This is a genomic window from Acidovorax sp. SUPP1855, from assembly GCF_030158955.1.
Classification (GTDB): domain Bacteria; phylum Pseudomonadota; class Gammaproteobacteria; order Burkholderiales; family Burkholderiaceae_C; genus Paracidovorax.
The window spans coordinates 112,583-168,040 of sequence record NZ_BQXI01000004.1 but is presented as its reverse complement, the minus strand read 5'-3'; the positions used below and the strand labels follow the sequence as shown (position 1 = coordinate 168,040).

Sequence of the window (55,458 nt, the reverse complement as noted above, 5' to 3'; positions counted from 1 at the left end):
CGCCAGCGTGAACTCGTTCTTCGGCATCACGACCATGATCATCTCGATCCCGACCGGGGCGAAGATCTTCAACTGGCTGTTCACCATGTACAAGGGCCGCATCAAGTTCGAGGTGCCCATGCTGTGGACCATCGGCTTCATGGTGACCTTCGTGATCGGCGGGATGACCGGCGTGCTGCTGGCGGTGCCACCGGCCGACTTCGTGCTGCACAACAGCCTGTTCCTGATCGCCCACTTCCACAACGTGATCATCGGCGGCGTGGTGTTCGGCCTGTTCGCCGGCATCAACTACTGGTATCCCAAGGCCTTCGGCTACAAGCTCGACCCGTTCTGGGGCAAGTGCTCGTTCTGGTTCTGGCTGATCGGCTTCTGGATGGCCTTCATGCCGCTGTACGTGCTGGGCCTGATGGGCGTCACGCGCCGCATGAGCCACTTCGAGGACATGTCGCTGCAGATCTGGTTCCAGATCGCCGCTTTCGGCGCGGTGCTGATCGCCCTGGGCATCGGCAGCTTCCTGATCCAGCTGGTGGTCAGCTGGCGCAACCGCGAAGCCCTGCGCGACACGACGGGCGACCCATGGGGTGGCCGCACGCTGGAGTGGTCCACTTCGTCGCCACCACCCGCCTACAACTTCGCGTTCACGCCGCAAGTGCATGACAACGATGCCTGGCACGACATGAAGCAGCGCGGCTACGAGCGTCCGCTGGGCGGCTTCATCCCGGTGCACATGCCCAAGAACACGGCCGCTGGCGTGGTCATCGCCGGCATCTGCACGGTGCTGGGCTTCGCGCTGATCTGGCACATGTGGCTGCTGGCCGGCGTGTCCTTCGCCGCCCTGCTGGTCGTGAGCATCGCCCACACCTTCAACTACCAACGCGACTACTACATCGATGCGGACACCGTTGCCCGCACCGAAGCCGATCGCACCCGTCTCCTGGCCAGCCATGTCTGATACCACCGCACTCCACCACCCCGGCGCCTCGGGCGCCCCGGCGAAACCGGTCTTCCACCTCACGGAAGAGCACCATCCGCAGAACGGCACCCTGCTGGGCTTCTGGATCTACCTGATGAGCGATTGCCTCATCTTCGCCTGCCTGTTCGCCGTCTACGGCGTGCTGGGCCGCAGCTACGCCGCCGGCCCGTCCGGCGCCGACCTGTTCGACCTGCCGCTGGTGGCGCTGAACACGTCCATGCTGCTGCTGTCGTCGATCACGTATGGCTTCGCCATGCTGGAGATGCAAAAGAAGAAGGTCAACCGCACCATCGTGTGGCTGGCCATCACCGGCCTGCTGGGCGCGGCCTTCATCGGCCTGGAGCTGTACGAGTTCAACCACCTGATCCACGAAGGCGCCGGTCCGCAGCGCAGCGCGTTCCTGTCGGCCTTCTTCGGCCTGGTGGGCACGCACGGCCTGCACGTCACCTTCGGCATCATCTGGCTCGTCGTGCTGCTGTTCCAGCTCAAGAAGCACGGCCTGACCCCCGCCAACCGCCGCCGCCTGCTGTGCCTGTCCATGTTCTGGCACTTTCTGGACGTGGTCTGGATCGGCGTCTTCACCTTCGTCTACCTGATGGGAGTCCTGCCATGAGCACCCCCCACAACCACCAGAACCTCACCGACACCCACGATGGCCACCACGGCCACGACGACCACCACGATCATCACCATGAAGACGATGGCGCCAGCCACGGCTCCATGCGCGACTACGTGATCGGCTTCGTCGCATCGGTCATCCTGACCGCCATTCCGTTCTGGCTCGTGATGGGCAAGGTGTTCGAGCAGTCGAGCACCACGGCCCTGGTCATCCTGGGCTTCGCCGCGGTGCAGATCGTGGTGCACATGGTGTACTTCCTGCACATGAACACCAAGTCCGAAGGCGGCTGGAACATGCTGGCACTGGTCTTCACCGTCGTGCTCGTGGTCATCACGCTGGCGGGCTCGCTGTGGGTGATGTTCCACCTCAACCACAACATGATGCCCATGTCGATCCACGACATGAAGAACATGCCTTGACCCCGATCTCCGGCAGCGCGACTGCATCCTCTCCCGCGCCCGCCACGGGCGCGGACAGGCCCGCCCCGCCCCGCTCCCGGGCCGGACTGGCCGCGATGGGGGTGTGCGCGCTGCTGGTGTTTGCCACGCTCGTGGCGCTGGGCAGCTGGCAAGTGGCACGCCGCGCCTGGAAACTGGATCTCATCGAGCGCGTGGAGCAACGCATCCATGCCGCTCCCACCGCCCCCCCCTCCTCCGCCGAATGGCAGCGCAGCCCCGATGCCGCGCGCGACGCCGAGTACCGCCACGTGCGCCTTCGCGGCACCTTCGACCACGCCAAGGAGGCGCTGGTACAGGCCAACACCACGCTGGGCGCCGGCTTCTGGGTGGTGACGCCGCTGCGGCAGGCCGATGGCACGGCCGTGCTGGTCAACCGGGGCTTCGTGCCGCCGGAGGCCCGCGATCCTGCCGCACGCACCGCCCCCGCGCCCCAGGGCGAGACCGAGGTGACCGGCCTCCTGCGGCTGAGCGAGCCCGGAGGCGGGTTTTTGCGGCACAACAACCCCGCCGCCGACCGCTGGTTCTCCCGCGATGTGGCCGCCATCGCCGCCGCACGCGGTGTGGCAGGCATCGCGCCCTATTTCGTGGACGAGGACGCCGCACCCCGCTCCGCTGCACCCACCGCCACGGGCACGGGTACGGGCACGTCAGCGGACGCCCTCCAATGGCCCGTCGGCGGCCTGACGGTGGTGCGTTTCCCCAACAGCCACCTGGTCTATGCCATCACCTGGTACACGCTGGCCCTGATGGTGGCAGCGGGTGCCTGGTACGTATGGCGCGACGACCGCAGGCGCCGCCAGCACCACGCTTCGCCCGCCACCGATGCCGCACTCCCCTGACGCCCCGACCGAACGGCCCGCGCCGCGCACGCGGGCGGCGGTGGCGGACTCCACCGGGCTCAAGAACCTGCAGCAGCTGATCCAGCTGCGCTGGATCGCCGTGATCGGGCAGCTTTTCACCATCGAGGTGGTGCACTACAGCCTGGGCATCATCCTGCCGCTGCAGGCCATGCTGATGGTGCTGGGCGCCCTGGTCGTGTTCAACACGGCCAGCCTGCTGCGCTGGCGCATCGGCCGCCGCGTGCGCAACGTGGAGCTGTTCTTCGCCATGGTGGTGGACGTGGCCATGCTCACTGCCCAGCTCTACCTGAGCGGCGGCACCACCAACCCGTTCGTCTTCCTGTACCTGCTTCAGGTCACGCTGGCCGCCGTGCTGCTGCGCGCGGGCTACACCTGGACCATCGTCGCCATGACGGTGGCCTGCCTGTGCGGGCTGGCCCTGTTCAGCCGCCCGCTCGCCCTGCCGCTGGACCACGACCGGGGGCTGTACAGCCCCTACGTGCTGGGCATGCTGGTGTGCTTCATGCTGAACGCCGTGCTGCTGGTGATCTTCATCACGCGCATCGGCCGCAACCTGCGCCAGCGCGACGCCCGGCTGGCGACCATGCGCCAGCGCGCCGCCGAAGAAGACCACATCGTGCGCACCGGGCTGCTTGCCTCGGGTGCGGCCCACGAACTGGGCACCCCGTTGTCCACCCTGGCCGTGATCCTGGGCGACTGGCGCCGCATGCCCACCCTGGCGCAGGATGCCGAGCTGCAGGCCGAGATCGCCGAGATGCAGGCCCAGGTGCGGCGCTGCAAGACCATCGTGAGCGGCATCCTGCTGTCGGCTGGAGAAACCCGGGGCGAGGAATCGATGCAGACCACCGTATGCACCTTCCTCGACCAACTGGCCGAGGAGTGGCGCAGCACGCGGCCCGTGGGCACGTTCGCCTACGACAACCAGTTCGGCGAAGACCGCCCCATGGTCTCGGATGTCACCCTGCAGCAGATGGTCTTCAACGTGTTGGACAATGCACGGGATGCGTCGCCGCATTGGGTGGGCCTGGCGGCTGAGCAGGAGGCCGGTGCCCTGCTCATCACCGTCACCGATGCCGGCCCCGGTTTCGCCCCGGCCATGCTGGAGCAGTTCGGCAAGCCCTACCAGTCCAGCAAGGGCCGGCCGGGCGGCGGGTTGGGGCTGTACCTGGCCACCAATGTGGCGCGCACCCTGGGAGGCACCATCACCGCGCGCAACCGCGCGGCCGGCGGCGCCGCCGTCACCATCACCCTTCCGCTGGCAGCCGTCGCGCTGCAGGAGACCCCGGACCATGGACGCTGACCGCCTGTTGCTGATCGTGGAGGACGATGAGGCCTTCGCACGCACGCTGGCGCGCTCGTTCGAACGGCGCGGCTACCACGTGCTGCATGCGGCCAACCTGCCCGAGGTAGAGGCGCTGCTGGACGGGCACACACCGGGCTACGCCGTGGTGGACCTGAAGCTCAAGGGCGAGGCCTCGGGCCTGGCCTGCGTGCAGAAACTGCACTCCGCCAACGAAGACATGCTCATCGTCGTGCTGACGGGCTTCGCCAGCATCGCCACGGCCGTGGAGGCCGTGAAGCTCGGCGCATGCCACTACCTCGCCAAGCCTTCCAACACCGACGACATCGAGGCCGCCTTCGGCCTGACCGAGGGCAATATCGAAGTGGAGCTGACCAACCGCTCCAGCTCGATCAAGACGCTGGAATGGGAGCGCATCCACGAGGTGCTGGCCGAAACCGGCTTCAACATTTCGGAAACCGCGCGACGCCTCGGCATGCACCGGCGCACCCTGGCACGCAAGCTGGACAAGCGCCGCGTGAACTGACGGCCCGATCGCACCCGGTCAGCCGGGATGCTGCTTGAGCACCGCCGGCTCCCGAAGCGCCCCGGGCCAGAGCTGGACGAGATAGTGGTCGTCGCCTTCCAGCCCATCGGCGGACAGCGAATCCAGGCCGGCACAGGAGAGCCTGACCCGGTAGGTGCCCGGCGGCACGTCGAACCGGGCGGCGTCGGGAAAATAGTCGGTGCAGCCTGCCACGACGAGCGGCCCCTGTGCAATCACCACCGAGCCCTCCACCATGTGGTCGAACGCGGCCAGATCCGCTTCGGGCTCGGCCGGCAGCCACTCCAGCGTCACCGGTACCGGCATGTTTCGCGCGGTGCCGAACCCGACGACACCTTCCGACACGGCCAGCATGCGAAGCGTCGCGGCCTCGTCCCAGGCGCTCGCCAGGTCGCCTGTCGCCGCCTCGTCCTGCAGATAGAACTGGTGGTAATCCGCGAAAAGGGTCAGGCGATGGGATGGCATGGCGGGAGGGCTTTCGGCTGCGGGATTTGAATGCGGCGCTCCGCGGCGCCATCGATCGGTTTGCGCCCGATCGTAGCGCCGGGCGAAAGCGCCATTCCGACGCCACCAGACCGTTCAGCATCAAAACGGCCTCCAGGGCAATCAAAGTCCCGGCATATCGCTATCATTTCAATAGCAAAAAGAAAAAGCCCGCCGAAGCGGGCTTTTTCTTCAGGGTGGCAGGCGCCGATCAGGCGGCGACGCCGTCCGCGACTTCCTTGTACTCCTCGATCTGGTCGAAGTTCATGTACTTGTAGATCTTGTCGCCGTTCTGGTTGAGCACGCCCACATCCGCCAGGTACTCTTCCTTGGACGGAATGCGGCCCAGCTTGGAGCAGATGGCCGACAGCTCGGCGGAACCCAGGTACACGTTCGTGTTCTTGCCCAGGCGGTTGGGGAAGTTGCGGGTGCTGGTGGACATCACCGTGGCGCCTTCCTTGACCTGTGCCTGGTTGCCCATGCACAGCGAGCAGCCCGGCATTTCCATGCGGGCACCGGCCGCGCCGAACACGCCGTAGTGGCCTTCCTCGGTCAGCTGGTGCGCGTCCATCTTGGTGGGCGGCGCCATCCACAGCTTGACCGGGATGTCCTTCTTGCCTTCCAGCAGCTTGGAAGCCGCGCGGAAGTGGCCGATGTTGGTCATGCACGAGCCGATGAACACCTCGTCGATCGTCGCGCCGGCCACGTCGGACAGCGTCTTGGCGTCGTCCGGGTCGTTGGGGCAGCAGACGATGGGCTCGGTGATCTCGGCCAGGTCGATCTCGATCACGGCGGCGTACTCGGCGTCCTCGTCGGGCTGCAGCAGCTGCGGATTGGCCAGCCACGCTTCCATGGCCTTGATGCGGCGCGTGATGGTGCGCGCATCGGCATAGCCCTGGGCGATCATGTTCTTGAGCAGCACGATGTTCGAGTTGATGTACTCGATGATCGGCTCCTTGTTCAGGCGCACCGTGCAGCCGGCGGCCGAGCGCTCGGCCGAGGCGTCGGACAGCTCGAACGCCTGCTCCACCTTCATGTCCGGCAGGCCTTCGATTTCGAGGATGCGGCCCGAGAAGATGTTCTTCTTGCCCTTCTTCTCGACGGTCAGCAGGCCGGCCTTGATGGCGTACAGCGGAATGGCGTGCACCAGATCGCGCAAGGTCACGCCGGGCTGCATCGCGCCCTTGAAGCGCACCAGCACCGATTCCGGCATGTCGAGCGGCATCACGCCCGTGGCGGCGGCGAACGCCACCAGGCCCGAGCCGGCGGGGAAGCTGATGCCGATCGGGAAGCGCGTGTGCGAATCGCCGCCCGTGCCCACGGTGTCGGGCAGCAGCATGCGGTTGAGCCAGCTGTGGATGATGCCGTCACCGGGCTTGAGCGAGATGCCGCCGCGCGTGCTGATGAAGTCGGGCAGTTCGTGGTGCATCTTCACGTCCACGGGCTTGGGGTACGCCGCGGTGTGGCAGAAGGACTGCATCACCAGATCGGCGCTGAAGCCCAGGCAGGCCAGGTCCTTCAGTTCGTCGCGCGTCATCGGGCCGGTGGTGTCCTGCGAGCCGACTGAGGTCATGCGCGGTTCGCAGTAGGTGCCGGGCACCACGCCTTCGCCCTCGGGCAGGCCGCAGGCGCGGCCGACCATCTTTTGCGCCAGCGTGAAGCCCTTGCCGGTGGCGGCGGGGTTCTGCGGCAGGCGGAACAGCGTCGAGGGCGCCAGGCCCAGGGCCTCGCGCGCCTTGGCGGTGAGGCCACGGCCCACGATCAGCGGAATGCGGCCACCGGCGCGCACTTCGTCGAACAGCACTTCGCTCTTGACCTCGAACTCGGCGATGACCTGGCCGTTCTTGAGCGCCTTGCCGGCGTAGGGCAGCAGTTCGATCTCGTCGCCAATGTTCATCTGGCTCACGTCCAGTTCGATGGGCAGCGCGCCCGCGTCTTCCATGGTGTTGTAGAAGATCGGGGCGATCTTGGAGCCCAGGCACACGCCGCCGAAGCGCTTGTTCGGCACGTAGGGGATGTCTTCGCCGGTGAACCACAGCACGCTGTTGGTGGCCGACTTGCGGCTGGAACCCGTGCCCACCACGTCGCCCACGTAGGCCACGAGGTTGCCCTTGGCGCGCAGGTCTTCGATGAACTTCACCGGGCCGCGCTTGCCGTCTTCCTCGGGTGTGATGCCGTCGCGCTTGTTCTTGAGCATGGCCAGCGCATGCAGCGGAATGTCGGGACGGCTCCAGGCATCGGGGGCGGGCGACAGATCGTCGGTGTTGGTTTCGCCGGTGACCTTGAGCACCGTGAGCTTGATGCTTTGTGGCACTTCGGGACGGCTGGTGAACCACTCGGCGTCGGCCCAGCTTTGCAGGACGGCCTTGGCGAATTCGTTGCCCTTGTCAGCCTTTTCCTTGACGTCATGGAACTGGTCGAACATCAGCAACGTCTTCTTGAGGCCTTCGGCCGCGACGGACGCCACGGCCGCATCGTCCAGCAGGTCGATCAGTGGCGTGAGGTTGTAGCCGCCCAGCATGGTGCCCAGCAGCTCGGTGGCCTTCTCGCGGCCGATGAGTGCGCACTTTTCCGTGCCGTGGGCCACGGCCGCCAGGTAGCTGGCCTTGACCTTGGCGGCATCGTCCACACCGGCCGGCACGCGGTAGGTGATCAGGTCCACCAGGGTGGCTTCTTCGCCGGCGGGCGGCGCCTTCAGCAGCTCGATCAGCGAGGCGGTCTGCTTGGCCGTGAGAGGCAGGGGCGGAATGCCCAATGCGGCGCGCTCGGCCACATGGTCACGGTAGGCTTTCAACATATTTTTCTCCGGTGGGTTTTTGGTGTGGGGGGCTGGCCATGGCAGGCCCTGCGGTCCGGGCGCAGCGGGTGCGCCCGGGCAAGAAGAATCACTGGGCCGGTGCGGATGCAGCCGCCGGTGCCGCCACGGTGGCAGGTGCGTTGGCGGAGGCAGGCAGGGCTTCCAGCAGGCTGGGCTGCGGGTTCTTCTTGATGGATTCGGTCACGGCGACCTGCTGCGGGCTCATGCACTCGTCGGCCAGGCGCTGGCCGAGCTTCTGGTTCATGAGCATGGACTTGTTGGCGATCTGGATCCACACGGCGCCGGCCTTTTGGTCCTCCAGGCGCACCGCGCCCGTGCTGGTCGCGATGGGCGACATGTAGTAGTTGAAGCCCTTGCCGTCGATGCGGAAGTGGCCCGGCGACTTGGCATCGGCTTCCACATGCACGGAAGCGCCCAGTTCGCAGGGAATGTGGCCGGTGTGCACGCGTTCGGCAATGGCCAGTTCCTGCGGCGTCAGGGCGGCCTCGGCCGCGATGATGCCGGTGGCCACCTGGTTGGTGGCGCTCTTGAGCTGCGTGCGGCTGCTCGTGGCCTTCTTGGTCGCGACCGGCTTGGCTGCCGCGCTCTTGGCGGCCGGTTTGGCCGCGGGCTTGGCCTCGGCGGACTTCTCCTTGGCGGCAGCCTTGGCAGGTGCGGCCTTGGCCGTGCTCTTGGCCGGTGCGGGCTTGGCGGGAGCGGCGTCTTGCGCCATCACCAGCGCAGGGGCCAGCAGCATCAGGGCAGAAGCGATGAAGGTTTTCATGGGAACTCCGACGAAAAAGGAGGTGTGGGGAACTTGATGGTGGGACGGCTCAGGCCTCTGGGCCTGCGGCCGGCTGGGCAAACCAGGCCTGCGCCGCGGCGGGCAGCGCGCGGCCGGTCTGGTGCGCACGCTCCAGCACCTGCCAGAAATAGCGGTAGCTGGCGCGGTCGTGCAATACGCCATCGACGCTGACGGGGGCCCAGTCGGCGTGCGCGGCGGTGGAAAGAAGCTGGGCTGCCTGCGCGATCTCGTCCTGCGCGGGCGCGAAGGCTTCGAGGATGGGGCGGATCTGCGCCGGGTGAATGCTCCACATGCGCGTGTAGCCCAGCTGGCGCGCGGCGCGCCCGGCCGCCGTGCGCAGGGCATCGGCGTCGTTGAACTCGGTCACCACGCAGTGGGACGGCACTTTGCCGTGGGCGTGGCATGCCGCGGCGATCTCGAGCTTGGCGCGCACCACCAGCGGGTGCTCGAACTGGCCCAGCGATCCCATGGCACTCGCGGGAATCGCACCGGCGTGCGCCGAGACGAAATCCATCAAGCCGAAACTGATCGACTGCACGCGCGGATGGGCGGCGATCTCGAAGGCCTGCTGCACGGCCGCGGGCGACTCCAGCAGCACGTGCAACGGCACCTGCCCGGCCGATGCGGCGAGCAGGGCCTTTTCGGCGTGCAGCACGTCGTCCACCGACTCGACCTTGGGCACCATGATGTGACACAGCCGCGTGGCGGCTTCGCCGGCGATGGTGGCCATGTCGTCGGCGAAGGCGGGGTGGTCCACGGCATGCACGCGCGCGGCCACCCGGGCACCGGGGGATGCGGTGCGAGCCAAATGCGCCACGAGGGCGGCATGCTCGCGCTCGCGGCCCACGGGGGCACCGTCTTCGCAATCGAGGGTCACATCGAACACGCAGCGGCCCAGCTCGGCCGCCATGGCGGCTTGCAGCTCCAGGCTCTTGCGCATGCGCGCTTCCACGCCGCTGTAATGGTCGCAGACCGGCAAGCGCATGGCACTGGCCTGCGCGCCCATGAGCACCGCCGCGGGGTGGGCACCGGTCGCGCTCATGACGGGCGCTGCGCCACGATGAACATGCGCGGGAACGCCAGCAAACGGCGGCCATCGCTGCGCACGGCATAGGCCGCGGCGATGCGGCGCTCGTACTCGGCCAGAAAGCCCTCGCGCAACGCATCGCCCAGCGGGTCGATGAAGGGCTTGAGGCCCGTGGCGCGCACCCATTCGACGATGGCCGCGGGCGACGCCATCACATGCTGGTAGACGGTGTGCCACACGTCGATGCGCTCGGCGCGCGGGGCCAGCAGATCGTAGTAGCCGCCGATGCCCAGAAGCTCGGTGCGCAGCGCGTCGGCATCGCCGATGGGCTCGCGCCACGGGGCCTCGGCCGCCACTTCGCGCATCAGGCGGTGCGTGGGCTCCTGGCGGTTGTCGGGCATCTGGATCGCCAGCACGCCGCCGGGGGCGAGGCTGTCGAACAGGCGCGGAAAGAGGTCGCCATGCCCCCCCACCCATTGCAGGGAGGCATTGGCGTAAATGAGGTCGGGCGCCGTGTCGGGCACCCAGCGGGCGATGTCGCCCAGCACGAAGGAGACGCCGGGCAGGCGCTCGCGCGCGCTGGCCAGCATGGCTTCGGAATTGTCGATGCCGGTCACCTGCGCCTGCGGGAAGCGCCGGACCAGCAGTTCGGTGGAATTGCCCGGCCCGCAGCCCAGGTCCACCACGTGGACCGGCGCGGTATGGGGCACCCGCGCGAGCAACTCCTGGGCCGGGCGCGTGCGCTCGTCCTCGTAGCGGCGGTAGAGCGCGGGATTCCAGTCGAGCATGAAAAACGGAACCCGAAAAAATTACAGCAGGTGCTTCACGCCGTCTTGCTCGCCTTGCAGCTCGGCCAGCGTCTTGTCGATGCGTTCCTGGCTGAAAGCGTCGATTTCCAGGCCTTCGACGACTTTGTACTCGCCGTTTTCGCAGGTGACAGGGAAACCGAACATCACATCCTTGGGAATGCCGTATTGGCCATCCGAAGGAACGCCCATGGTGACCCACTTGCCGTTGGTGCCCAGGGCCCAGTCGCGCATGTGGTCAATGGCGGCGTTGGCTGCCGAAGCGGCCGAGGAGGAACCGCGTGCCTCGATGATGGCGGCGCCGCGCTTGCCCACCGTGGGCAGGAACGTGTTGGCGTTCCATTCCTGGTCGTTGATCGTCTTGGCGACGCTTTCGCCATTGATGGTGGCGAAGCGGTAGTCGGCATACATCGTGGGCGAGTGGTTGCCCCACACGGCCAGCTTTTCGATGGCGGCCACGGGCTTGCCGGTCTTGGCGGCGATCTGGCTGGCAGCACGGTTGTGGTCCAGGCGCAGCATGGCGGTGAAGTTCTTGCGCGGCAGGTCCGGCGCGCTCTTCATGGCGATGTAGGCGTTGGTGTTGGCGGGGTTGCCCACGACCAGCACCTTCACGTTGCGGCTGGCCACGGCGTTCAGCGCCTTGCCCTGGGCCGTGAAGATGGCGCCGTTGACGGCCAGCAGTTCGGCACGTTCCATGCCTGGGCCGCGGGGACGCGAGCCCACCAGCAGGGCGTAGTCCGCGTCCTTGAATGCCGTCATAGGGTCGCTGTGGGCTTCCATGCCGACCAGCAGCGGGAAGGCGCAGTCGTCGAGTTCCATCATCACGCCCTTGAGCGCCTTTTGCGGGCCTTCGACGGGCACTTCGAGCAATTGCAGGATGACGGGCTGGTCCTTGCCCAGCATTTCGCCGGAGGCAATGCGGAACAGCAGGGCGTAACCGATTTGACCGGCGGCGCCGGTAACAGCAACGCGGACGGGCTTCTTGCTCATGAAAAACTCCAGAAAGTGGAAAAACGGGTGTCGGTGCAGTTGATGCACCAGCGCCAGTCAAACCAAGCAGCCCGTGCCCTGCAGAACAGCTCCCGAGTGTACCGCTGAAATCCGGAGCCGGTCAATTTGTCTTATGTCTTATATAAGATATGATCCGGCCTCGCCGACGCGCGAAAACACCCCACTTTTGCCTTGCGCGCCAGCCGTCCCTCGATCCGCCGCCATGTCCACCCTTCCGGTTGCCGCCTCCGACAGCCCTGCGCTCCCCGCAGGAAGCGCGGGCGCACCCACGCCGGCCTTCAGCCCGCTGTACCAGCAGATCAAGGGACTCATCCTGCACAGCCTGCAGCATGGCGAATGGAAGCCGGGCGAATCGATCCCGAGCGAGATGGAACTGGCTGCCCGCTTCCGCGTGAGCCAAGGCACGGTGCGCAAGGCCATCGACGAACTGGCGGCGGAGAACCTCGTCGTTCGCCGCCAGGGCAAGGGCACGTTCGTCGCCACGCATGCCGAGCGGCATGTGCAATACCGGTTCCTCAAGCTCATGCCCGACTCTGGCGACGCCGGGGTCGAGGGGCCGGCCCAGCGCCACATCATCGAATGCCGCCGCATCCGTGCCAGCGCCGAGATCGCGCGCGCCCTGGCGCTGCGCAGCGGCGACGCCGTGGTGCATGCCCGGCGCATCCTGTCGTTCGGCGACGTTCCTACCATCCTGGAGGATATCTGGCTGCCCGGGCAGGCCTTCAAAGGACTGACCGCCGAGCAGATGTCCAGCTACCAGGGCCCCACCTACGCCATGTTCGAAATCGATTTCGGCGTGAGAATGGTGCGCGCCGACGAGAAGCTGCGGGCAGTGCAGCCCGACGGAGAGCAGGCGCGGCTGCTGCAGGTGGCACCCGGTACGCCGCTGCTCAGCGTGGAGCGCATCGCCTACACCTACAACGAAGTTCCGATGGAGTTACGCAAGGGCCTGTATCGCACCGATACGCACCACTACCACAACGAACTGAGCTGAGGCTGCCCGACCATGCCGATACCGCGCGGTGAAATTACGCCGTACCGAAACACTGCGGTTGTTGCATTGCAATAGAATTTTGGGTTGTTTCGTTCGCGCGAAATTACAAAGCAGTTACATCCACGAAAGCACCGCCATGACCGAGATCGCCAAAAAGCGGCCTGAATTCCGCAACATCAATGCCCTCACGGACCTGCCCACCTACCGCCTTCCTGCCGCAGGATGGGTGTCGATCCTGCACCGCGTCAGCGGTGTGATCATGCTGGTGCTGCTCCCCTTCATCCTGTGGATGTTCGACACCTCGGTGTCCTCCGAAATCTCCTTCGGCAAATTCAAGGCCGCTTTCACGGTGGGCCTGGGCTTCGTGCCGGGCTGGTTCCTCAAGCTCGTCGTGCTGGCCCTCATCTGGTCGTACCTGCACCACTTCACCGCCGGCCTGCGCCACCTGTGGATGGACGTGAGCCATGACGCGGTGAACAAGGACTTCAGCAGCAAATCCGCCACCGCCACCCTCGTCATCAGCATCGCCCTCACCGTCGTGCTCGGCGCCAAGCTGTTCGGCCTGTACTGAGCCGCGCCGGCCATCCCACGAACCCCACAAAAAAAGGATCTCCTATGTCCGTGAACTACGGCTCCAAGCGCATCGTCGTCGGTGCCCACTACGGAGTGCGCGACTGGCTGAGCCAGCGCGTGACCGCCGCCCTGATGGCGCTCTTCACCGTGGTGCTGCTCGCCCAGGTGCTGCTGACCAAGGGTCCCATCGGCTACGACCGCTGGGCTTCGATCTTCTCGGCGCAATGGATGAAGGTGCTGACCTTCTCCGTCATCGTGGCCCTCGCCTGGCACGTCTGGGTGGGCACGCGCGATGTGCTGATGGACTACGTGAAGCCCGTGGGCTTGCGCCTCGCCCTGCAAGCCATGGCGATCTTCTGGCTCGTCGGCTGCGCCGGCTGGGGTATCCAGATCCTCTGGCGTCTCTGATCCAATCCCCCGCGACTGAAGGCAAATAACAATGAGCTACACCAAAGCGAACATCACCACGCGCAAGTTCGATGTCGTCATCGTCGGCGCCGGCGGCTCCGGCATGCGCGCCGCCCTCGAACTCTCCCGCGCTGGCCTGAACGTGGCCTCGCTGTCCAAAGTGTTCCCCACCCGCTCGCACACCGTGGCGGCGCAGGGCGGCGTGAGCGCGTCGCTCGGCAACATGAGCGAGGACAACTGGCACTACCACTTCTACGACACCATCAAGGGCTCCGACTGGCTGGGCGATCAGGACGCCATCGAGTTCATGTGCCGTGAAGCCCCCAAGGTCGTGTACGAGCTCGAACACTTCGGCATGCCGTTCGACCGCAACCCCGACGGCACCATCTACCAGCGCCCTTTCGGTGGCCACACGGCCAATTACGGTGAAAAGCCGGTGCAGCGCGCCTGCGCCGCGGCCGACCGCACCGGCCACGCCATGCTGCACACGCTGTACCAGCAGAACGTCAAGGCCAAGACCAACTTCTTCGTGGAGTGGATGGCGCTCGACCTGATCCGCGACGCCTCTGGCGACGTGGTCGGCGTGACCGCCCTGGAACTCGAAACCGGCGAGCTGTATGCCCTGCAGGCCAAGGCCGTGCTGCTGGCCACCGGCGGCGCGGGCCGCATCTTCGCGGCATCGACCAACGCGTTCATCAACACCGGCGACGGCCTGGGCATGGCGGCACGCGCCGGCATCCCGCTGCAGGACATGGAGTTCTGGCAGTTCCACCCCACCGGCGTGGCCGGTGCCGGCGTGCTGCTGACCGAAGGCTGCCGCGGCGAAGGCGCCATCTTGCTCAACAGCAACGGTGAACGCTTCATGGAGCGCTACGCGCCCACGCTGAAGGACCTGGCGCCGCGCGACTTCGTCTCGCGTTCCATGGACCAGGAAATCAAGGAAGGCCGCGGCTGCGGTCCCAACAAGGACTATGTGCTGCTCAAGCTCGACCACCTCGGTGCCGAGACGATCCACAAGCGTCTGCCTTCGGTTTATGAGATCGGCGTCAACTTCGCCAACGTCGACATCACGAAGGAACCGATCCCCGTGGTGCCCACCATCCACTACCAGATGGGCGGCATTCCGACCAACATCAACGGCCAGGTCGTGATCCAGAACGGCGATGTGCACAACCAGGTCGTCAACGGCCTGTACGCCGTGGGCGAATGCTCGTGCGTTTCGGTGCACGGTGCCAACCGCCTGGGCACGAACTCGCTGCTCGACCTGCTGGTCTTCGGCAAGTCCGCAGGCCGCCACATCGTGGACATGATCAAGGGCAGCGGCGAGCACAAGCCCCTGCCGGCCGACGCCGCCGACCGCACCCTGGCACGCCTGAACCAACTGCAGGATTCGAACGAAGGCACCTACGCCCAGGACGTCGCCAACGACATCCGCGCGTCGATGCAGCAGCACGCCGGCGTGTTCCGCACGCAAGAGGGCATGGATGAAGGCGTGGTCAAGATCAACGCCATCCGCGAGCGCGTGGGTTCCGTCACGCTCAAGGACAAGTCCAAGGTCTGGAACACCGCGCGCATGGAAGCGCTGGAAGTGGACAACCTCATCGAAGTGGCCCAGGCCACGATGACCTCCGCCGCCGCCCGCAAGGAATGCCGCGGCGCCCACACCGTGTATGACTACGAGCATCCGGCCGACCACGCGGAATTCCCGCTGGGCCGCAACGACAAAGAGTGGATGAAGCACACCTTGTGGCACAGCGCAGGCAACAACCTGACCTACAAGCCCGTGAACCTGAAGCCTTTGACGGTCGACAGCGTGCCTCCCAAGGTCCGTACGTTCTGACCCTACAAGCCCACGAGAAAGAACACCATGAAGCGCACCTTTCAAATCTACCGCTACGATCCGGACAAGGACGCCAAGCCCTACATGCAGACCGTGGAGATCGAACTCGACGGCCACGAGCGCATGCTGCTGGACGCCCTGGTGAAGCTCAAGGCGCAGGACCCGTCCATCTCGTTCCGCCGTTCATGCCGCGAAGGCGTCTGCGGCTCCGACGCGATGAACATCAACGGCAAGAACGGCCTGGCGTGCCTCACCAACATGAACACGCTCAAGGGCACCATCGTGCTCAAGCCCCTGCCCGGCCTGCCCGTGATCCGCGACCTGATCGTGGACATGACGCAGTTCTTCAAGCAGTACAACTCGATCAAGCCGTATCTAATCACCGAAGGCATCACGCCCGAGAAGGAACGCCTGCAGAGCCCGGAAGAGCGCGATGAGCTCAACGGCCTGTACGAGTGCATTTTGTGCGCGAGCTGCTCGACGAGCTGCCCCAGCTTCTGGTGGAACCCCGACAAGTTCGTGGGCCCCGCCGGTCTGCTGCAGGCATACCGCTTCATTGCGGACAGCCGCGACGAGGCCACGGGCGCCCGCTTGGACAACCTCGAAGACCCCTATCGCCTGTTCCGCTGCCACACCATCATGAACTGCGTGGACGTGTGCCCCAAGGGCCTCAACCCCACCAAGGCCATCGGCAAGATCAAGGAACTGATGGTGCGTCGCGCCATCTGACCCCCATGGCCGACGACGAATTGCTCGACGAACGCGAGGCCGCCAAGCTGAAGTGGCGCAGCCGCCGCGGCCTGGTGGAGAACGATCTGTTCATCGAGCAGTTCTTCGCCACCTACGGCTCGCGCCTGACCCAGCGCCAGGCACAAGGTCTCACGACCTTGATGGACCTTTCCGACAACGACCTGCTGGACCTGCTGCTGCGGCGCAAGGAACCCACGGGCGAGATCGATACCAGGGACGTCAAGGAAGTGCTTGAACAGCTGCGCCGCAGAGCGTCAGCACCCCCTCCACCGCTTGCGGGCTAACAACAGAAGGAAACTGGAAATGAAACTGGCAGACAACAAGGCAACGCTATCGTTCAGCAACGGCAGCCCCAGCGTGGAACTTCCCGTGTACCAAGGCAGCATCGGCCCCGACGTGGTCGACATCCGCAAGCTGTACGCGCAGACGGGCATGTTCACCTATGACCCCGGTTTCCTTTCCACAGCGGCATGCCAGTCCTCGATCACGTACATCGACGGCGACAAGGGCGAGCTGCTGTACCGCGGCTACCCCATCGAGCAACTGGCCACGCAGTGCGACTTCCTGGAAACCTGCTACCTGCTGCTCAAGGGCGAACTGCCCAACCCCGCGCAGAAGACCGAGTTCAGCGACAGCGTGACCAAGCACACGATGGTCAACGAGCAGATGCAGTTCTTCCTGCGTGGCTTTCGCCGTGACGCCCATCCGATGGCCGTGCTGACGGGCCTGGTGGGTGCGCTCTCGGCCTTCTACCATGACAGCACGGACATCAACAACCCGCAGCACCGCGAGATCTCGGCCATCCGCCTGATCGCCAAGATGCCGACGCTGGTGTCGATGGCCTACAAGTACGGCGTGGGCCAGCCCTACATGTACCCGCAGAACGACCTGAGCTATGCCGGCAACTTCCTGCGCATGATGTTCGGCACGCCGTGCGAAGAGTACAAGGTCAATCCGGTGCTCGAACGCGCGCTCGACCGCATCTTCATCTTGCACGCCGACCACGAGCAGAACGCCTCCACCTCCACGGTGCGCCTGTGCGGCTCCTCGGGCACCAACCCATTCGCCGCCATCGCCGCGGGCGTGGCCTGCCTCTGGGGCCCCGCCCACGGTGGCGCCAACGAAGCCGCATTGAACATGCTGCACGACATCCAGGCGCAGGGCGGCGTGGAGAAGATCGGCGAGTTCATCAAGCAGGTCAAGGACAAGAACTCCGGTGTGAAGCTGATGGGCTTCGGTCACCGCGTGTACAAGAACTACGACCCGCGCGCCAAGCTCATGCAGGAAACCTGCAACGAAGTGCTGGCCGAACTGGGCCTCGAAAAGGATCCGCTGTTCGCCCTGGCCAAGGAGCTGGAAAAGATCGCGCTGGAAGACGACTACTTCGTGCAGCGCAAGCTCTACCCGAACGTGGACTTCTACTCCGGCATCGTGCAACGCGCGATCGGCATCCCGGTGAACCTGTTCACCGGCATCTTCGCGCTGGCCCGCACCGTGGGCTGGATTGCCCAGCTGAACGAGATGATCGGCGACCCCGAGTACAAGATCGGCCGCCCCCGCCAACTGTTCGTGGGCGCAGAGCGCCGCGACGTGCAGCCGCTGGACAAGCGCTGAGCCGAAGCCGCGCTTCTGGAGAGGGCCTGCGATGCAGGGCCCCTTTCTACAGAATGCAACGGGCAACATCGAATGCCAGTCAGCCATGCTGACTGGCATTTTTCATGGTGGTCCACGCCACGTCTCTGGTGGCCCAGCAGAGGCGCATCACAGCGATATCAGGCTGCGGCAGACGACTTTTGCGGACGCCTCAGGGACATAGGGCCCATTCCATGAGGAGCCGCTATTGCAGCCATTGGGTGGCCGAAAGCCCAAACCTTTTCGGAAATAAAAAAAGCCTTCCAAATCGATGATTTGGAAGGCTTTTACCAATGGTTAATTGGTAGGCGCGATTGGACTCGAACCAACGACCCCCACCATGTCAAGGTGGTGCTCTAACCAGCTGAGCTACGCGCCTGTGTGTATTCGAGAAGTGAGATTGTAGCAGTAAAAAATACGCGTTCCAGGCAACTTCGCGCGCTTTCTTTCAACGGCGCCGTGCAGAACGCACGCCTTGCACCGTGGCCACAATGCCGAGCACTTTGTTGAGCCGTCCGGAGTCGGCCACCTCCACCGTGAACGTCATCCAGGCCGTGCCTTTCACGGACTGCGTCTGAACGCCGATCACGTTGGTCTTCTCCCTGGCAAAGACCTCGGAAATGTCGCGCAGCAGGCCTTGCCGGTCTGCAGCCTCGACCGACACGTCCACGGGATAGACCGACGGGCCGGCACCGGCGGACGCCTTGGATTGCCCCCACTCCACTTCGATGACGCGTTCGGCACTGCGCGCCGCCATCTCGCGAAAATTGCTGCAGTCGGCGCGGTGCACGCTCACCCCTTTGCCACGCGTGACGAAGCCCCGGATGTTGTCGGGCGGCGCAGGCTTGCAGCACTTGGCCAGTTGCGTCATCAGCGAATCGATGCCCACCACCAGCACCCCGCCCTTGGGCGCGGCCTCGGAGGTGCGCGTCTTCTTGAGAAGCAGGTAATCGTCCGGCTGCAGCACGGGCTCGGGCGGGCGCAGCAGCGTCTCGATGGTGCGCAGCGAGAACTCGTCCTTGCCCACCACTTCGAACAAGGCGTCCGCCGTCTTGAAGCCCAGCTGCACGGCAAGATCGTCGAGCTTGATGGCGGTCTTGCCCTCTCGCTGCAGCAGCTTTTCCACCGCCTCGCGGCCCCGCGCCGTGGTCTCATGGGTGGCCTGGGCGTTGAACCACGCTCTCACCTTGGCGCGGGCGCGGTGGCTGGTGAGGTAGCCCAGTTCGGCATTGAGCCAATCGCGTGACGGGCGGCCTTCCTTGACGGTGGTGATCTCCACGGTCTGCCCGTTCTGCAGCGGCGTGTTGAGCGGCACCATGGCACCGTCGACGCGTGCGCCTCGGCAACGGTGGCCGACACTGGTGTGCACTGCATAGGCGAAATCGACCGGGGTGGCTCCCTGCGGCAGCTCCACCACGGCCGCATCCGGCGTGAGCACGTAGATGCGGTCCTCGAACAGCCCCCCGTGCTGCACGGTGCCCGCCATGTCCCGCTCCCAGGCCAGCAACTGGCGCAGCACCGCGATCTTGGCGTCGTATTCGCCGGAGGCCGAAACACCCGCATAGCCTTTGGTGCCCGCCTCCTTGTAGGCCCAGTGCGCGGCTACGCCATGCTCGGCGTGGTCGTTCATGGCCTGGGTGCGGATCTGGATTTCGATGGCCTTGCCCGTCTCGTCGCGCACGACGGTGTGCAGCGACTGGTAGCCGTTGGGCTTGGGCTTGGCGATGTAGTCGTCGAACTCGGCGTCGATGGGCTTGAAATGCTCGTGCACCCAGGACAGCGCAGCGTAGCAATCCTTCACCGAAGGCACCACCACCCGCAGCGCCCGGATGTCGAACACATGCTCGAAGTCGAGCGACTTGCCGCGCATCTTCTTGACGATGCTGTAGATGTGCTTGGGCCGGCCCTGCACGCTGGCGCTGATGCTGCGGGCCCGGAGTTCGGACTCCAGCCGGCCGCGAAGCTGCTCCATGTACACCTCGCGCTCGGCCCGCTTTTCGTCCAGCAGCCGGGCCACCTGCTTGTAGGTCTCCGGCTCCAGGAACCGGAAGGACAGGTCTTCCAGCTCCCATTTCATCTGCCAGATGCCGAGCCGGTTGGCCAGCGGCGCGAACACCTGCAGGGCCTCTCGCGCGATGCCGGGCGACACGGCGCGTTTGGTGGCGGCATAGAAGCGCAGGGTTTGCAGGCGCGAGGCCAGCCGCAGCATCACCACGCGCAGGTCCCGGGAGAACGCGAGCAGCATCTTGCGCACGTTCTCGGTCTGCGTGGCGGGGTCGTCCACCGGGTGTCCGGCGATCTGGGCTTCGCGTGCCTGCTGCTGCACGCGCATGAGCTTGGTGGTCTCCACGGCCAGCGCGGCGAAGTTCTGCCCGAAGGCCTTGGCGATGACCTCCTCGGGCTTGTTCAGGTGCGAGCAGGCATGCACCAGATAGCTGGCCGCCTGCATGGCTTCCGACCCACCGATGTTCTTGAGGATGGAGGCGACGGCTTCGGCGTGCGCGAAGGTGTTCTCACCGGTCTCCAGCGTCTCGCTGGACAGCAGAGGCTCCGCAAAGGCCCGGGCACGCGCCAACGCGCCCGCCTGCTCGGGCAGCGACAGCGCCGTGGCAGCGATGAGCTGCGGCACGGCATCGGACCGGGGCGACGCGCTCCCCGCGCCTCCCTGACCCAGCGTGGCGGGAGGTGCGGTGGCCAGGCTCTTCACAGCCCACCTCTTCTTTCGCTGGAATCGAAGAGGAACGCCTCGACCGCATCCACCTGTTCGTCCGCCACCAGCGTCGGGGCGTGCCCCACCCCGTTCCACTCCACCACCTGGGCCCGGGGCCCGCGTTGCGACATGGCTTGCGCCGTCGAGCGCGAGAGCAGATCCGATTGCGCGCCGCGCAGCAGCAGCGTGCGTGCGGCGATCCGGTCGTACAGCTGCCACAGCTGCGCCTCGCCCGCAACGGCGGCCTCCTGCGTCATCGCGCGAAACGGCTGGGCAATGGCCGGGTCGTAGTGCAGCACGAACCCGCCCTCGGGCGCAGGCCGGAGCATGGCGCGCGACAACGCCAGCCACTGCGCCGGCGTATGGGGACCGAAGCTGGAGGAGATCGTCCACAGGGCATCGGCTGCCTGCTGCTCCGTTTCGAAGTGGGCGGGCCGCCCGAGGTACTGGCCGATGCGCTGGAGCGCACTCCATTCGATCACCGGCCCTACATCATTCAGGACCAGCCGGCGCACCGGCACGGGAAGCGGCAACCCTGGCTGGCCGAGCAGCGCCATGCCGATCAGGCCACCCATGCTGGTGCCCACCCAGTCCAGATGCTGGATGGGAGCGCGGCCATGCACGTCGGCCAGCAGTGCTAGCATGTCGGCGGCATAGACCGGCACCTGATAGGCCATGGGGTCGGCGAGCCAGTCGCTGCGGCCGCGGCCGGCCACATCGGGGCACAGCACACGTGCGTGGCGGGACAGACGGCGGGCGAGCACATCGAAATCACGCCCCTGGCGCGACAGGCCATGCACGCAGACCACTACGTGCGGATGGTCCGGCTGGCCCGTCGCGTTCCATTCCCAATACGCCATGCGATGGCTGGCGGCTGCACCGTCCGCCGAGCCCTCCTTGGCAGCGATTCCAGGGCAATTCACGTAATTCAGCGTAGGCTCGGTCATGGGAACGAATTCGTCGCGGGGGCGCTCGATAATGGTTGCGTTCATCCTAATTCATTCGGAGAGACTCACATGCTTCAAGGCAAAACCGCCCTCGTCACCGGCTCCACGAGCGGCATCGGACTGGGCATCGCCAAGGCGCTCGCGCGCCAGGGCGCCAACGTCGTCCTCAATGGTTTCGGCGATGTGGACGGCCCCCGTGCCGAAGTGCTGGCTGCCGGCGAAAGCCATGGCGCGCAGGTGGCCTACCACGGGGCCGACATGGGCCGCGCAGCGGACATCGAGGACATGATGAAGTACAGCGCCAGCCAGTTCGGGCGCGTGGATATCCTGGTCAACAACGCAGGCATCCAGCACGTGGCAAACGTGGAGGACTTTCCCGTCGAGAAGTGGGATGCCATCCTGGCGATCAACCTGACCAGCGCCTTCCACACCTCGCGCCTGGCCCTGCCTCCAATGAAAGCGGCCAACTGGGGCCGCATCATCAACATCGCCTCGGTGCACGGGCTGGTGGCTTCGGCCCAGAAGGCGGCCTATGTGGCAGCCAAGCACGGCATCGTGGGCCTGACGAAGGTCACCGCATTGGAAACCGCCACCACCGGCGTGACCTGCAATGCGATCTGTCCCGGCTGGGTGCTCACGCCGCTGGTTCAGAAACAGGTCGATGCCAAGGCGGCCGACCAGGGCCTGTCGAACGAAGACGCAAAGAAGCAGTTGCTGAGCGAAAAGGAACCCTCGCTGCAGTTCACCACGCCCGAAGAACTGGGCGAACTGGCGGTGTTCTTCTGCTCGCCGGCGGCCAACAATGTCCGCGGCGTCGCCTGGAACATGGACGGTGGCTGGGCCGCCCAGTAAGAACGAAAAGCCTTAACCGCCCGATCACCGGCGCCCTGCCCTGGCATCCAGGGAAGGAGGCGGCCCGGCGCGGGCTTCAGCCCGCCAACCCTTCAGCGCAGTTGCACGGCGCCGGAGACGTTCACCACCACCTGCGCCTTGCCGGCTTCCACCGGTACGGGCGCATCGGCGGACATCGACGACATCTTGGCCTCCATGGCCATCATGCGCGGCCGGGGGCCGGGGATCATCTCGTTGCTGTTCACCGCCACCTCCCGCAGCGTGTAGCCGCTGAAGCCGAAGCCGCGCGCCAGTTCATTCGCACGGGCCTTGAATTGCTCGATGGCCTTGGTCTGCGCCTCGCCCTCCACCTTCTCGCGGGCCTCGCGCGACAGGTCGAAGGCGATCTGGCTGATCGGCATGGACTGGATCTTGCCGGCGGTGGTGGTGATGCGCGAGAAATCACGGCCCTGCAGGATCAGCTCGGCCCGGCCCTGCCAGCCGTTGATCTTGCCCTCCTTGCCATAGCGCGGGTACATGCCGAACGCGCCGGTGCGCACGTCCATCTGGTCCGGCTGGGCAGAGCGCTTGGCCTCCGCCAACGCGGAGTCCAGCGCTTGCTTGAGCTGCGTCTGCACCGTGGCTGCATCGGCACCTTCCTTGCTGGTGGCCAGCGTGAGCACCAGCAGGTCCTGCTGGACATCCACGGTGCCGGTCGCGGACAGCTGCAGCACATTCTGCGGTGGCGGCATCACGGCGTTTTGGGAGAAAGCGGCGCCAGTGCACACCAGAAAAGCACCTGCAGCTATTATTTTGGTAGCAATTTTCATGATAGGAATCCTTGTGAAGAGAAAGTGGACGGGTGCATCGGACACCCTTGAAACGCTACGTTAACCGGTCGAGATCAATCGGCGGTAAAGGCCCGATAGCGTCTGTGCGTGGCGGGGCAAAACTTGTAACAGTTGGTCAGGTATCTGGCAAAAAGCCGAACTTCGGGGTTCAAGGTGGTCAGAATCGGCTCTGTTACAAATAGGACTTGGGAAACAAATGGCCTCAACAACCAACCGTACCGACAAGATTCTCGTGGTGGATGACGACGCCCGCATTCGCGATTTGCTGCGGCGCTATCTCACGCAAGAGGGCTTCGAAGTCATGGTTGCGGAAGATGGCAAGGCCCTCAACCGCATTCTGCTGCGCGAAACCGTGGACCTCATCGTGCTGGACCTGATGATGCCCGGCGAGGACGGCCTCTCGATCTGCCGCCGCCTTCGCGCCGCCAATGATCGCACTCCCATCATCATGCTGACCGCCAAGGGCGAGGACGTGGACCGCATCGTGGGCCTGGAAGTGGGCGCCGACGATTACCTGGGCAAGCCGTTCAACCCCCGCGAACTGCTGGCCCGCATCCACGCGGTACTGCGCCGCAGGCCGCCGCAAGAGGCGCCGGGCGCTCCGTCGGGCGACAACGAGGTCGTCACCTTCGGTCCTTTCACCTTCGATCTGGGCACGCGCGCACTGCAGCGCAGCGGCGAAGAGCTGCCGCTCACCACCGGTGAGTTCGCCATGTTGAAGGCGCTGGTCCGCCACCCACGGCAGCCGCTGTCGCGGGAAAAGCTGGCCCTGCTGGCGCGCGGCCGCGAGTTCGAGCCGTTCGACCGCAGCCTGGACGTGCAGGTGTCCCGACTGCGCAAGCTGGTCGAGGTGGACGCTGCGGCGCCCCGCTACATCCAGACCGTCTGGGGCGTGGGCTACGTGTTCGTGCCGGACGGCACGAGCTGATCTCCCTTTTGCCGAGGGCCGCGTTTTCGCCGTGGCGCCCCCTGCCCTCCGGCAATTTCCCGATGATTCTCACGACATGAGCGCCAACTACGAAGCAGCGTCGTCCGACGCCACCAGCCCCGCCCCCCTGGAGGCCCCCGTGTACCTGCGGGCGCAGCGTGCACGGGTGGGGCTGAACCTTTTCTGGCGCACGTTCTTCCTGCTCGCGCTGTTGCTGGTGGGCAGCATCCTGGCCTGGCTGCAGACGCTGCGGGCGCTGGAGTTCGAGCCGCGCACGCTGCAGACGGCGCAGCAGATCGCCTCGCTGGTGAACCTGAGCCGCGCGGCGCTGGTGCATGCCGATGCGATCGCGCGCGTCTCGCTGATCAAGACCATGGCCGACCAGGAAGGCGTTCGCATCCTGCCGCGCGAGCCGTCCGACCGCTTCGACCTGCTGGACGCCTCGGCCCTGGGCATGCGGCTGACCGAAGAACTCACCACCCGCCTGGGGCCAGGCACCATCGTGGCGAGCAACGTCAATGGCGAAAGCGGCCTGTGGGTGGGCTTCACCATCAACGGCGACCCCAACTGGCTGCTGATGGACCGGTCCCGCTTGAGCGCTGCCGGGGGCAAGACGTGGATGATCTGGCTCATCACCGCCGCAGCGTTGTCGCTGGCGGGTGCCGCGGCCATCGCGCGCCTGATCAACCGGCCGCTCAAACAGCTGTCGTATGCCGCGAACCGCGTGCGCGACGGCGACTTCGCCGCCAGCCAGCTCGACGAAGAAGCCGTGACCAGCGAAATCCGCGAGGTGAACATCGGCTTCAACCGCATGGCGCAAAAGCTCGCCAAGCTGGAGCAGGACCGCGCCGTGATGCTGGCGGGCATTTCGCATGACCTGCGCACGCCCCTGGCCCGCCTGCGGCTGGAAACCGAAATGAGCGTGTCGGACAACGTGGCCCGCGAACACATGGTGGCCGACATCGTGCAGCTCGACGCCACCATCGACAAGTTCCTCGACTACGCCCGCCCCGACAACGTGACCCTGAACCCGGTCAACCTGCATGGCGTGGTGTCGTCGTGCGTGTACGCCGTGCAGGACCACCGCGAGCTGCAGATCTCGATGAACGTGCCCGAGGACCTGAACGTGCTGGCCGACGAGGTGGAGCTGGCGCGCGTGATCTCCAACCTGCTCGAGAATGCCCGCCGCTACGGCAAGACGCACGACAGCGGCACGGCCACCGTAGACATCGCGGCCAAGGGGCGCGAGAAGTGGGTGCTCATCAAGGTGCGCGACCACGGCCCGGGCGTGCCGCCGGAGCAGCTGGCCAACCTAACCAAGCCGTTCTTCCGCGGCAATTCGGCCCGCACGGCGGCCGCCGGCGCGGGCCTGGGTCTGTCCATCGTGGACAAGACGGTGCAGCGCATGGGAGGCATCTTCGCCCTGGCCAATTCGGGATCGGGCGGGCTGGTGGCCCACATCCAGCTGCAGCGGGCGACCGACCTGCCCGGCGGCAAGGACCCCAAGCAGCGCCTGCAGCGCCCGCAGATCAAGCGCAACCTGCCCCCGCGCCGCCCTAAGCCGGCGAAGGCTTGACGAACAGCAGCGTCGCGGCCCGGGCCTCCATGGCGAGGCCCTGCCCCACCGGACCGAGCCGCTCGGCGGTCTTGGCCTTGACGTTGACCTGACCCTCCTGCAGCGACAGCGCCTGCGCGATGCGGGCCCGCATCGCGGGGATGTGGGCGGCCAGGCGCGGCGCCTGCGCGATCACCGTGCTGTCGATGTTGCCGATCTCGTAACCCTGCGCGCGCACACGCCGCGCGGCCTCCACCAGCAGCGCCACGGAATCCGCGCCTTTGAACGTGGGGTCGGTGTCCGGGAAGTGGCTGCCGATGTCCCCCAGCGCGGCGGCGCCCAATAGCGCGTCGGTGATGGCGTGCAGCAGCACGTCGGCATCGGAATGGCCGAGCAGGCCCATGGTGTGCGGCACGTCCACACCGCCGATGACGAGGCGGCGCCCCGGCACCAGCGCATGCACGTCCCAGCCTTCGCCGATTCGGATGTTCATCGTTCGCGTTCCTGCAGGCGCTGCGCGCGCCTAAAAAATCGTCTTGCCCGGCACGGCCGAGGCTTCGCCCCGGGCGCCGCCGAAGCGGTCCAGGGTGGCGGCATGCATGCGCTGCGCCAGCACCGCTTCGGCCAGCGCGAAGTCGGCCGGGTAGGTCACCTTGAAGTTCTGCGCGCCGCCCGGCACCAGCCGGGGGTGCAGGCCCATGACCTCCATGGCGCTCGCTTCGTCGGTGGCCGCCGGGCCCAGGTGCTCCAGCGCCTGCCGCAGCGGCCCGAGGCGGAACATCTGGGGCGTCTGGGCGAGCCACTTGTCGGTGCGGTCCACCGTGGAGGACACGCGCACGCCGCCCGGGCCGTCGATCGCGGTCTTGAGCGTGTCGGCCAGCTTGTGGGCCAGCAGCCCGCCCACGGCGTCGTCGGCGCAGGCGTCGATCAATGCGTCGATCTGCGCCGTGGTGACCAGGCAGCGGGCCGCATCGTGCACCAGCACCCAATCCTCGGGCAGCGCGCCGCGCTCTTGCAGCACGCGCAGGCCGCCCAGCACCGTCGCCGCGCGGGTGGCGCCCCCGCAGGGGGCCACGAAGAAGGTGGGCTGCGGCTGGCCGTCGAAAAACGCATCGCCCGGGGCCACGGCCACCAGCGTGCCCAGCAGCCGGCCCACGCCGGCGAACGCGGCCAGGGTGTGCAGCACCATGGGATGCCCGGCCACCGGCTGGTACTGCTTGGGCAGCACCGGCACCTGGCCTGGCGCGCCCCGGTCGATCCCCGAAGGCTGCGCCACCGCACGGGCGCCCACGCCGGCACAGGGCACCAGGGCCCAGAAACGCCCCTGGCCGGAGAGCGGTGGCGGCGAAAGGTGCGGGAGCAGATCGGTCATGGGGCGGCCATTGTAGGAGGGCCGGGCGTCCCCATCTGACAACGTGCGCCGAGAGCACGCCGCCTAGAATTGCCACTCGCCCGCACCGCCCGACCGCCGCGCACACCGCGCCCCCGGGGCCGGTGTCCCGGGCCCGACGCACCGCCACCCGCATGGACCTCCCCAAACTCATCCCTGGAAAACGTTTCACCCTGCCACGCCCGGTGGGCAGCGCCGATGCCCTGCTGCTGGCGCGCCTGGGCGAGCGAGAGAAAGCCGCGCGGCGCACCACCGCCATCGTGACGGCCGACGCCACCGATGCGCGGCGCCTCATCGACGAGATGGCGTTCTTCGCCCCCGAGCTGCGCTGCGCGCTGTTTCCGGACTGGGAGACGCTGCCCTACGACACGTTCTCCCCGCACCAGGACCTGATCAGCGAGCGCCTGGCCACGCTGTGGCGCATCAGCCAGGGCGAAGCGGACGTGGTGCTGGTGCCGGCCACCACGGCACTGTACCGGGTGGCGCCGCCCTCCTTTCTCGCGGGCTACACCTTCCACTTCAAGGTCAAGCAGAAGCTGGACGAGGCGAAGTTCAAGGCGCAGCTCACGCTGGCGGGCTACTCCCACGTGTCGCAGGTGGTGAGCCCGGGCGAGTACGCGGTGCGCGGCGGGCTGATCGACCTCTTTCCGATGGGCTCGCTGGTGCCCTACCGCGTGGACCTGTTCGACGATGAGATCGACAGCATCCGCACGTTCGATCCGGACAGCCAGCGCAGCCTGTACCCCGTGCCGGAGGTGCGCCTGCTGCCGGGCCGCGAATTCCCGATGGACGACGACGCACGGGCCAAATTCCGCAGCCGCTGGCGCGAGATGCTGGAGGGCGACCCGACCAAGAGCCGCATCTACAAGGACATGGGCAACGGCGTGGCCACCGCGGGCATCGAGTACTACCTGCCGCTCTTCTTCGACGAGACGGCGACCGTGTTCGACTACCTCGGCGCCGAGGCCACCGTGGTGCTGCACGGCGATCTGGAGCCGGCCTTCCAGCGGTTCTGGCAGGACACGAAGGACCGCCATCGCCTGATCCAGGGCGACCCGGACCGCCCGGCCCTGCCGCCGGAAGCGCTGTTCCTCACCACCGAGCAGTTCTACACCCGTGCCAACGCGCACGCGCAACTCGCCTTGCGACCGGGCGTGGAGGACATTGCCGACAACGCCCATTTCCAGAAGCTGGGCGACCTGTCGGTGGCGCGCGGTGCCGAAGACCCCCTGGCGCGCCTGCACGCCCACATCCGCAACACCCCGCACCGCGTGCTGCTGCTGGCGGAAAGCGCCGGGCGGCGCGAGAGCCTGCTCGATTTCCTGCGCGCCTCGCAGTTGAGCCCGCCGGCCTTCGACTCGCTGGCCGAGTTCCAGGCCCATGGCGAGGAGAAGGTGGGCATCGCCACCGCCGCCGTCACGACGGGCTTCAGCTGGCTCGGCGACGGCATCGACTTCGTGACCGAGACCGAGCTGTTCGCCGCCGGCGCCACCACGCGCCGGCGCAAGAAGCAGGAGCAGGTGAGCGATGTCGAGGCGCTGATCAAGGACCTGTCCGAGCTCAACGTGGGCGACCCGGTGGTGCACAGCGCGCACGGCATCGGCCGCTACCACGGGCTCATCAACATGGACGTGGGCCAGAAGAACCCCGACGGCACGCCCGCGCTGCAGGAGTTTTTGCACCTCGAATACGCCGACAAGGCGGTGCTGTACGTGCCGGTCAGCCAGCTGCAGCTCATCAGCCGCTACACGGGCGTGAGCGCCGACGAGGCGCCGCTGCACAAGCTGGGCAGCGGCCAATGGGAGAAGGCCAAGCGCAAGGCGGCCGAGCAGGTGCGCGACTCCGCGGCCGAGCTGCTCAACATCTACGCCCGCCGCGCGGCGCGCGAAGGCCACGCCTTCCGCTACTCGCCGCAGGACTACGAGCAGTTCGCCAACGACTTCGGCTTCGAGGAAACGGCCGACCAGAACGCAGCCATCCACGCCGTCATCCAGGACATGATCTCGCCCCGCCCCATGGACCGCCTGGTCTGCGGCGACGTGGGCTTCGGCAAGACCGAGGTGGCCCTGCGCGCGGCCTTCGTGGCCGTCACGGGCGGCAAGCAGGTGGCGTTCCTCGCACCCACCACGCTGCTGGCCGAGCAGCACTACCAGACGCTGATGGACCGCTTCGGCAAATGGCCGGTGAAGGTGGCTGAGGTGTCGCGCTTCCGTTCGGGCAAGGAGATCACCTCTGCCATCAAGGGCATCGGCGACGGCACGGTGGACATCGTGGTGGGCACGCACAAGCTGCTCTCCGAATCCACCCAATTCCACAACCTGGGCCTGCTCATCATCGACGAGGAGCACCGCTTCGGCGTGCGCCACAAGGAGCAGATGAAGGCACTGCGCGCCGAGGTGGACGTGCTCACCCTCACCGCCACGCCCATCCCGCGCACGCTCGGCATGGCGCTGGAGGGCCTGCGCGACCTGTCCGTGATCGCCACGGCGCCCCAGCGGCGCCTGGCCATCAAGACCTTCGTGCGCAACGAGGGCACGGGCGTGATCCGCGAGGCCGTGCTGCGCGAACTGAAGCGCGGCGGGCAGTGCTACTTCCTGCACAACGAGGTCGAGACCATCGAGAACCGGCGCCAGAAGCTGGAAGAGATATTGCCCGAGGCCCGCATCGCCGTGGCCCACGGCCAGATGCCCGAGCGCGAGCTGGAAAAGGTCATGCGCGACTTCGTGGCGCAGCGCTACAACATCCTGCTGTGCTCGACCATCATCGAGACCGGCATCGACGTGCCCACGGCCAACACCATCATCATGAGCCGCGCCGACAAGTTCGGCCTGGCGCAGCTGCACCAGCTGCGCGGCCGCGTGGGCCGAAGCCACCACCAGGCCTATGCCTACCTGATGGTGCCGGACATCGAGGGCCTGACCAAGCAGGCCGCGCAGCGGCTCGACGCCATCCAGCAGATGGAGGAGCTGGGCAGCGGCTTCTACCTGGCCATGCACGACCTGGAGATCCGCGGCGCGGGCGAAGTGCTGGGCGAGAACCAGAGCGGCAACATGCTGGAGGTGGGGTTCCAGCTCTACAACGAGATGCTGTCGGAGGCCGTGCGCTCGCTCAAGGCGGGCAAGGAGCCCGACCTGCTGGCGCCGCTGTCCGTCACCACCGACATCAACCTGCACGCGCCCGCGCTGCTGCCCAATGACTACTGCGGCGACGTGCACCTGCGCCTGTCGTTCTACAAGAAGCTGGCCACCGCCAAGACCACCGACCAGATCGACAGCCTGCTGGAGGAGATCGTGGACCGCTTCGGCAAGCTGCCGCCGCAGGCGCAGACCCTGATCGACGTGCACCGCCTGCGCTGCATGAGCCAACCCTATGGCGTGGTCAAGGTGGATGCGGCGCCCGGCGTGATCCACATCACCTTCAAGCCGCAGCCGCCGATCGATCCGATGAACATCATCCACCTGATCCAGAAGAACAAGCACATCAAGCTGGCCGGCAACGAGAAGCTGCGCATCGAACGCGAACTGCCCGAGGCCAAGGACCGGGTGCAGATGGTGCGCGACGTGCTGCGCAGCCTGGGGCAGCCGCTGGCGCAGGGCGCGCCCGCCTGACGGATGGCTTGGGACGGTGCCGTGGTGAGCGGCATGCCATGCGCTGTGTTCGGTGCCTTCCGGCCGGGGCGCCCCGCCATCTGGCCGGACTCTTTGCATTCAGAGCGAAACGTGCCCTGAGCGCAATAAGTACTAGGGCATATAGCTATAAAAATAATAGCATCCGACATGCCAATCGCTGGCGCACGCGCCAGCACACCGCGAACGGGTGCAGGAATTGCTTGGACCCTGGAACGCGCCGGTATGGCACCGGCGGCCATTCGTTCCAACCGATCCAAGGAGTCCGCTCATGCGTGTTGCACGCCCGATCCCGGCATTTTTCTGCGCCCTCGGCCTCGTGGCCACGGCAGCGCCCGCGCTGGCCCAGGGCACCTACCCGGACCACCCGGTGAAAGTGATCGTCGCGCTCCCCGCTGGCGGCAGCGCCGACATGATCGCGCGCATGGTGGGCCAGAAGATGGCGGCCGAACTGGGCCAGCCGTTCGTGGTGGACAACAAGGCGGGCGCCTCGGGCCAGATCGGCACACCCATGGTGGCCCGTGCGGCGCCGGACGGCTACACGATCATGGTGTCGCCGGCGTCGTTCCTGACCACCAACAAGAGCATCTTCAAGACCCTGCCCTATGACCCGCAGGCCGACTTCGTGCCCATCACCAAGCTGGTGAACCAGCCGATGGTGCTGGTCGCCAAGGACGCGCAGAAGTTTCCGAGCGTGGCCGCCGTGCTGCAGGCGGCCCGGGCCGCACCGGGCCGGGTGACCTACGCATCGTCGGGCGACGGCAGCCCGCAGCACCTGGCGGCGCTGATGTTCGGCACCCGCACGCAATCGAGCATGCTGCATGTGCCGTACAAGGGTGGTGCCCCGGCCATCAACGACACGCTGGCGGGCAACGTGGACCTCATGTTCGCCGTGCTGCCCGAAGCGTTGCCCCACATCCAGTCGGGCAAGCTGCAGGCGCTGGCGGTGATGAGCGCACAGCGTTCGGCGGTGCTGCCGCAGGTGCCCACCATGGCGGAAAGCGGCGTGCCGCAGGTGGAACTGTCGGCCTGGGTCGGCCTGCTGGCACCGGCCAGGACGCCGCAGCCCGTCATCGACCGGCTGCGCAGCGCCGCCCACGCCGCCTTGGCGGGCGACACCCAGACCCGGCTGGCAGCCAGCGGCATGGAAGTGGCGCCCGGCACCACCCAGCAACTGCAGGACACCATCGCCGCGGAAATCAAACTGCACGCCGAACTGGTCAAGGCGGCCGGGCTGGCGCCCCAGTGAAGCAACGAGGCGGGAGCGGCAGCGATCACGGCAAAGCCAGGCAGCGGCAGGCGACCTGGGGATAATCCCCGCTGTGTCCCGGAACGCCGCCGCTGCGCGCCGGGCAGTCCCCTCCCCCTTCCTTTTGTCTTCGCCGCAGGATCTTTCCTCCCCCCATCCATGAGTGCCGCCACCGAATTCGCTCCCGGCCTTGTCGTCCAAGGCCTTTCCACCCCGCTGTCCCTGTCGGACTTCAAGCTCATCGCATTCGACATGGACTCCACCCTGATCAACATCGAGTGCGTGGACGAGATCGCCGACGCGGCCGGCCGCAAGGCCGAAGTGGCCGCCATCACCGAGGCCGCCATGCAGGGCCTGATCACCGACTACAAGGAAAGCCTGCGCCAGCGCGTGGCCCTGCTGCGCGGCGTGACCGTCGGGCACCTGGAACACGTGTTCGCCGAGCGGCTGCGCTTCAACCCCGGCGCCAAGGAACTGGTGGCCGCGGCCCGCTCCGCGGGCTTGACCACGCTGCTGGTCTCGGGCGGCTTCACGTTCTTCGCCGACCGGGTCCGCGCCGGGCTGGGCATCGATCTCGCGCGGTCGAACCAGCTGGAGGTCGAGGACGGCGTGCTCACCGGCCGCATGGTGGACCAGGCCTGGGGCGACATCTGCGACGGCGCCGAGAAACGCCGGACGCTGCTGGAAGTGGCCTCGCTCCTGGGCATTTCGCCCAGCCAGGCCATTGCCGTGGGTGACGGCGCCAACGACCTGCCCATGATGGGGGCCGCGGGCCTGTCGGTGGCCTACCACGCCAAGCCGGCGGTGCGGGCCCAGGCCAAGGTGGCGATCAACGAAGGCGGGCTGGATCGCCTGCTGGAAGTGCTGCGCTGACGCCCTGGCGTGCCCATCGGCGCGCCACCCTGATTGCTATTCTTTCAATAGCAACCAAGCCAAACGATACTAGGGCATCAGCCTCTTTTCATTTGAATAGCGAGCCACAAAATCGCATAAGAGGTTCGCTCGTTATATCGATATGAAAATAAAAGAATGGCGCATGCCCGCGCCCTTCTTTACATTCGCGTCTTCCAACGGCGCGCGCTGGGGCGCCCCGCCGACCAATCCAACCGACTGAAATGAAAGCCCTCTCCATGCTGAAGAAAACGCTGTCCGCCATTGCCGTCGCCACCCTGGCCTTCTCGGCGCATGCCGCCGATGTGCTCAAGGTCGCGGCCTCGGCGGTGCCGCATGCGGAAATCCTGAACTTCGTGAAGCCGCAGCTCAAGGCCCAGGGCGTGGACCTGCAGGTCAAGGAATTCAGCGACTACATCCAGCCCAATGCCGCGGTGGAAGACAAGCAGCTGGACGCCAACTTCTTCCAGCACCAGCCCTACCTGGACAGCTACAACAAGGACCGCAAGAGCAGCATCGTCGCCGTGCCCGACGGCAAGGTGCACGTGGAGCCCTTCGGCGCCTATTCCCGGAAGATCAAGGCCGTGGGCGAGCTCAAGGAAGGCGCCCTGGTCGCCATCCCCAACGACCCGTCCAACGCCGGCCGCGCGCTGATCCTGCTGCAAAAGCAGGGCCTGATCGAGCTGAAGGACCCCAAGAACATCACGGCCACCCCGATCGACATCGTGAAGAACCCCAAGAAGCTCAAATTCCGCGAACTCGAAGCCGCCCTGCTGCCGCGCGCGCTGCAGGACGTGGACCTGGCGCTCATCAACACCAACTACGCCATCGAGGCCAAGCTCAACCCCACCAAGGACGCGCTGTTCATTGAAGGCGCTGACTCGCCCTACGCCAACCTGGTGGCCGCGCGCGCAGACCGCGCCAACGACCCCCGCATCCAGAAGCTGGTGAAGGCGCTGCACACGCCGGAAGTGAAGAAGTTCATCCAGGACAAGTACCAGGGCGCCGTGGTGCCCGCGTTCTGAGGGCGGACCAACGTCGCGCCTGCGGCCCGCACGCACCGGCACACGCGGCGATGCGGGCCGCGTCGCCTGCAGATGGCCGTCGCCTCCGGGGCCAGCGCCGGCAGCGCACCGGCGCTTTAAGCCGCCGGACTCCGATGGGGCTCAGAACACCATGCCCCCGGCAACGTCGATGGTCGTTCCGGTGATCCATCCACCGCGCTCCGACACCGCGAACGCCACGGCGTCGGCGATGTCCGCAGGCGTCCCCACCCGGCCGAGCGGCGTCTTGCCGACCAGCATGTCGACCATCTCCTTGGGGGCATCGGCACTGCCTTCCGTTTTCACGAAGCCCGGGGCGATACCCACCACCCGGATCTGGCGGGGTCCGAGTTCTATGGCCAGCGAACGCGTCAGCGTGTCGACTGCGCCTTTGGTGGCCGAGTAGGCATGCACCGCCGGGTAGGGACTCTTGGCCAGCCCCGAACTGATGTTGACCACGACGCCACCCGCCGGCAGCACGCGCGCAGCAGCCTGCGTGGTCAAAAGCAAACCCCGCACATTGAGCGCGAAGTGGGCATCGATGCTGTCCGCCGTCAGCGAATCCAGCGAGTCCATGCGGTAGATGCCCGCGTTGTTCACGAGGATGTCCAGCCGACCGAACTGTGCAAGGGCAGCATCGATCAACGGCTGGATCTGCGATGGCTGCGAGAGGTCTGCCTGCGCGGCGACTGCCCGGCCACCTGCGGCGGTGATGCGGCGCACAACGGCGTCCGCGTCCGATGCAGCGGTGGCGTAGTTCACGACGATGGACGCGCCATCGGCGGCCAGTCGCTCGGCGATGCCGGCACCGATGCCTTTGGACGAACCGGTGACGATCGCGACCTTGCCTGAGAGTGAGCTCATGGATGTTCCTTAGGGGTGATGAGGGTGGAGGAATGAAGTGTTGGGATTCCCATCGGCGCCGGGCCGGAGAAGCGCCAACGATAGGCACAACGTCGCTTTAGATAAATGGGTGCTCGCGGCATGCGGCATGAAGCAGTGCTTCACAATCGGCGCCATGTCCCCCGATCTCCTGGCCCCCATTGCCGCGTTCGCGCGCGTTGCGCACCATGCGAGCTTCACCCGGGCCGCCGCGGAACTGGGTGTGTCGCCGTCGGCGCTGTCGCAGACGATCCGCAAGCTGGAAGCCAGTCTGGGTGTGCGGCTGCTTGACCGTTCGACGCGGCGCGTCGGCGTCACTGAACTGGGCCAGCGGTTACTGGCACAGGCGCAGCCGAGCCTGGCGTCGTTGGCGCTTGCCATCGAAGGCATGAACGAGTCGCGAGACAGGCCGTCAGGGCTGCTGCGGCTCAATGTTTCGCGCACCACCGCCGACATCGTGGTGCTACCGCACCTGCAGGCGTTCCTCGCGGAGTTCCCGGACATCACGCTCGACCTGCATTGCGACAACGCGCTGCTCGACATCGTGGCTGGCGGCTTCGATGCCGGCATCCGACTGGGGGAGTCCCTGGCGCAGGACGTGGTGGCCGTGCCCATCGGCGGGCGGCAGCGCATCGCGACGGTGGCGTCACCCCGTTACCTGCAAGGACGCGCCTTGCCGCAGGTGCCCCAGGACCTGGCCGGCCATCGCTGCCTCAACGTGCGGCTGGGCGGGGGGATCTACCGCTGGGAATACACGAACAGGGGGCGCGCGGTCGAGGTGGAAGTGCAGGGGCCGCTGATCTCGAACGACGGAGACATCCTGATCGCGGCAGTGCGCGCCGGCGCCGGCATCGCCTGCGTGTTCGAAGTGCAGGTGGCCGACGACATCGCCGCAGGCCGGCTGATGCCGGTGCTCAAGCCCTGGTGGCCGACCTTTCCGGGCTTCTACCTCTACCACCCGAGCCGCACCCACGTGCCGCGCAAGCTGCGCGTGTTCATTGACTTCCTGCAGGCCCGCGCGAGGCCCTGAAAGCCGCGCCACGCTGCACCAAGGGGGCAGCACGGTGATCGAGCGAAGGCGCTGCGGCTCGGTGATCCGCACGTGGCGGCACCGCCGCCGGCGCGCTCGCTCGCCGGATCAATCGCCCTGCAGGCTGCGCGCCACCCACCACGCCAGCGCAAACATGGTGGCACCCGTCAACGTGTCGAGCACTCGCCACGCGCGCGGATTGGCGAACACGTGCTGCAGCCGCCGACCCGCGAAGGCCAGCACGAGAAACCACAGCAGGCTGGCGCAGGCGGCACCCACCACGAAGACCCACTTCAGGCCGCCATCCTGCCGCGCCCCAATCGACCCGATCAGCACCACGGTGTCCAGGTACACGTGCGGATTGAGCAGCGTGATGACGGCCAGCGCGCCGACGACGCCCAATGCACTGCGTTCGGTCCGCCCCGTGGCGGCCAGCGCCGCCTGCGGTGCGCAGAACGCCCGGTGCCACGCGAAGCATCCGTAAGCGAACAGGAACACCGCCCCGCCCAACGTCAGGCACCAAGCCAGCGTGGGCGATTGGCCCAGCAACTGCGCCATGCCGGCCACGCCCACCGCCACCAGCAACGCGTCGCTGATGACGCACCAGGCAATGCAGGCGCGTACATGGCGGCCCTGCACGGCCTGGCGCAGCACAAACAGGTTCTGTGCGCCGATGGAGACGATCAACGTCAGGCACACCGTGAATCCGGCCAGCCACGAGGCGGAGACGGAAGCGGCAGAAAAGGAGGGGGGCGAGGCGATCCACATGGGTGAATTGTCCGAACCGCATTGATTTAAGTAAACTTAAAGTCTCTAAGCAATATGAAGCAAAACTAATGCTTGACTATGCCGGCCTGGAAGCCTTGGCGGCCGTGGTGCGCTAAGGCAGCTTCGAGCGCGCTGCGCGCAAGCTGCACGTCACGCCCTCGGCCATCTCGCAACGCGTGAAGCAGTTGGAAGAGCGCGCAGGCCAGGTGCTGGTGCTGCGCGGAACGCCGTGCATGGGCACCGACGCGGGCCGCCGGCTCTGCCTCCACGTGGAACAGGTGGCCTTGCTGGAAAACGAACTGCGCCGTGCCAACCCTGCGTTGATGCCCGACACCCAGGCGCCAGCCCCCACATTGAAGCTGGCGGTGAATGCCGATTCGCTGTCGACCTGGTTCATGGACGCGATGGCGGCCTTCACTGCAGGAGGTAACGAGCTGCTGGACATCCGCATCGACGACCAGGAACACACTGCCCAGCGACTGCGCGAAGGCGAGGTGATCGCCGCCGTCACCGCCAGCGCCGGCAGCATCGCGGGCTGCAACACCTGGCCGCTGGGCGCCATGCACTATGTGGCGGTCGGCAGCCCGCCATTCGTGGAGCGCCACTTCGGCGGCGGCGTGACGCCCGAGACTGCCGCGCTCGCGCCCATGATGGTCTATGGCCGCAACGACCGCCTGCAGGACCAGTGGCTGCAGCGCCAGGGCCTGGCCTCGCGCCGCCACCCGCCCCGCCACTTCATGCCGTCCAACCAGGGCTTTCTGCGCAGCTGCGAGGTCGGCATGGGCTGGGGCATGCACCCCACCGTGCTGATCGAACGGCAACTGGCCGATGGCACGCTGGTGGAGCTACGGCCGCAGGCGGGGATGGACGTGCCCCTGTACTGGGCGCTGCCGCGCTCGGCCCAGGCGGGGCTGGAGCGGCTCACGCGCTGCGTGATGGCGGCGGCGGGGGCCTGGCTGGGCGACGGCACGGCGCGACCATCGCTTGCTGCGCGTCAAACCCCTTGACGCCGGAACGGGCATGCTCTGCCCCGGCCCGGTCCAACCCACCCGACCACCCGACTTCAACCACCGCGCAGCCCTGCGCACCGACCCGATGGATTCAACCGCACACCTTCAGCTCCCCGTCCGGCACATCCTGGACCTGGCGGGCATCACCGACCTCGTGCACGGCTTCTACGCCGACGTGCGCGCCGATGCCCTGCTGGGCCCCGTGTTCGACGCGGCGCTGCAGGACCGCTGGGAGCCGCACTTGGCGCGCATGGTGGACTTCTGGAGCACGGTGGCGCTGGGCAGCCGGCGCTACCGCCGCAACGTGCTCGCGCGGCACGGTGCGCTGGAGGGCGTGACACCGGGGCATTTCGCGGCCTGGGTGGGGTTGTGGCGGCAGCACACCGAGCGCCGCTTCGCGCCCGAGGTCGCGCATTCGCTGCAGCAGGCCGCGCACGGCGTGGCCCGCGCGCTGTTCCGCAAATGCTTCGGGCACCGGCCGGCGGCCACTGAGAGCGCACGCGACGGCGGTTCAGCGCCGGGACGCCGGGCCCTGCCCGGCCTGGGCGCGCAGCGGCTCCAGCAGGGCCGACAGGCCGTTGTGGTCGATCTCGTGCATGAGGGCCAGTAGCCGGCCCAGATCGCCGCGCGGAAAGCCCTCGCGGGCGAACCAGTTCAGGTAGTTGCCCGGCAGGTCCGCAATGGCGTGGCCCTTGTACTTGCCGTAGGGCATCTGGACGGTCAGCAGGCGCTGCAGTTGTTCCGGGTCCATGGCTGCGCCTCTCAGCCCCCGGCCCGCTTGACGGTGTGGCCCCGTTGCCGCAACGCGTCCATCACGCGCTCGACATGGTCGCCCTGCACCTCGATCACGCCGTCCTTCACGGTCCCGCCGCTGCCGCACGCGGCCTTGAGCTGCTTGCCCAGCAGCGCCAGCGCGGCCTCGTCGAGCGCCACGCCCTTCACCACCGTGACCGCCTTGCCGCCCCGCCCCTTGGTCTCGCGCGAGACCCGCACGGTGCCATCGCCCGCCGGCACAGCGCGTGCCGCCTGGCAGGCGCACTGCGCCACGGGCTGGCGGCAGCCGGGGCACATGCGGCCGGATTCGGTCGAATAGACGAGGCCGCCCAGGTCGCTCAGGCGCATGGCGGCACCCCCTGGGCTTTGAAGAAAACGGCGGCGATGGCAATCAGGCGCATGGCGAGAGACCCGGGGCGCGGGCGAAGGACGGCGGGCAAGGAATGAAGGCAGGAAATGAGGCAGGAAAGGCCTCAAAGACCGCGAATTATCCGCATCCCGCCCCAGGGCGGCACAATCGCGGGTTCCCTCCTTCGCGCCCCGGTGCGCGCCTGCCATGCCTTTTGCTTCCCTCGGCCTCTCGCCCGCCCTTGTCCACGCCGCCGATGCGATGGGCTTCACCACGCCCACGGCGGTCCAGGCCGAGGCCATTCCGGCCGTGCTGCGTGGTGCCGACGTGCGGGCCTGCGCGCAGACCGGTTCGGGCAAGACCGCCGCCTTCGCCTTGCCGCTGCTGCAGCAGTGCCTGCCGCACACGCTGGCCCAGGCCGGCCGGGGCGCGCGCCGCGTGCGGGCCCTGGTGCTGGTGCCCACGCGCGAGCTGGCGGAGCAGGTCGGCGAGGTCCTGCGCGATCTGGCCCGGCACCTGCTGCCGCAGCGCCTGGCGGTCGCCGTGGTGTTCGGCGGCGTCTCGATCAACCCGCAGATGATGGGCCTGCGCAGCGGGGCCGACATCGTCGTCGCCACGCCGGGCCGCCTGCTGGACCTGATGGACCACAACGCGGTGGCGCTCTCCGCCGTGCAGACCCTGGTGCTGGACGAGGCCGACCGCCTGCTCGACTTAGGCTTCGCCGAGGAACTGAACCGCGTGCTGGCCCTGTTGCCCGTGGAGCGGCAGAACCTGCTGTTTTCGGCCACCTTCGCGCCGGCGGTGGCCGCGCTGGCCGACGGCCTGCTGCGCGAGCCGGTGCGCATCGAGATCGCCCACTCGCCCGAGACCACGCCCGACATCGCCCAGCGCGCCATCGCCGTGGACCCGGGCCGGCGCACGCAGCTGCTGCGCCACCTCGTGCAGACGCACGAATGGTCGCGCGTGCTGGTGTTCGTGGCCACGCAGTACGCGGCCGAGCACGTGGCCGAGAAGCTCTACCAGGCGGGCATCTTCGCCTCGCCCTTCCATGGGGGGCTGAGCCAGGGCGCGCGCAAGCAGGTGCTGCAGGAGTTCAAGGACGACCGCTGGCAGGTGGTGGTGACGACCGACCTCGCCTCGCGCGGGATCGACATCGCGCAACTGCCCGTGGTGGTCAACTTCGACCTGCCCCGCTCGGTGACCGATTACGTGCACCGCATCGGCCGCACCGGCCGCGCGGGCGAGACCGGCGTGGCCGTGAGCTTCGTCAGCGCCAGCACCGAGGCCCACTGGCGCCTGATCGAAAAGCGCCAGCGCATGGCCCTGCCGCTGGAGCAGATCCCCGGCTTCGAGCCCACCGAGGCCGCGCCCGCCGCCCCGCCGGGCAACGGCGGCATCAAGGGCAAGCGCCCGAGCAAGAAAGACAAGCTGCGGGCGGCCGCGGCCCGCCAGGGCCAGGAGAATGGTGGCGCGGACGACTGAGCCGCGCCAGCCGTCGTCGCTCGATCAGCCCCGGGTGCGCGGGTACAGCGGGTAGGCCGGGTCGGTGTAGCCCGGGGTGGACGGGTGGCCCGGGGCCACCAGCTCGTTCACCAGCGCTTCGTCCTGCGCGGTGATCTCCACGCCCAGCGCCGGCGCGTAGTCCTGCCACTGCGCCAGGGTGCGCGGGCCGGCGATCACGGCGCTCACCGCGCGGTGCGCCAGCACCCAGGCCGTGGCGAACTGGGCCAGCGTCACGCCGCGTTCCTCGGCATGTTGTTTCAACTGCTGCGCGATCTGCAGCGATTCCTCGCGGAACTCGGTTTCGGCCATGCGCTTGTCGCCACGTGCCGCGCGCGTGCCCTCGGCGGGCGGCTGGCCCGGCAGGTACTTGCCGGTGAGCACGCCGCGCGCAATCGGGCTGTAGGGCACCACGCCCACGCCGTGGTGCGCGCAGGCCGGCAGGATCTCCACCTCGGGCATGCGGTTGAGCAGGTTGTAGTACGGCTGGCAGACCACGGGCCCGGGCAGGCCCATGCGCGCCGCCAGGTGCACCAGCTCCGTGATGCGCCAGGCGCGGAAGTTGGACACGCCCCAGTAGCGGATCTTGCCGGCGCGCAGCAGCGCATCGATGGCGAACAACGGCTCCTGCAGGTCCATGTCGTTGACGTCGCGGTGCAGGTACAGGATGTCCACGTGGTCGGTCTGCAGCCGGGCCAGGCTGGCATCCACCTCGCGCAGCATCCAGGTGCGGGAATACTGCGATTCGTTCACCCGGTCGGACATCTTGTTGCCCAGCTTGGTCGCCAGCACCCAGTCGTGGCGCTGGCCCTTGAGCAACTCGCCCAGCATCGTTTCCGACGCGCCCCGGGTGTACACGTCGGCCGTGTCGATGAAGTTCACGCCGCGCTCGCGCGCGTCGGCCACGATGGCCGCGGCCTCGTCGCGCCCCGTCTGGTCGCCGAACATCATGGTGCCCAGGCACAGGGCGGAGACTTGCAGGTTGCTGCGGCCAAGGCGGCGGTATTGCATGGCAAGGACCTTTCGGTGTGAAGAAAAAGAGGGAGGAAGAGCGAACCCGGCGGGGGCGCGCGGCAGGTCAGTAGTGCGGCGGCAGTTCGTCGCGCAGGCTGCGCACGGTCGCCCCGCCGCCTTCGGGGATCTGCTGGCGCAGCTGGGACACCTCGGCGATGAGCCGGTCGATCTGCTGCTGTTGCCGGTAGATGGTGAGGTTGAGCTGGTCGAGCAGGTCTTCGGCGAAGCTGGCCTTGATCTCCAGCTCGTTCAGGCGCTGTTCGTTGGGATGGGTGTCGGGCATGCCGCTATTGGAACCGAAACCACGCTTCACCCGCCGCCGGTGCCTGGCGACGCCCCCAGCACCCGTGCCACCAATTGCCGGGCAGGGGCCGGCAGCGCGTCCAGTTCCCGCACGCACAGCACCAGCGAGCGCGCGGCCCATCCGTCGTCCAGGGCCACGGCCCGCACGCCGGCCGAACGGCCGCAGCGCTGCACCACGGCGCGCGGCACCACGGCCAGGCCCACGCCCTGCCCCACCATGCGGCAGACCGCCTCGAAGCTGCCAAGGCGGATGCGGTAGCGCGGGCGGGTGCCCAGCCGGCGGGCATGGCCCGCGAGGTGGTCGTCCAGCGCGCTGCCGGCCGGCAGGCCCACCAGTTCCCAGTCCAGCACCTCGGCGAATGCGATGCGGCGGCGCGCCGCCAGCGCATGGCCGCGCGGCACCACCAGCACCAGCGGGTCCGCCCCCAGCACGAAGGCCTGCAAGCCCGCGGCATCGACCGAATCGGCCAGCACGCCGATCTCGCACACGCCGTGGCGCAAGGCGTCCACGATCTCGTGGCTGGGGCGCTCCTGCAGGTCCACCGACATGCCGGGATGGTCGTGCAGGAAACCCGCCAGCCGGTCGGGCAGCCAGGCGCTCAGCGCGGCGCTGTTGCACATCAGGCGCACGTGGCCGCGCAGGCCCGAGGCATGGTCGCCCAAGTCCCCCTGCATGCGCTCGATCTGCTGCAGCACGATCAACGCGTGCTGCAGCAAGGTCCGCCCGGCGGGGGTGGGCGACACGCCGCGCCGCGTGCGCAGCAGCAGCGGCACGCCCAGCGCGGATTCCATGCCGCGGATGCGCTCGCTGGCCGACGCCAGCGTGATGCAGCTGGCTGATGCGCCGGCGGTGATGGTGCCCGCCTCCAGCACGTTGGCGAACAGTCGCAGATCGGTCAGGTCGAATGCCATGGCGCCAAGGTAGCACGCCCTGCCTATGGCCTCGCCTGAGGCAGGCTGCGCCGAATCCCGATTGCCGGGTTAACGGGCGCCTCCAACAATCCACGGCATGACCGCATCGCTCACCCCCACCGCCTTCCTCGCGGCCACGGCCGTCTTCCTGCTCGCCGGGTGCGTCAAGGGCGTGGTGGGCCTGGGACTGCCGACCGTCGCGATGGCGCTGCTGGCCCTGGTCATGCCCCCCGCCCAGGCGGCGGCCTTGCTGGTGGTGCCCTCGCTGGTGACCAACCTGCTGCAGCTGCGTCCCCTGTCGGGGCTGGGGCCGATGGTGCGCCGGCTGGGCGGCATGCAGCTGGGCGTGTGCGCGGGCACCCTCGCGGGAGCCGCGTGGATCGGCGCGCCCGCCGGCCAGGGGGCGGCAGTGGCGCTGGGCACCGTGCTGATCCTGTACGCCGCCTGGGGCCTGCGCGGCGCCCCGCTGCAGGTGCCGGCGCGCGCCGAACGGTGGCTGGGGCCGGCCGTGGGCGTGGCAACGGGCCTGGTCACGGCCGCCACCGGCGTGTTCGTGGTGCCGGCGGTGCCCTACCTGCAGTCGCTGGGCCTGGCGCGGGACGAGCTCGTGCAGGCCATGGGGCTGTCGTTCACCGTCTCCACCCTGGTGCTGAGCGCCGGGCTGGCGGCCAACGGGGCGTACCCGGGCACGGCGGCCCTGTCGTCCGTGGCGCTGCTGGTGCCCGCCGTCATCGGCATGGCGGCCGGCCAGTGGCTGCGGGGGCGCCTGTCGCCCGCGTGGTTCAAGGCCTGCTTTTTCATCGGCCTGGGGCTGTTGGGTCTCTACATGGCCGTGCGCGGGCTGGTGTCCCTGCAGGCCTGACCGGTGCGGCCATGAAAAAAGGGCGCCATGGCGCCCTTGGGGTGGTCAGGGCAGCGCCAGCGGGCGCCGCGCCGGTCCGCAGCCGGCCGGTCAGGCGCGCACCGCCTGGCCCAGCCGGGCCACGCCCTCGCGGATCTTGTCCACATCGGCCGTGGCGAACGACAGGCGCAGCGTGGCGTGGTCGGGCTGCGCGCAAAAGAACGGCGTGCCGGGCACGAAGGCCACGCCCTGCTCGATGGCCTTCTTGGCCAGCACATTGCCGTCGGCCACCTGGCCGCGCGCGCCGGTGAGGCGCGCCCAGACGAACAGCCCCCCCTGCGGCTGCACGAACGCGATGGCATCGCCCAATTCCTTGCGCAGCGCGTCGCCCATGGCCTGGGCGCGCTCGGCATACACCGCGCGCACCTTGGCCAGCGTGGCGGGCATGCGGCCGGCCTTGAGGTACTGCGCGGCCGTGGTCTGCGCGAAGGTGCTGGTGTGCGCATCGCTGAACTGCTTGCACATGGTGGCCTTGGCCAGCAGCTCGGCCGGGGCGATGAGCCAGCCCACGCGCAGGCCGGGGCTCAGCACCTTGCTCAAGCTGCCGCAGTGCACCAGCAGATCGCGGCTGCCGGGCACGTCGGCCGACAGCGCCAGCAGGCTGGGCGGCGGCGCCTCGCCGAAGTACAGGTCGCCGTAGGGGTCGTCCTCGACGATCAGCGTCTGGTGGCGGGCGGCCATCTCCAGCACCTTTCGGCGGCGCTCCAGGCTCAGCAGCGCGCCGCTGGGGTTGCCGAAGGTGGGGATGAGGTAGACGAACTTGGGGCGGTGCTCGGCGATGAGCTTTTCCAGCGCTTCGGTGTCCACGCCTTCGCCATCGACCGGCGCGCTGATCAGCTCGGCGCCGTAGAGGCGAAAGCACTGGATGGTGGCCAGGAAGGTCGGGCCTTCCACGATCACCTTGTCGCCGGGGCTGATGAGCGTCTTGCCCAGCAGGTCCAGCGCCTGCTGGCTGCCGGTGGTGACGATGAGGTTGTCGGTCGCCACGTCCCTGGCGCCCTTGCTGCCCATGAAGGCGGCCAGTTGCTCGCGCAGGGCGTTGTAGCCCTCGGTGGCGCCGTACTGCAGAGCCGCGCCCGGCTCCTCGGCCAGGGCTTTATTGGAGGCCTCGCGGATGCCGTCCACGTCGAACATCGCGCTGTCCGGAAATCCCCCGGCAAAGCTGATGATGCCGGGCTTGCCCAGCAGCTTGAAAAGCTCGCGGATCGCGGAGGTCTCTACATTGTTCAGTCGGTCGGCGAATTGCAGGGGCATGGTCGGGGTCTCACTTTCTGGATGCGATTGTCGCCAAATCGGCGTGGCGTTTTCCTGCGTGTGGTGCCAGTGCACGCGGCCGGCGCGCCGGGGCCGCGGCGCGCCGGCACGGCGCCGGTGGCGAAATGCTGCGCCGCTGCGGCCGACACGGCATTCAGCGGGCGGCGTTGGCCACCGCGGGCCGCGGGCCCAACTGCTGCCACAGGTAGGCGAACTCCAGCGCCAGCAGGTGGGCGCGCTGCGCGTTGTCGGCCGCGCCGCCGTGGCCGCCTTCGGTGTTCTCGTAGTACAGCAGGTCGTGCCCCTGCGCCAGCATGCGCGCGGCCATCTTGCGCGCGTGGCCGGGGTGCACCCGGTCATCGCGTGTCGAGGTGGTGAACAGCACCCGGGGATAGCGCGCATCGGCCCGCACCTGGTGGTAGGGGCTGTAGCGCGCGATGAAGGCCCAGTCGGCCGGATCGTCCGGATCGCCGTACTCGGCCATCCACGACGCGCCCGCCAGCAGCGTGTGGTAGCGCCGCATGTCCAGCAGCGGCACCTGGCACACCACGGCGTTGAACAGGTCGGGCCGCTGCACCATCACCGCGCCCACCAGCAGCCCGCCATTGCTGCCGCCCTGGATGCCCAGGTGCGCGGGCCGGGTGACGCCGCGCGCGATCAAATCCTGCGCGATGGCGATCAGGTCGTCGTAGCTGCGCTGCTTGTGTTCGCGCACCGCCGCCTGGTGCCACGCCGGGCCGTACTCGCCGCCGCCGCGCAGGTTGGCCACCACCAGCACGCCGCCCTGCTCGCACCAGGCCCGGCCGTAGTCGGCGGCGTACCAGGGCGTGAGCGCATGCTCGAAGCCGCCGTAGCCGTAGATCAGCGTGGGGTTGCTGCCATCGGCCTGCGCGCCGCGCGGCCACAGCACGAAATACGGCACGCGCGTGCCGTCGGCCGACGTGGCGAAGCACTGCTCGGTGCGCATGCCTTCGGCATCGAAGCGCGCCGGCCCGGCCTTGAGCAACTCGCGCTCGTCATCGGCGGTGCGGGCCAGGAACAGCGAAGCGGGCGTGGTGAAGTCGGTGTACGACAGCAGGTAATGCTCGGCCAGCGGGTCGTCGGCCAGCAGCGGGTCGTGCAGGGCCGTCACGCCCAGTTGGCCGGGGAACGGCGTGTCCACCGCGCGGCCGACGAAGGGACCGCCCTCGCCCCCGGGCCGGCGCCACAGCTCCAGCCGCTCGGCCACGTTGTCCATCACCTGCAGCAGCACGTGGTCGCGCGTGGTGTCGTAGCCGGCCAGCGAGCGCGTGGCCGTGGGAGTGAACAGCGCCGCAGCCCGGCGCTCGCCGCGCAGCCAGGCCGCCGCGTCGGCATGCAGCAGCGAGCCGGCGGCGAAGTGCGCCTCCCCCAGCACCAGGTCGCTGCGCAGCTCCAGGAGCAGCGTGCCGCGCACGAAGTCGGGAATGGCGTCGTCCGGCACGTCCAGCCGCACGGGGGCGGCATCCGGCGCTTCGGCAGGCCCCTCGGTCAGCCAGACCTCGTGGCGGTAGAAGTCGATCATGCGGGTGAACACGGTGCGTTCGAAGCCCGGCGTGCGGTCCACGCCCACCCCCACGCCCACGTCCGACGCCTCGCCCTCGAACACCGTGACCGCGCTGGCCAGCGGCGTGCCGCGCCGCCAGCGCTTGATGATGCGGGGGTAGCCCGATTCGGTCAGGGAGCCCTCGCCGAAATCGGTGCTCACGTAGACCGTTTCGGCGTCGATCCAGGTCACGTCCGACTTGGCCTCGGGCAGGGCGAAACCCGCTTCGACGAACTGCCGCGACACCAGGTCGAACTCGCGGATCACCGTGGCGTCGGCCCCGCCGCGCGAGAGCGACACCAGGGCGTGGCGGTACTCCGGGCCCAGCACCTCGGCCCCGCCCCAGACCCAGTTCTCGTCCTCGGCCAGGGCGAGGGCATCCAGGTCGAGCACCGTCTCCCACGCGGGTTCGGGCGCGCGGTACCCGGCCAGCGTGGTGCGTCGCCACAGCCCGCGGCGGTGGTGCCCGTCCTGCCACAGGTTGTAGAGCCAGTCGCCACGCCGCACCACGCTGGGAATGCGGTCCTTGGCGTCCATGATGTCCAGCAGCTGCTCGCGCGTGGGGGCATATTCGGGCCGGGCCGTCAGCACCGCCTCGGAATGCGCATTGCGCTCGCGCACCCAGGCCAGGGCGCGTTCGCTGTCCACCGCTTCGAGCCACTGGTGGGGGTCTTCATCCTGCGCGGGATCGTGGGCGGGCGTTGCGATGGGCGGCGTGGATTCGGGCATGGGTTCCTTGAGGGATGGCGTTCCGGGCCGGCACGGCCGGTCTTCGGAGATTTTCGCCGCCCCGGCTTGCCCTGTGCCGGACCGGGGCTTGGCCGGAGTTTTGCGAGGCAGCGGGCCCTGCCGCTTGCTACCGCGCGGGCACGGCCGCACCGGTGCCGGCGGGCTCGGACCACCGCGCCGTCCCCTGGCAGGCGGCCAGGTGCCGCGGCGCCGGCCCGCTGCAGGGGGGCGCAGCGCCCTCCCGGTTCAGCCGCCAGTCCATGCGCGCGAGCAGATGGCCCAGCAGCGTGCGGTACAGCGCATCACCCACCAGCGCATCCTCCACGCCGGCGTCCAGGTTCGGGTTGTCGTTGATCTCGATGACATGGGCGCCGGCCGCATTGCACTTGAGGTCCACGCCGTAAAAGCCGTTGCCGACCAGCCGCGCCGCGCGCGTGGCGGCCTGCAGCACCGGCGGCGGCACGGCATCCAGGGACACGGCCTGGGTTCGGCCCTCCACGTACCCGCCGTCTTCGCCGTGCCGCAGGATCTGCCAGTGGCCTTCGCACATGTAGTACTTCGCTGCGAACAGGGGCTCCCCGCCCACCAGGCCGATGCGCCAGTCGAAGTCGGTGTACATGAACTCCTGCAGCAGGATGATCCCGGACTCGCGGAGCATTTCGCGCGCAATGGCGTGCAGCGCCTCGGCGTTCTCGGCCTTCTTCACGCTGCGGCTGAACGAGCCGTCCGGCACCTTCACCACCACCGGATAGGCCAGGCCCCGCGGCAGATCGCCCAGCGTGCGGCGGCTCACGAGGTGCGTGCGCGGCGTGGCGATGCCGTGGCCCTTGAGCAGCTCGGCCAGGTACGCCTTGTTGGTGCATCGCAGGATGGATACCGGATCGTCGATCACCGGCATGCCCTCGGCCGCGGCTTTCTTGGCGAACTGGAAGGTGTGGTGGTTGACCGCCGTGGTCTCGCGGATGAAGAGCGCATCGAACTGGGTCAGGCGCGAGAAATCCTTCTTCTCGATCAGTTCGACCGCGATGCCCATGTCCTGGCCCACGTCCACGATCTTCTGCAGCGTGCGGCGGCTGGACGGCGGCAGCGGGTCGTTGGGGTCGTGCAGGATGGCCAGATCCATGCGCGGCGCGGCCACCGGCGCGGCGGGGCGCCAGTGGCGGCGCGTGAAATGCGCCAGGGCCTCGTCGAACAGGCCGTCGCGGTGGGCGTCCACATCGCGCGGATCCAGCGATTGCAGCGCGGCGACGTGCCAGCCGGGCGATGGCTCGCGCCGCTGCAGGTGCAGCCGCAGCAGCGGGCAGCGGAACAGCTCGAAGCTCTTGCGCGCAAGGGCGGTCAGTTCGGCGTCCTCCGCCAGCCCGAAGAACACGTGCAGGGTGAGCGAGCTGACGGACTGCGGCACGCTGTCCAGCGGACCGATCAGGCGGTCCAGCACAGTCAGCGAGGCGGCCTGCTGCTTGCCGCGCTGCAGGGCCACGATGGTCTCGACGCTGGGCGTGACCCGGTCGCCCCGCGCTTCGGCCAGCAGCGAGCAGTAGTAGCCCATGCCCAGGTAGCTGTAGTTGCGGCACAGGTTGGTGACCTTGCGCGCACGCGCTCGCGGGCGCGGCTCCTCGGCGATGAACGCCTCCGCGGTGACGATGCGCACCCCGGGGTCGCTCCAGCGGAAATCCGAGCGTCTTTCCACCACGATCACATGTTCTGAAGTCACTTCAAGGCTTTCTGGACAGGATGACGGCCGCTGTCCGGCGGCGGCGCCCGTAGCGGGCCATCTTCTTGAATTCGGACAGGCTCACCGACACGCCGCCGTCGCACTCGCCCGAACGGGCCATCGGGTCCAGCACCCGGAATACCGTGCCGTCGAAGCCGGTGATGACGACCCAGTGCGGTGCCTTTTCACGGTGCAGGCGCCACAGGCTGATGAGCACGATGGGCACGTGCCCGTGGCGCAACTGCTCGATCACGCGCTCGGGCGAGACGGGCAGCGCGAACACCGGCGCGCCATGCGCCACCAGTTCGGCGCGGAAGTCGTCCTCCACGCGCTGGATCACGCGCTTCTTGTGGGGCTCGCGCACGCTGTCCATGAAGAGCGACGAGCCCGCGGCGGCGTACACCGCCACACCGAAGCCACGGCGCAGGGCGGCGCAGGCCAGGCCGAACGGGCCGCAGCCGCCATGGCCCGCGGCCATGAACACCGTGGTCGCCTCGCGCCACAGGCGGATCTCGGCGGCCTGGTCCAGCACGGTGTCCGGCGCCAGGGCCGACATGGCGATCAGCAGCGCGCAAGGGCCGCAGGTGAAGTCGAGCGTCTGTCCGTAGTGCCGAGCCCCTGGCAGCATCAGCCGGTCCCGGCGGTGGCCGTCGAACACGTCCTTCTCGAAGCGGATCGCATCCGCGCCGTCCGCGTAATAGGCGGGCGCGCGGCCCACCGCCACGAACCCGAAGCGCTGGAACAGCCGGTGGGCGGCCACGTTCTCGGCCCGGCTCTCCAGACGCAGCAGTGCGCAGCCCCAATGGCGCGCGCAGTCCAGCGCCTCCGCCAGGAACGCACTGGCGATGCCACCCTGGCGCGCCTGGGGCGCCACCGCGATGGAATACAGCCTTGCCACCGAGGTGCCCCGGCGGCGCAGGACCACGCAGGCGCCCAGCAGCGAGCCGCTGCCCGGGACCGCGCCCGCCGCCGGCCGCGCCACCATCACGCGGGCCGAACGGCTGCGCAGCAGGCGCCGCCAGCTCGGCAGCGAGATGCGGTCTCCCAGGAACGAGGCGCGCTCGATCGCCTCCAGCGCGCGGGCATCGGCAGGCACGCCGGCATCGATCGCCCGCCCGGGCGTGGCACGGGGCCGGGCCTTATTCATGATCGCGCCCGCTGTCCGGGCGCGGGGCCGGGCGCTCCATCCAGTACAGCAGGCACCAGGCGCCGCCGAGCGGCAGGAAGACCACGAGCAGGGCCAGAAAGAGGTGCAGGGCAACGTCGTGCATCGAACAGGTTCTCAGTGCATCCAGTGGGTGGGCCGGGCGATGCGGCCGAATTCCGCGCAGGGCATGCCGGCCGTCAGCAGCCGCAGGCACGCGGCCAGTTCGCCGCGGCGCACGTTCATCTCCATGCGGATGCAGTGCCGGGCCGCATCCACGTCGATGCGGTAGCCCTGCACGCGCGGGCCCAGGATGCGGTGCAGCGAGCGGCGCCCTTCCAGCACGTCGGTATGAAAGAGGCGCAGCGGCAGCACGACGATGTCGCTGTCGGCCGGCGGCCGGGCCTCCAGGGCCACGCGGTGAAGGGTCTGAAAAGCGCAGGAATGCGGCATGGGGCGAGTCGCCGCCACGGGGCCGGAGGGGTGCCGGCGGGCGGTGGCGGGCTGCGGGTGGAACATGGCCCCAGTCTAGGAACGCCGGCATAAAAACGCCGTAAAAAATGCGCCGGCGCCCGTCAATTCCCCGTCAATCCGCCCGGGCGGCGGCCCACCGCCGTGCCGGCAGGCGCCCGGGCGGCCGGCTGCGGGACAATGCGGCTCCCCGCGTGCCCACAACGACATTCCCACCATGAAGACCGCGCAGATCGAACCCTTCTTCGCCGCCCTGAAGGCCGCCAACCCCATGCCCAACACGGAGCTGGAATACACCACCGTGTTCGAGCTGCTGGCCGCGGTGCTGCTCTCGGCCCAGGCCACCGACGTGGGCGTGAACAAGGCCACGCGCAAGCTGTTTCCGGTGGCAGGCACGCCGCAGGCCATCCTCGACCTCGGGCTGGAAGGGCTGGAGGGCTACATCAAGACCATCGGCCTGTACCGCAGCAAGGCCCGGCACCTGATGGCCACCTGCCGCATCCTGGTGGAGCAGCACGGCGGCGTGGTGCCCCGCACCCGCGAGGCGCTGGAAGCCCTGCCCGGCGTGGGCCGCAAGACGGCCAACGTGGTGCTGAACGTGGCGTTCGGCCAGCCCACCATGGCGGTGGACACGCACATCTTCCGGGTCAGCAACCGCACGGGCCTCGCGCCCGGCAAGAACCCGCTGGCGGTGGAGCTGCAGCTCATGAAGCGTGTTCCTGCAGCCTACGCGGTGGACTCGCACCACTGGCTGATCCTGCTGGGCCGCTACGTGTGCCAGGCGCGCAAGCCGCGCTGCTGGGAATGCGTGGTGGCGCCGTACTGCGACTACCAGCCCAAGACCCCGCCGCCGTGACAGTACGGCTGGGCATCAAAAGTGCTTCCAGCGCAATTGATACTAGGGCGTATAGCTATATTTTTCATAGCAGACCACCCCTGGCGCCCGGGGTGGCGGATTCACCCCACGGCCGGCACCGCGCGCCGCCGGATCAGGCGCGCAGTTCGCGCAGCAGCTTGCCCACATCGAGGCCCTGCGCACGTTGCTGGATCTGCGGCGCGTAGCGCTGCTGCAGGTTGCGCGCCTCGTCCACCGTGCGCGAGAACGACGTTTTGAGCGCGTCCTTGCCCAGCGTGCGGCCCCCGGCGTAGTAGCGCTGCGCCACCTTGCCCAGCGCGTACGTGGTGGCGAACGAGAACGCCGAGCCCGTGGCGGCGCTTCCCACCGCGCGGCCCATGCCGCCCATCACCTTGCCCAGCAGCCCGCCCACCAGCTTGCGGCCGAACTGCTCCACATACTGCGAGGTGAGGCCCACGCCCACCGTGGCGAGAAAGTCGGTGATGTGGCCCTTGTCCAGCTCGTAGCCGTACAGCTTGCCGATGCGGTAGACCAGTCGCGTCTGCAGCGGAATGATCGCCATGGAGGCCAGCGACTGCGGCAGCAGCTCCAGCGCCCCGTTCAGGATGGAGGCATTCAGCACCATGGAGTCGATCTCGGCCGCATGGGGATCGACGGCCGGCGCCGGCACCGGTGCCAGCGCCTGGCCCGGGGCGAAGACGGCCGCGGTGCCCGCCGCCACCGCCGCAGCGGCACCCGCCCCCGCCACGGCGATCGCGGCAGGCTCGGCCCAACCCTGCGACGCGCCTTGCGAATCAACGGGCGCATCGCGCAGGGGCGCAGCCGCCAGCGCATCGGCCTCGCGCACCACGGCGGCGGCTTCGTCCGGCGCCATCTGCAGGGCCGTGCCCAGGCGTTGCAGAAAGGCCTTTTCCTGGGCATTGCACACGCCGTCGGCATCGCACACGCCCACGGCCATTTCGTAGGCCAGCTGGCGCAGCGCGGGCGTGTCCAGCGCCTGGGCCGCGTCTTCGATGCGTACGCGCTGCAGCAGCACGTCCTGGTAGAGCTTCATCAGGTCCAGGCCGGTGCCGGCGCTGAGCGACTCGGCCAGCTGGCGCAGGTGTTCGCGCTCGCGCTCGTCCTTGTGTTCGTCGGCAAAGGCCGCCATCAGGCTGATGGCCATCACGGCGCGGGTGTGTTCGGGTTGCATGGATCGGTATTCCTCGGGTGGCAAAAACGAAAAGGCGTCAAAGGGGAGAGGCGGTCGGCCGGCGCCGCGTGGCCGTGCCGCCGGCCTCCAACAGGCTGGCGGGCCGGCGCGGTGCCGATCCGGGTTCCCGCTGCGCTGTGTGCGTTGGTTTTGCAGAGGAAGGAAAGCGCAGCCGCCGCAATGGCAGAGCGATCCCCGGGCTGCATCTAGGAGCGAAAGCGCGGTTTTCAATAGGCTGGTGGCGCGATGCCGGATTTGGCTGACAGTCAGGACTTCGTCGTCCCGACGACAATGCGGCCTGCCACAACAACACACCCTGCATGCCGCGCATGCGGACCAGAAAGGCCCGTCTTCCATGACTGCATCCGTCCCCACCGCGGCCGACGCCGACGCGCCCGCGCCACGCGCCTACACCGCTGAAGAGAAGCGCCACCGCGTCTTCTCCATCATGGCGGCCTCGTCGGGAAACCTCGTCGAATGGTTCGACTTCTACGTGTATGCCTTCTCGGCGCTGTACTTCGCGCCGGCCTTCTTCCCCAAATCGGATCCCACCGCCCAGTTGCTGAACACCGCCGGCGTGTTCGCCGCGGGCTTTCTCATGCGGCCCATCGGCGGGTGGCTGTTCGGGCGCATCGCGGACAAGTACGGGCGCAAGACCTCGATGCTGATTTCGGTCACCATGATGTGCGCGGGCTCCCTCGTCATCGCCGGCCTGCCCACCTATGCCGCCATCGGCGCCTGGGCGCCCTTCCTGCTGCTGATGTGCCGCCTGTTCCAGGGGCTTTCGGTGGGCGGCGAATATGGCACCACCGCCACCTACATGAGCGAGGTGGCGCTGCGCGGCCAGCGCGGCTTCTTATCCTCGTTCCAATACGTGACGCTGATCGGCGGGCAGCTGCTGGCGGTGCTGGTCATCGTGATCCTGGAGACGCTGCTGAGCGAGGCCGAGCTGAAGGCCTGGGGCTGGCGCATCCCGTTCGTGATCGGCGCCATCTCGGCCGTGGTCGCGCTGCTGCTGCGCCGCACCCTGCACGAGACGCAGACCGACGCCGCCAAGCAGAACAAGGAGGCCGGCACCATGGGCGGGCTGTTCCGGCACCACAAGGCGGCCTTCTTCACCGTGCTGGGCTACACGGCCGGCGGCTCGCTGATCTTCTACACGTTCACCACCTACATGCAGAAATACCTGGTGAACACGGTGGGCCTGCCCATCAAGACCACCAGCTACGTGATGACGTGCGCGCTGTTCGTGTACATGTGCATGCAGCCGCTGTTCGGGGCGCTGTCGGACCGCATCGGCCGGCGCAACAACATGCTGCTGTTCGGCGCGCTGGGCGCGCTGTGCACGGTGCCCATCCTCACGGCGCTGCAGCACACGACCAGCCCCTACGTGGCCTTCGTGCTGATCGCGCTGGCCCTGGCCATCGTGAGCTTCTACACCTCCATCAGCGGTATCGTGAAGGCCGAGATGTTCCCGCCCGAGGTGCGCGCACTGGGCGTGGGCCTGGCCTACGCGGTGGCCAACGCGATCTTCGGCGGCTCGGCCGAATACGTCGCGCTGGGGCTCAAATCCATCGGCCATGAGACGGTGTTCTTCTGGTACGTGACCGGCATGATGGTGCTGGCGTTCGTGGTCAGCCTGCGCCTGCCGCGCCAGGCGAGCTACCTGCACCACGACCATTGACGGGGCCGGCCCGGCCGCATCGGCAGGGCCGCACCGCCCCCCCGCATCGCTCCGCGCCCTGCCGCCGAGCGCCTGGGCCACCGAATTCAGAACTTTTAAGGTGCCGGCCAGTGGCCTCGCCAGGGGCGGCACCCGGTGCGCTGCAGCGAAAAAATCCATGCCCGACAAGGACTTGGCACTGCCATCGGGCCGCGCCAGCACCCTGCGCAGCCCTTCGCCCGCGCCTTCGCGGGCCGCCCGCCCCCGCGTACATTGATCGCCGTGGCACGGGCCCTGACCCGCGCCACGGCAAAAAAATCAATTCGGAGGACCGCGGCATGAGCCATTCCCATACTTCCCGCAGGCAAGCCCTGCAGCACCTGGCCAGCCTGACCGCCGGCTTTTCGTTGTGGAGCCTGCAGCACAGTGCCGCCTGGGCGCAGAACCCGGCCGACAACCCGCAGAACTGCGCCCCGCCCCCGCCGCCCGGCCCGGCCACGCCCTTCCAGGGCGGCAAGATCGCCGTCAAGCCACGCAAGAGCGCCTTCGCCCTGACCGACGCCGAGATCGCCAGCCTCACCAAGGGCTGGCAAGGGCTGCGCGACATCACCGCCCAGAACCCCAACAGCCCCACCGGCTGGCTGCGCCAGAGCTACGTGCACTGCTGGGCCTGCGGCGGCGGCACCGACGGCCAGCAGGGCGAGGAAATCCATTCGAGCTGGTGGTTCCCGCCATGGCACCGCGCCTACCTGTTCTTCCTGGAGCGCGCCCTGGTCAAGGCCTCGGGCGACCCCGACCTGCGCCTGCCGTACTGGGACTGGAGCACCCAGAGCCCGTCGACCCAGACCTTCCCGCAGATCTACGCCAGCGCCGGCAGCGCCCTGTACGATCCGCTGCGCAACCCCGCCAACGTGAAGCCGGGCGCACGGATCCCTGCCGCCTTCGTGGGCCCGAAGGCCATGTCCATCGTGCTGAACTCGCCCACCTATGCCTTGTTCGGCGGGGTCAACACGGCCATCGGCGGCGGCAGCCCCGGCGCGCTGGAGACCATTCCCCACAACCACGTGCACGTGTGGACGGGCACCGATGGCAGCCAGTCGCCCAACTACGGCTCCGACATGGGCGTGCTCTCCACGGCCGCCCGCGACCCGGTCTTCTTCGCCCACCATTCCAACGTGGACCGCATGTGGAGCAGTTGGGTGGCGGTCGACCCCTCGCACACCAACCCGCCGGATGCGGACTGGAACGGCCACGCCTGGAACTTCTACGACGAAAACGGCGTGTGGACTTCCATGAAGGTCAGCGACGTCGTCAACTCCGAAAACCTGGGCTACGTGTACGACTCCCTGGCCACACCCCCGAAGCCCCTGCGCAGCGCCGTGCGGACAGCAGGCGCCCACCAGCCGGCACCGGCCGAGAACGCGGCCGTGGCGCATCCCGCGCAGCCGCTGGTGGTGCTGGCCGCGCCGCAAAAGCGCAACCTGGGCACCGCGCCCGTCACGCACAAGGCCGCGCTGCCGGAGGGCT

The 55,458-nt window shown here is 68.1% G+C and carries 52 protein-coding genes, 1 tRNA gene and 1 pseudogene (2 of these 54 only partly in view); 28 read left to right on the top strand and 26 right to left on the bottom strand.

Annotated elements, in window-relative coordinates:
- The 6 genes in view from cyoB to AVMA1855_RS05270 are tightly spaced (each overlapping or abutting the next) and all read left to right on the top strand, a layout consistent with a single transcriptional unit that may run on beyond the window.
- Nucleotides 1-952 carry the 3' end of a cytochrome o ubiquinol oxidase subunit I gene (cyoB, locus tag AVMA1855_RS05295; protein WP_284424875.1) on the top strand. Its footprint begins 1,052 nt before the window's first position, so only the last 952 of its 2,004 coding nucleotides appear in the window; its start codon lies beyond the left edge, outside the window; the stop codon is at nt 950-952.
- Nucleotides 945-1,586 (top strand): cytochrome o ubiquinol oxidase subunit III, encoded by a 642-nt coding sequence (cyoC, locus tag AVMA1855_RS05290; protein WP_284403380.1) that lies wholly within the window; start codon nt 945-947, stop codon nt 1,584-1,586. The genes cyoB and cyoC overlap by 8 nt, the downstream gene beginning before the upstream one ends.
- On the top strand, nt 1,583-2,011 hold the full coding sequence (gene cyoD / locus AVMA1855_RS05285) for a cytochrome o ubiquinol oxidase subunit IV (protein ID WP_272564074.1): 429 nt from the start codon (nt 1,583-1,585) through the stop codon (nt 2,009-2,011). Before cyoC ends, cyoD begins: the two co-directional genes overlap by 4 nt.
- Nucleotides 2,008-2,889 carry an SURF1 family protein gene (locus tag AVMA1855_RS05280; protein ID WP_502870267.1) on the top strand — a complete coding sequence of 294 codons (882 nt, stop codon included), beginning with the start codon at nt 2,008-2,010 and terminating at the stop codon, nt 2,887-2,889. Before cyoD ends, AVMA1855_RS05280 begins: the two co-directional genes overlap by 4 nt.
- Complete coding sequence (locus AVMA1855_RS05275) at nt 2,873-4,210, top strand: ATP-binding protein (protein WP_284424874.1); 1,338 nt, start codon at nt 2,873-2,875, stop codon at nt 4,208-4,210. Before AVMA1855_RS05280 ends, AVMA1855_RS05275 begins: the two co-directional genes overlap by 17 nt.
- Entirely contained in the window at nt 4,200-4,736 is a 537-nt protein-coding gene (locus AVMA1855_RS05270) for a response regulator transcription factor (protein WP_284399448.1), read from the top strand. The genes AVMA1855_RS05275 and AVMA1855_RS05270 overlap by 11 nt, the downstream gene beginning before the upstream one ends.
- Nucleotides 4,737-4,754: 18 nt before the next feature.
- Here the strand turns inward: AVMA1855_RS05270 and AVMA1855_RS05265 are convergent, their stop codons facing one another.
- The 6 genes from AVMA1855_RS05265 to AVMA1855_RS05240 all read right to left on the bottom strand — a co-directional run bounded on the left by AVMA1855_RS05265 (nt 4,755) and on the right by AVMA1855_RS05240 (nt 11,662).
- On the bottom strand, nt 4,755-5,219 hold the full coding sequence (locus tag AVMA1855_RS05265) for a hypothetical protein (RefSeq protein ID WP_284424873.1): 465 nt from the start codon (nt 5,217-5,219) through the stop codon (nt 4,755-4,757).
- Between the two features lie 229 nt (nt 5,220-5,448).
- Nucleotides 5,449-8,034, bottom strand: a complete 2,586-nt coding sequence (gene acnB, locus AVMA1855_RS05260; RefSeq protein WP_284424872.1) for a bifunctional aconitate hydratase 2/2-methylisocitrate dehydratase — start codon at nt 8,032-8,034, stop codon at nt 5,449-5,451.
- 88 nt (nt 8,035-8,122) lie between these two features.
- Nucleotides 8,123-8,818 carry a hypothetical protein gene (locus AVMA1855_RS05255; RefSeq protein ID WP_284424871.1) on the bottom strand — a complete coding sequence of 232 codons (696 nt, stop codon included), beginning with the start codon at nt 8,816-8,818 and terminating at the stop codon, nt 8,123-8,125.
- Nucleotides 8,819-8,867: 49 nt separating this feature from the next.
- Nucleotides 8,868-9,881 carry an HpcH/HpaI aldolase/citrate lyase family protein gene (locus AVMA1855_RS05250; RefSeq protein WP_284424870.1) on the bottom strand — a complete coding sequence of 338 codons (1,014 nt, stop codon included), beginning with the start codon at nt 9,879-9,881 and terminating at the stop codon, nt 8,868-8,870.
- A complete protein-coding gene (tam, locus tag AVMA1855_RS05245; protein ID WP_284424869.1) occupies nt 9,878-10,654 on the bottom strand; it encodes a trans-aconitate 2-methyltransferase in 777 nt (258 codons plus the stop codon). Before tam ends, AVMA1855_RS05250 begins: the two co-directional genes overlap by 4 nt.
- 21 nt (nt 10,655-10,675) lie before the next feature.
- On the bottom strand, nt 10,676-11,662 hold the full coding sequence (locus AVMA1855_RS05240; RefSeq protein WP_284409018.1) for a malate dehydrogenase: 987 nt from the start codon (nt 11,660-11,662) through the stop codon (nt 10,676-10,678).
- A 223-nt stretch (nt 11,663-11,885) separates the two neighbouring features.
- Between AVMA1855_RS05240 and AVMA1855_RS05235 the strand changes: the two genes are divergently transcribed.
- From AVMA1855_RS05235 to AVMA1855_RS05205, 7 genes are all read left to right on the top strand, one after another.
- Nucleotides 11,886-12,677 carry a GntR family transcriptional regulator gene (locus AVMA1855_RS05235; RefSeq protein WP_272564083.1) on the top strand — a complete coding sequence of 264 codons (792 nt, stop codon included), beginning with the start codon at nt 11,886-11,888 and terminating at the stop codon, nt 12,675-12,677.
- A 136-nt stretch (nt 12,678-12,813) separates the two neighbouring features.
- A complete protein-coding gene (sdhC, locus tag AVMA1855_RS05230) occupies nt 12,814-13,248 on the top strand; it encodes a succinate dehydrogenase, cytochrome b556 subunit (protein WP_284403348.1) in 435 nt (144 codons plus the stop codon).
- A 44-nt stretch (nt 13,249-13,292) separates the two neighbouring features.
- A complete protein-coding gene (gene sdhD / locus AVMA1855_RS05225) occupies nt 13,293-13,658 on the top strand; it encodes a succinate dehydrogenase, hydrophobic membrane anchor protein (protein ID WP_284424868.1) in 366 nt (121 codons plus the stop codon).
- 31 nt (nt 13,659-13,689) lie between these two features.
- A complete protein-coding gene (sdhA, locus tag AVMA1855_RS05220; RefSeq protein WP_272564086.1) occupies nt 13,690-15,498 on the top strand; it encodes a succinate dehydrogenase flavoprotein subunit in 1,809 nt (602 codons plus the stop codon).
- Nucleotides 15,499-15,525: 27 nt separating this feature from the next.
- On the top strand, nt 15,526-16,227 hold the full coding sequence (locus AVMA1855_RS05215; RefSeq protein WP_272548188.1) for a succinate dehydrogenase iron-sulfur subunit: 702 nt from the start codon (nt 15,526-15,528) through the stop codon (nt 16,225-16,227).
- 5 nt (nt 16,228-16,232) lie between these two features.
- Nucleotides 16,233-16,532, top strand: coding sequence for a succinate dehydrogenase assembly factor 2 (locus AVMA1855_RS05210; RefSeq protein WP_284403346.1), 300 nt, complete (start codon nt 16,233-16,235; stop codon nt 16,530-16,532).
- A 19-nt stretch (nt 16,533-16,551) separates the two neighbouring features.
- A complete protein-coding gene (locus AVMA1855_RS05205) occupies nt 16,552-17,862 on the top strand; it encodes a citrate synthase (RefSeq protein ID WP_284399417.1) in 1,311 nt (436 codons plus the stop codon).
- A 320-nt stretch (nt 17,863-18,182) separates the two neighbouring features.
- On the opposite strand, the gene AVMA1855_RS05200 is transcribed toward AVMA1855_RS05205, so the two are convergent.
- From AVMA1855_RS05200 to AVMA1855_RS05190, 3 genes are all read right to left on the bottom strand, one after another.
- Nucleotides 18,183-18,259: transfer RNA gene (locus tag AVMA1855_RS05200), tRNA-Val, on the bottom strand.
- A 69-nt stretch (nt 18,260-18,328) separates the two neighbouring features.
- A complete protein-coding gene (locus AVMA1855_RS05195; protein ID WP_284424944.1) occupies nt 18,329-20,554 on the bottom strand; it encodes a RelA/SpoT family protein in 2,226 nt (741 codons plus the stop codon).
- Between the two features lie 29 nt (nt 20,555-20,583).
- A complete protein-coding gene (locus tag AVMA1855_RS05190) occupies nt 20,584-21,537 on the bottom strand; it encodes an alpha/beta fold hydrolase (RefSeq protein ID WP_284424943.1) in 954 nt (317 codons plus the stop codon).
- Between the two features lie 69 nt (nt 21,538-21,606).
- Here AVMA1855_RS05190 and AVMA1855_RS05185 point away from each other — a divergent pair, with 69 nt between their 5' ends.
- Nucleotides 21,607-22,389: a 3-hydroxybutyrate dehydrogenase gene (locus AVMA1855_RS05185; RefSeq protein WP_284424867.1), complete on the top strand. Its 783-nt coding sequence runs from the start codon at nt 21,607-21,609 to the stop codon at nt 22,387-22,389.
- Between the two features lie 92 nt (nt 22,390-22,481).
- Here the strand turns inward: AVMA1855_RS05185 and AVMA1855_RS05180 are convergent, their stop codons facing one another.
- On the bottom strand, nt 22,482-23,198 hold the full coding sequence (locus AVMA1855_RS05180; protein WP_284424866.1) for an SIMPL domain-containing protein: 717 nt from the start codon (nt 23,196-23,198) through the stop codon (nt 22,482-22,484).
- Between the two features lie 217 nt (nt 23,199-23,415).
- Between AVMA1855_RS05180 and ompR the strand changes: the two genes are divergently transcribed.
- Together ompR and AVMA1855_RS05170 are read left to right on the top strand one after the other, a co-directional pair.
- A complete protein-coding gene (gene ompR, locus AVMA1855_RS05175; RefSeq protein ID WP_272564091.1) occupies nt 23,416-24,147 on the top strand; it encodes an osmolarity response regulator transcription factor OmpR in 732 nt (243 codons plus the stop codon).
- A gap of 76 nt (nt 24,148-24,223) precedes the next feature.
- Nucleotides 24,224-25,723 (top strand): sensor histidine kinase family protein, encoded by a 1,500-nt coding sequence (locus tag AVMA1855_RS05170; RefSeq protein ID WP_272564092.1) that lies wholly within the window; start codon nt 24,224-24,226, stop codon nt 25,721-25,723.
- Here the strand turns inward: AVMA1855_RS05170 and ispF are convergent.
- Both ispF and AVMA1855_RS05160 read right to left on the bottom strand, forming a co-directional pair.
- Entirely contained in the window at nt 25,704-26,195 is a 492-nt protein-coding gene (gene ispF / locus AVMA1855_RS05165; RefSeq protein ID WP_284399393.1) for a 2-C-methyl-D-erythritol 2,4-cyclodiphosphate synthase, read from the bottom strand. The two genes, AVMA1855_RS05170 and ispF, sit on opposite strands and share 20 nt — an antisense overlap.
- A gap of 30 nt (nt 26,196-26,225) precedes the next feature.
- On the bottom strand, nt 26,226-27,074 hold the full coding sequence (locus AVMA1855_RS05160) for an IspD/TarI family cytidylyltransferase (protein ID WP_284424865.1): 849 nt from the start codon (nt 27,072-27,074) through the stop codon (nt 26,226-26,228).
- Nucleotides 27,075-27,226: 152 nt separating this feature from the next.
- Here AVMA1855_RS05160 and mfd point away from each other — a divergent pair, with 152 nt between their 5' ends.
- The 4 genes from mfd to AVMA1855_RS05140 all read left to right on the top strand — a co-directional run bounded on the left by mfd (nt 27,227) and on the right by AVMA1855_RS05140 (nt 33,883).
- Nucleotides 27,227-30,700 carry a transcription-repair coupling factor gene (mfd, locus tag AVMA1855_RS05155; protein WP_284424864.1) on the top strand — a complete coding sequence of 1,158 codons (3,474 nt, stop codon included), beginning with the start codon at nt 27,227-27,229 and terminating at the stop codon, nt 30,698-30,700.
- 289 nt (nt 30,701-30,989) lie between these two features.
- Entirely contained in the window at nt 30,990-31,967 is a 978-nt protein-coding gene (locus AVMA1855_RS05150; RefSeq protein ID WP_284424863.1) for a Bug family tripartite tricarboxylate transporter substrate binding protein, read from the top strand.
- A 159-nt stretch (nt 31,968-32,126) separates the two neighbouring features.
- Entirely contained in the window at nt 32,127-32,840 is a 714-nt protein-coding gene (serB, locus tag AVMA1855_RS05145; RefSeq protein WP_272564097.1) for a phosphoserine phosphatase SerB, read from the top strand.
- Between the two features lie 257 nt (nt 32,841-33,097).
- Nucleotides 33,098-33,883: a MetQ/NlpA family ABC transporter substrate-binding protein gene (locus AVMA1855_RS05140; protein ID WP_284409001.1), complete on the top strand. Its 786-nt coding sequence runs from the start codon at nt 33,098-33,100 to the stop codon at nt 33,881-33,883.
- A 141-nt stretch (nt 33,884-34,024) separates the two neighbouring features.
- Here AVMA1855_RS05140 and AVMA1855_RS05135 read toward each other — a convergent pair whose 3' ends face one another.
- Entirely contained in the window at nt 34,025-34,765 is a 741-nt protein-coding gene (locus AVMA1855_RS05135) for an SDR family NAD(P)-dependent oxidoreductase (protein ID WP_284424862.1), read from the bottom strand.
- 154 nt (nt 34,766-34,919) lie between these two features.
- Between AVMA1855_RS05135 and AVMA1855_RS05130 the strand changes: the two genes are divergently transcribed.
- Nucleotides 34,920-35,813: a LysR family transcriptional regulator gene (locus AVMA1855_RS05130; protein WP_284424861.1), complete on the top strand. Its 894-nt coding sequence runs from the start codon at nt 34,920-34,922 to the stop codon at nt 35,811-35,813.
- Between the two features lie 108 nt (nt 35,814-35,921).
- Here AVMA1855_RS05130 and AVMA1855_RS05125 read toward each other — a convergent pair whose 3' ends face one another.
- Entirely contained in the window at nt 35,922-36,581 is a 660-nt protein-coding gene (locus AVMA1855_RS05125) for a LysE/ArgO family amino acid transporter (protein WP_284424860.1), read from the bottom strand.
- Nucleotides 36,582-36,649: 68 nt separating this feature from the next.
- Between AVMA1855_RS05125 and AVMA1855_RS05120 the strand changes: the two are divergent.
- Nucleotides 36,650-37,588: pseudogene (locus AVMA1855_RS05120) on the top strand (HTH-type transcriptional regulator ArgP).
- Between the two features lie 88 nt (nt 37,589-37,676).
- Nucleotides 37,677-38,201: a group III truncated hemoglobin gene (locus AVMA1855_RS05115; protein ID WP_284424859.1), complete on the top strand. Its 525-nt coding sequence runs from the start codon at nt 37,677-37,679 to the stop codon at nt 38,199-38,201.
- Here the strand turns inward: AVMA1855_RS05115 and AVMA1855_RS05110 are convergent.
- Nucleotides 38,103-38,342 carry a DUF3820 family protein gene (locus AVMA1855_RS05110; protein ID WP_272548262.1) on the bottom strand — a complete coding sequence of 80 codons (240 nt, stop codon included), beginning with the start codon at nt 38,340-38,342 and terminating at the stop codon, nt 38,103-38,105. The two genes, AVMA1855_RS05115 and AVMA1855_RS05110, sit on opposite strands and share 99 nt — an antisense overlap.
- Before the next feature lie 11 nt (nt 38,343-38,353).
- Entirely contained in the window at nt 38,354-38,713 is a 360-nt protein-coding gene (locus tag AVMA1855_RS05105; protein WP_272548263.1) for a translation initiation factor Sui1, read from the bottom strand.
- A gap of 208 nt (nt 38,714-38,921) precedes the next feature.
- On the opposite strand from AVMA1855_RS05105, the gene AVMA1855_RS05100 reads away from it, so the two are divergent.
- The gene (locus tag AVMA1855_RS05100; protein WP_284424858.1) at nt 38,922-40,196 is read left to right on the top strand and encodes a DEAD/DEAH box helicase; all 1,275 of its coding nucleotides are present in this window, start codon (nt 38,922-38,924) and stop codon (nt 40,194-40,196) included.
- A gap of 24 nt (nt 40,197-40,220) precedes the next feature.
- Here AVMA1855_RS05100 and AVMA1855_RS05095 read toward each other — a convergent pair whose 3' ends face one another.
- The 3 genes from AVMA1855_RS05095 to AVMA1855_RS05085 form a co-directional block, all read right to left on the bottom strand.
- Complete coding sequence (locus AVMA1855_RS05095) at nt 40,221-41,225, bottom strand: aldo/keto reductase (protein ID WP_284424857.1); 1,005 nt, start codon at nt 41,223-41,225, stop codon at nt 40,221-40,223.
- A gap of 67 nt (nt 41,226-41,292) precedes the next feature.
- Nucleotides 41,293-41,511, bottom strand: a complete 219-nt coding sequence (locus AVMA1855_RS05090) for a SlyX family protein (RefSeq protein WP_284424856.1) — start codon at nt 41,509-41,511, stop codon at nt 41,293-41,295.
- 26 nt (nt 41,512-41,537) lie between these two features.
- Nucleotides 41,538-42,443, bottom strand: coding sequence for a LysR family transcriptional regulator (locus AVMA1855_RS05085; protein ID WP_284424855.1), 906 nt, complete (start codon nt 42,441-42,443; stop codon nt 41,538-41,540).
- A 97-nt stretch (nt 42,444-42,540) separates the two neighbouring features.
- On the opposite strand from AVMA1855_RS05085, the gene AVMA1855_RS05080 reads away from it, so the two are divergent.
- Nucleotides 42,541-43,305 (top strand): sulfite exporter TauE/SafE family protein, encoded by a 765-nt coding sequence (locus AVMA1855_RS05080; RefSeq protein ID WP_284424854.1) that lies wholly within the window; start codon nt 42,541-42,543, stop codon nt 43,303-43,305.
- Nucleotides 43,306-43,395: 90 nt separating this feature from the next.
- Here the strand turns inward: AVMA1855_RS05080 and AVMA1855_RS05075 are convergent, their stop codons facing one another.
- The 6 genes from AVMA1855_RS05075 to AVMA1855_RS05050 form a co-directional block, all read right to left on the bottom strand.
- Nucleotides 43,396-44,592 (bottom strand): aminotransferase-like domain-containing protein, encoded by a 1,197-nt coding sequence (locus tag AVMA1855_RS05075; protein ID WP_284424942.1) that lies wholly within the window; start codon nt 44,590-44,592, stop codon nt 43,396-43,398.
- Nucleotides 44,593-44,752: 160 nt separating this feature from the next.
- Nucleotides 44,753-46,891 carry a prolyl oligopeptidase family serine peptidase gene (locus AVMA1855_RS05070; protein ID WP_284424853.1) on the bottom strand — a complete coding sequence of 713 codons (2,139 nt, stop codon included), beginning with the start codon at nt 46,889-46,891 and terminating at the stop codon, nt 44,753-44,755.
- A gap of 127 nt (nt 46,892-47,018) precedes the next feature.
- Nucleotides 47,019-48,605 (bottom strand): RimK family ATP-grasp domain-containing protein, encoded by a 1,587-nt coding sequence (locus tag AVMA1855_RS05065; RefSeq protein WP_284424852.1) that lies wholly within the window; start codon nt 48,603-48,605, stop codon nt 47,019-47,021.
- A gap of 1 nt (nt 48,606) precedes the next feature.
- Nucleotides 48,607-49,752 (bottom strand): GNAT family N-acetyltransferase/peptidase C39 family protein, encoded by a 1,146-nt coding sequence (locus tag AVMA1855_RS05060; protein ID WP_284424851.1) that lies wholly within the window; start codon nt 49,750-49,752, stop codon nt 48,607-48,609.
- A complete protein-coding gene (locus AVMA1855_RS05055) occupies nt 49,745-49,876 on the bottom strand; it encodes a hypothetical protein (RefSeq protein ID WP_272564113.1) in 132 nt (43 codons plus the stop codon). The genes AVMA1855_RS05060 and AVMA1855_RS05055 overlap by 8 nt, the downstream gene beginning before the upstream one ends.
- Before the next feature lie 11 nt (nt 49,877-49,887).
- Nucleotides 49,888-50,268: a hypothetical protein gene (locus tag AVMA1855_RS05050; protein ID WP_284424850.1), complete on the bottom strand. Its 381-nt coding sequence runs from the start codon at nt 50,266-50,268 to the stop codon at nt 49,888-49,890.
- 169 nt (nt 50,269-50,437) lie between these two features.
- On the opposite strand from AVMA1855_RS05050, the gene nth reads away from it, so the two are divergent.
- Nucleotides 50,438-51,076, top strand: a complete 639-nt coding sequence (nth, locus tag AVMA1855_RS05045; protein ID WP_272564115.1) for an endonuclease III — start codon at nt 50,438-50,440, stop codon at nt 51,074-51,076.
- Nucleotides 51,077-51,209: 133 nt separating this feature from the next.
- On the opposite strand, the gene AVMA1855_RS05040 is transcribed toward nth, so the two are convergent.
- Nucleotides 51,210-52,625, bottom strand: a complete 1,416-nt coding sequence (locus tag AVMA1855_RS05040; RefSeq protein WP_284424849.1) for a YcjF family protein — start codon at nt 52,623-52,625, stop codon at nt 51,210-51,212.
- Between AVMA1855_RS05040 and AVMA1855_RS05035 the strand changes: the two genes are divergently transcribed.
- Both AVMA1855_RS05035 and AVMA1855_RS05030 read left to right on the top strand, forming a co-directional pair.
- Nucleotides 52,624-53,952: an MFS family transporter gene (locus AVMA1855_RS05035; protein ID WP_284424848.1), complete on the top strand. Its 1,329-nt coding sequence runs from the start codon at nt 52,624-52,626 to the stop codon at nt 53,950-53,952. The two genes, AVMA1855_RS05040 and AVMA1855_RS05035, sit on opposite strands and share 2 nt — an antisense overlap.
- A 317-nt stretch (nt 53,953-54,269) precedes the next feature.
- Nucleotides 54,270-55,458, top strand: the 5' portion of a protein-coding gene (locus tag AVMA1855_RS05030) for a tyrosinase family protein (RefSeq protein ID WP_284424847.1). 392 nt of this gene lie beyond the right edge of the window; only the first 1,189 of its 1,581 coding nucleotides appear in the window; it begins with the start codon at nt 54,270-54,272; its stop codon lies beyond the right edge, outside the window.

Excerpts from the sequence above, each read along its gene's own strand:
- cyoC (WP_284403380.1), top strand. The coding sequence starts at position 945 with ATGTCTGATACCACCGCACTCCACCACCCCGGCGCCTCGGGCGCCCCG.
- cyoD (WP_272564074.1), top strand. The coding sequence starts at position 1,583 with ATGAGCACCCCCCACAACCACCAGAACCTCACCGACACCCACGATGGC.
- AVMA1855_RS05275 (WP_284424874.1), top strand. The coding sequence starts at position 2,873 with ATGCCGCACTCCCCTGACGCCCCGACCGAACGGCCCGCGCCGCGCACG.
- AVMA1855_RS05270 (WP_284399448.1), top strand. The coding sequence starts at position 4,200 with ATGGACGCTGACCGCCTGTTGCTGATCGTGGAGGACGATGAGGCCTTC.
- AVMA1855_RS05265 (WP_284424873.1), bottom strand. The coding sequence starts at position 5,219 with ATGCCATCCCATCGCCTGACCCTTTTCGCGGATTACCACCAGTTCTAT.
- acnB (WP_284424872.1), bottom strand. The coding sequence starts at position 8,034 with ATGTTGAAAGCCTACCGTGACCATGTGGCCGAGCGCGCCGCATTGGGC.
- AVMA1855_RS05255 (WP_284424871.1), bottom strand. The coding sequence starts at position 8,818 with ATGAAAACCTTCATCGCTTCTGCCCTGATGCTGCTGGCCCCTGCGCTG.
- AVMA1855_RS05250 (WP_284424870.1), bottom strand. The coding sequence starts at position 9,881 with ATGAGCGCGACCGGTGCCCACCCCGCGGCGGTGCTCATGGGCGCGCAG.
- tam (WP_284424869.1), bottom strand. The coding sequence starts at position 10,654 with ATGCTCGACTGGAATCCCGCGCTCTACCGCCGCTACGAGGACGAGCGC.
- AVMA1855_RS05240 (WP_284409018.1), bottom strand. The coding sequence starts at position 11,662 with ATGAGCAAGAAGCCCGTCCGCGTTGCTGTTACCGGCGCCGCCGGTCAA.
- AVMA1855_RS05235 (WP_272564083.1), top strand. The coding sequence starts at position 11,886 with ATGTCCACCCTTCCGGTTGCCGCCTCCGACAGCCCTGCGCTCCCCGCA.
- sdhC (WP_284403348.1), top strand. The coding sequence starts at position 12,814 with ATGACCGAGATCGCCAAAAAGCGGCCTGAATTCCGCAACATCAATGCC.
- sdhD (WP_284424868.1), top strand. The coding sequence starts at position 13,293 with ATGTCCGTGAACTACGGCTCCAAGCGCATCGTCGTCGGTGCCCACTAC.
- sdhA (WP_272564086.1), top strand. The coding sequence starts at position 13,690 with ATGAGCTACACCAAAGCGAACATCACCACGCGCAAGTTCGATGTCGTC.
- AVMA1855_RS05215 (WP_272548188.1), top strand. The coding sequence starts at position 15,526 with ATGAAGCGCACCTTTCAAATCTACCGCTACGATCCGGACAAGGACGCC.
- AVMA1855_RS05210 (WP_284403346.1), top strand. The coding sequence starts at position 16,233 with ATGGCCGACGACGAATTGCTCGACGAACGCGAGGCCGCCAAGCTGAAG.
- AVMA1855_RS05205 (WP_284399417.1), top strand. The coding sequence starts at position 16,552 with ATGAAACTGGCAGACAACAAGGCAACGCTATCGTTCAGCAACGGCAGC.
- AVMA1855_RS05190 (WP_284424943.1), bottom strand. The coding sequence starts at position 21,537 with ATGACCGAGCCTACGCTGAATTACGTGAATTGCCCTGGAATCGCTGCC.
- AVMA1855_RS05185 (WP_284424867.1), top strand. The coding sequence starts at position 21,607 with ATGCTTCAAGGCAAAACCGCCCTCGTCACCGGCTCCACGAGCGGCATC.
- AVMA1855_RS05180 (WP_284424866.1), bottom strand. The coding sequence starts at position 23,198 with ATGAAAATTGCTACCAAAATAATAGCTGCAGGTGCTTTTCTGGTGTGC.
- ompR (WP_272564091.1), top strand. The coding sequence starts at position 23,416 with ATGGCCTCAACAACCAACCGTACCGACAAGATTCTCGTGGTGGATGAC.
- AVMA1855_RS05170 (WP_272564092.1), top strand. The coding sequence starts at position 24,224 with ATGAGCGCCAACTACGAAGCAGCGTCGTCCGACGCCACCAGCCCCGCC.
- ispF (WP_284399393.1), bottom strand. The coding sequence starts at position 26,195 with ATGAACATCCGAATCGGCGAAGGCTGGGACGTGCATGCGCTGGTGCCG.
- AVMA1855_RS05160 (WP_284424865.1), bottom strand. The coding sequence starts at position 27,074 with ATGACCGATCTGCTCCCGCACCTTTCGCCGCCACCGCTCTCCGGCCAG.
- mfd (WP_284424864.1), top strand. The coding sequence starts at position 27,227 with ATGGACCTCCCCAAACTCATCCCTGGAAAACGTTTCACCCTGCCACGC.
- AVMA1855_RS05150 (WP_284424863.1), top strand. The coding sequence starts at position 30,990 with ATGCGTGTTGCACGCCCGATCCCGGCATTTTTCTGCGCCCTCGGCCTC.
- serB (WP_272564097.1), top strand. The coding sequence starts at position 32,127 with ATGAGTGCCGCCACCGAATTCGCTCCCGGCCTTGTCGTCCAAGGCCTT.
- AVMA1855_RS05140 (WP_284409001.1), top strand. The coding sequence starts at position 33,098 with ATGCTGAAGAAAACGCTGTCCGCCATTGCCGTCGCCACCCTGGCCTTC.
- AVMA1855_RS05135 (WP_284424862.1), bottom strand. The coding sequence starts at position 34,765 with ATGAGCTCACTCTCAGGCAAGGTCGCGATCGTCACCGGTTCGTCCAAA.
- AVMA1855_RS05130 (WP_284424861.1), top strand. The coding sequence starts at position 34,920 with ATGTCCCCCGATCTCCTGGCCCCCATTGCCGCGTTCGCGCGCGTTGCG.
- AVMA1855_RS05125 (WP_284424860.1), bottom strand. The coding sequence starts at position 36,581 with ATGTGGATCGCCTCGCCCCCCTCCTTTTCTGCCGCTTCCGTCTCCGCC.
- AVMA1855_RS05115 (WP_284424859.1), top strand. The coding sequence starts at position 37,677 with ATGGATTCAACCGCACACCTTCAGCTCCCCGTCCGGCACATCCTGGAC.
- AVMA1855_RS05110 (WP_272548262.1), bottom strand. The coding sequence starts at position 38,342 with ATGGACCCGGAACAACTGCAGCGCCTGCTGACCGTCCAGATGCCCTAC.
- AVMA1855_RS05105 (WP_272548263.1), bottom strand. The coding sequence starts at position 38,713 with ATGCGCCTGAGCGACCTGGGCGGCCTCGTCTATTCGACCGAATCCGGC.
- AVMA1855_RS05100 (WP_284424858.1), top strand. The coding sequence starts at position 38,922 with ATGCCTTTTGCTTCCCTCGGCCTCTCGCCCGCCCTTGTCCACGCCGCC.
- AVMA1855_RS05095 (WP_284424857.1), bottom strand. The coding sequence starts at position 41,225 with ATGCAATACCGCCGCCTTGGCCGCAGCAACCTGCAAGTCTCCGCCCTG.
- AVMA1855_RS05090 (WP_284424856.1), bottom strand. The coding sequence starts at position 41,511 with ATGCCCGACACCCATCCCAACGAACAGCGCCTGAACGAGCTGGAGATC.
- AVMA1855_RS05085 (WP_284424855.1), bottom strand. The coding sequence starts at position 42,443 with ATGGCATTCGACCTGACCGATCTGCGACTGTTCGCCAACGTGCTGGAG.
- AVMA1855_RS05080 (WP_284424854.1), top strand. The coding sequence starts at position 42,541 with ATGACCGCATCGCTCACCCCCACCGCCTTCCTCGCGGCCACGGCCGTC.
- AVMA1855_RS05070 (WP_284424853.1), bottom strand. The coding sequence starts at position 46,891 with ATGCCCGAATCCACGCCGCCCATCGCAACGCCCGCCCACGATCCCGCG.
- AVMA1855_RS05060 (WP_284424851.1), bottom strand. The coding sequence starts at position 49,752 with ATGAATAAGGCCCGGCCCCGTGCCACGCCCGGGCGGGCGATCGATGCC.
- AVMA1855_RS05055 (WP_272564113.1), bottom strand. The coding sequence starts at position 49,876 with ATGCACGACGTTGCCCTGCACCTCTTTCTGGCCCTGCTCGTGGTCTTC.
- AVMA1855_RS05050 (WP_284424850.1), bottom strand. The coding sequence starts at position 50,268 with ATGTTCCACCCGCAGCCCGCCACCGCCCGCCGGCACCCCTCCGGCCCC.
- nth (WP_272564115.1), top strand. The coding sequence starts at position 50,438 with ATGAAGACCGCGCAGATCGAACCCTTCTTCGCCGCCCTGAAGGCCGCC.
- AVMA1855_RS05035 (WP_284424848.1), top strand. The coding sequence starts at position 52,624 with ATGACTGCATCCGTCCCCACCGCGGCCGACGCCGACGCGCCCGCGCCA.
- AVMA1855_RS05040 (WP_284424849.1), bottom strand. The coding sequence starts at position 52,625 with ATGGAAGACGGGCCTTTCTGGTCCGCATGCGCGGCATGCAGGGTGTGT.